Here is a 49884-nt window from a genome sequence, read left to right on the forward strand (position 1 = left end):
GCTTCGGTTCGCGAATCAGGGGCGCCACTCGCTCCCAGTCCCGATCCGTGAGGTCCACGCACCTCCCCCTTCGAAAGGGGAGACGAGTCTCGCGTCAGCACCCGCTGCCCGAACTCGCGTTGGCTACACCGTAGCGCAACATCTATTTTGGGACCGCTTCTAGTGCGCAGGCGAAATTTTGCTTGACCGGCTGGTGAACGCGGTGTTACTCTTTCCCCACGAAGTCCGGTAAACGTCTAATTTCATGGACGGAGTTGGAATGCTGTTGCGGGTACGCGCTGCACTGGTCGCCTCGATGCTCTCTCTCGCGCCGCTCGCCGGCGCCGCCACCCTGGACCTGACGGGTCTCACGGGTGCCGCCATCGCGTCCGGCTACGCCGGAACCGTGACCTACGCTGGCAACGCCGCGTTCGGTCCGGTCACGTTCTCCGCGAATCCGGCGGGGAGCGATCTGACCTGGAGCGCAGGCAACGGCTTCGGCATCAACTGCCCGATCACGGTCCGCGGATGCCTGATCGATTCCCCCTACGAGATCGACGCGCCCGAGGTGCTCTCGATCAGCTTCGCGACTCCGGTGCTGCTCACCTCGATCGACATCGGCATGCTGTCCACGACGGGAATCAGCTTCCTGCGCGTGGTCGATCAGGGCTCGGTCGTCGGAAGCGACTTCACGATCGGGTTCAGCGCCGCGGGCGCGAGGCACGGCCAGCTCACGCTCGACATCAACCGCGTGGTCACGTCGGTGAGCTTCGTGCCCGACCGCCGCGAGTGGCGCGACTTCACGCTCGCCAGGATCCGGATCGCCGACGGCGCCGGGCCGATCGGCACGAGCAATCCGATCCCCGAGCCGAGCTCGGTGCTTCTCGCGCTGCTCGGCGGCGGGATCGTCGCGAGCCAGATTCGCGCGCGCTCCTGAGCGCCGCGCGAGAGACGACTCAGTCGGAGGCAGGCCCGAGCCGTCGGGCCTCCAGATAGAAGCGCTTCTCCTCCGCCTCGCCGAGCGAGAACGCCTTTCGCGGCAGGACGCCGCGCCGCGCGACCGTCGGAAACAGCGCCGACTTCTCGAACGCGGGCAGCCGAAAGCCGATCCTGCGCGGCGCCGCCGCCAGCTCCGCCAGCGCCTCGTCGCCGTGGATGTAGTCGATGCGCGCCTCGGGGTGCTTCGCGAGCCAGCCGTCGAGAAAGCCCTGCAGCGCGGCGACCGCCAGCGGCTCGTCTCCGGCGGGCAGCGTTGCGACACCGGACCGTGTCGAGGCCAGCCAGGGCAGCGCGTGCTTCGGGCCGGCGCCGGCAAGCCGGTCGAGGTCGGCGAGAAGCGCTTCCGGATCGACGTCGAAGACGATCCGGTGGATCGGTTCGAAGCGCAGGCCGGGGTCGTGCACGTTCACGAGCTCCACGAGCGCGAAGCGCGCCGGGTCCCGCTCGCGCTGCGCTGCGCCGAGCGCGCCCTTGCGGCGGTCCCAGAAGAGCTTCGCGGCCGCGAGCGAGTGGTTGCCGTCGCCGGAGGCGTACAGGAACGGATCGCCGTCGCTCGCCCCGTATTTCGCGGCCTGAAGCGCGGGCTCGGCCAGCGCCGCGAGCGAGCGCGCCACGCCTTCGATCCGCGCCGGCTCGCTCACTGCGAAGCCCCGGATCCGGCCGGCCCCGTTCATGAGCTCGAAGTCGTAGAGCGCAGGCGTGCGAGAGGCCGCGTCGCAGACCGGACCGATCACGGTCTCGCCGGGATCGTCGATCAGGACCAGCACGTGCGGTAGCTCGAGCGCCGCACCTTCTCGAACGCGCAGGCGCGGGGGCAGGCGCTCGGGGACGGTCGCCTCGGTCGGGCGCACGAGCGCTCGCGCGCCCGGGCGCCAGTCGTAGCGCTCGAGGTCCAGCGCCACCATCAGCCCGCGGCGCGCCGCGACATGAGGCGTGCTGCGCACGACCGCGACGAAGCCCCGCAGCGGCTTCGCGAAGACGCCCCGCGCCAGGTACTCGCGCATTCGCGCCTGGATCGCCGCGATCCGCGCCTCGATGTCGGGCGCCTCGAGATGGACCTCGGGCAGCACCAGACGCAGCGCGGACGGCGAATCACCGACGCTGTGGTCGACGGCCCGCCAGTACTCGGGCTGGGAGGTGTACTGGTCGCAGGCGACCACCGCCCAACGCGCGAGATCCACGCCGGCTGCGGGCAAGAGGATCTCGGGCACTTCGAGGCCGATCTCGGCGAGGCGCATGCTGACCCTCGAGCCTCGCGCGCCCCGACCGCGACGATGGCTCCCCGGGACGGACTTGAACCGCCGACCTAGTGGTTAACAGCCACCCGCTCTACCAACTGAGCTACCGGGGAATGGGTGGCTCAGTCTACGGATGCGCGATCGGGATTCAAGTGGGCCCCCCAGCGGAGCGCGGCCGAACCCGCATCACGGCACGACCAGGCGACACGGCGGCGCCGACTCCGTCTCTCCCGTCGCGCTCGCTCGCGTGAACACCACCGCGAGCTCCTTCCCGCTCTCGAGCTCCGGCAACGCGAGCTCGCCGCCGACCTCGGAGCTCGCGAGCTCGCGGTCCGGGCGCACGCTGCGAATCTCGCGGACGCGCAGCTCCGTGAAGCCCTCCGTGCTCTGCAGGTCCCAGGAGAGCCGCAGCCCGCCTTCCCGCCGGGACAGCCTCAGCCCCGCGTCCTGGCTCCTGACCGCGAGCGGGTCCGAGAGCAGGCTCTCCAGCCCGTCGGCGTCGGTCGCGCGCACGCGGTAGCGCGCGGTCTGGCCGCAGCCGACGCTCGTATCCACCAGCGCCGTCGTGCCGGCTGGGACCCGGGCGATCGGCATCTCGTCGGCGAAGTCGGACCCATCGGCGAGCGCGCGCCAGACCTCGTAGCCCGAAAGGTCCGGCTCGACGTTCGGCGCCCAGCGCAGGTCCACCCGGCCCAGCACGGAGGCGCTCGCCTCGACTCCGATCGGCGGCAGCGGCTCGGCCTTCGTCACGGCGCGAATCGGCTTCTCGGTCGGATCGCTCTCGCCGCCGAATCGGCTCACGGCGCTGATCTTGTAGTACATCACGCGCAGGTCCCCGGGAACCGTGTCCTCGTACACCGTATTGAGTCGACCCTCGACGAAGACCACCCGCTCCCACGGTCCGGCCGTCGACGGGCAGCGGTAGATCGCGTAGCCCGAAACGCCGCTCGTCTCGCTCGGCTTCCAGGAGAGCACCGCGCTACGCGGCAGGTTCGAGTAGACCTGCAGACCCTCGGGCACGGCGGGGCGCTCCTCCGTCGTCGCGGTCAGCGCGGCGTGGTTTCGTGAGATCCGGCCCTTCGAGTCGTAGGGGTGGACGCGGTAGGCGTAGGTCTGGCCGTCGCCGAGCGCGCCCGCGGTCGCGCCGGCGTCGATGAAGACGGTGCCGAAGCGCGATCGGGTGATGCCGACTCGCAGGTAGGCCTGGTCCGACTTCCCCTTCGCGCGCAGGATCGCGTACCCGGCGACGTCGCCGACCAGAACCGGGTCCCACGCCAGCCCGATCTGGCGGTCCTGGTTCGAGGTGATGCGCAGGCCCTCGGGCGGCAGCAGGCGCGAGCTGCGGTCGAAGACGAGCTGCTCGTCGCTCGCGAAGAGGCGCTCGGCGATCATCGTCCGGGTGCTCGCGCAAGCCAGGCTGCCCGCCGCGAGAAGCACGAGCGCGAACCCGCGAATCTCACGGGCCACGGGTCTGGATCTCCTCGAGCCGCGAGAGCATCCGCTCCGCCCGGTCCACGTTTTCCCGGGTGCGCGCGTCGTCGGGCGCGATCAGCAGCGCGTTTCGCCACACCACGAGGGCCTTCTCGAGATCCTCGTCCTGGAAGTAGCGCTTGCCCTGCTCGTACAGCGCGGGCACGCGCGGGGCGAGCTCCGCGCGCAGCGTCGAGAGCCGGCGCTTCGCGGCCGCGTGCCGAGGCTCGATCCGCAGCGCCATCTGGTATTCGCGGATCGCGCGGTACGGATCTCCCATCTCCTCCGCCGTCTGCCCGGAGCGGAATCGGCCCTCCGCGATGATCTCTTCCGACGAGACGGACGGCGGCGGCAGGCGGGCCGCGGGGGGCCGGTGGGGCTCCACCGGCTTTGCCTGGTCCGCGACCTGCGCGTCGTCGCGCTTGATGTAGGAGAGATAGCCGAGCGCGGCCTCGTTCTCGGCGTCGAGCTCGAGCACGCGTTCGAACGCGCCTCGCGCCCCGTCTCGATCGCCGACGGCGTAGGCGCGTTTTCCGTCCTCCAGGAAGCGCAGCACCTGCGCGCCCGTCTCGGCCCGAACCTGGCGCAGCTCGATCTGGATCGCGGGATCGAACGGATCGAGTCTCTGAAGCCGCTTCACCGCGTCGTTCGCTTCGCGCAGGCTGCCCGCGGCAAGAGCGGCGGCGAGATTCGCGCGCTCCGCAGCCTCTCGCGCCCGCAGCTCCCGGTAGAGTGACTGCGTTCGCGCGAGTGTCTGCGGCCGATCGGGGTCGAGCTTCAGCGCGAGTCGGTAGTAGAGCACCGCTTCCGAGAGGCGGCCTTCGTCCTCGAAGAACGCCGCGCGCTTCTCGTAGCGCGCAAGCGAGCTCGCGAGCTCGCGCTCGATCGTCTCGAGTCGCAGCTGCGCGCGCGGGTATTCGGAGCTCGACGGCGGGATGTCCCGCCATGCGCCCAGCGCACCCGCCACGTCGCCCTGGCTGTAGAGCTGCTCGCCGCGCAGATAGGCTCCTGCGCATCCGACGAGCGAGAGAAGCAGGGCGCAGCAGAGGGCGGATCGGAGGCGCGGCACCGCGCGGATGTTAGGGGAAGCCGCACCCGCCGACAGGAAGCGAAGCTCCGCCGCGGCGTGCCCGCTCAGTACAGGACTTCGAAGACCTCGATGGGGTGATCGACCCCCTCGAGCATCCGGGTTCCTTCCGGCTTCACGTCGATCAGCTCGCCGAGCCGCCCGCGGACCTCTCCGGTGATCTTGATCTGGCCCGGGCCGGCCAGCGCCTGCATCCGGTTCGCGACGTTCACCGGCTCTCCGATCGCGGTGTAGTCCATCTTCAGCTCGGAGCCGATGTTTCCCACGACGACGGGACCGGTGTGGATGCCGATCCCGACCTCGAGCCGCACGAACGGCTTCCCCGCTAGCTCGCAGCCCCGATTGCGCTCGTTGATCGCTCGCTGGACGGCGATGGCGGCGGCGACGGCGCGCTGCGCGTGGTCGTCGGTCTCGATCGGCGCGCCCAGGTAGGCCAGGATCGCGTCGCCGATGTACTTGTCGACGGTCGCTCCGTGGTCGAGCAGCCGAGCCGTGATCAGGTCGAAGCACTCGTTCAGAAAGGCGACGGTCCGCTTCGGTCCGAGGGTGCCCGTCAGTCGCGTGAATTTCCGGATGTCGAGATAGATGACCGAGACCTCGCGGAGCTCGCCCTTCAGATGGATCGACTCGGGCGAGTCGATCACCTCGCGGAGCACGTGGTCGGAGACGTAGCGCCTGAACGCAGTCTCGATCCGGCGCTTCTCTCCCAGGCTCTCGCTCATCTCGTTGAAGGCGCGCGCCAGCACGCCGATCTCGTCGCGCGAGGTCGGCTGCACGCGCGCGGAGAGGTCGCCGGCCGCGAGCGCGTTCACCGCCAGGCGAAGCTGCCGCAGCGGTCGGCTCAGGATTCCCGACACGACGAACGCGATCACGAGGCCGATGCCGAGCAGGATCCCCGCGGCGACCAGCACCTGACGCCGCGCGGCGCGGATCGCGCGTCCGGTGACCGCCTTCACGTCGAGCACGACCTGCGCCTCGCCGATGTCGAGGTCGCGGTAGGTCATGCGCGCGGCCACGATCAGCATTCCGCCGAGCGGCCAGGTCGCGAGCTCCTTCTCGCGCGTCATGCGATCGCGGATCTCCGCCTCGTCGTCGCGCGAGGACGCGATCACGCGTCCGCTCTTGTCGAGCACGCGGGTGACGGTGACCTCCGACTCGTTCGAGACCGTCGCGAGCAGCTGCGAGAGCCGCAGGTCGTCCTCGAGCAGCAGCGGCTCGCGGGCGTTGCGCGCCAGCTGCTGAGCCAGGACGACCGCGCGCTTTCCGGCCTCGTCGGCCAGCGCCTGCGCGCTCCGCTCCAGCACGACCAGCGAGATCGTGCCGATCGCGCCCACCAGAAGGACGCTCGACAGGATTGCGAGCTTGAAGCGCAGCGGGAAGATCACAGGCGGGAAATTCCCTTTCCGTACCGAACGTTGGCCTGCGGTCCGAGGTTTTCGAAGCGTATCATCGGGGATCTCGCGCGCAAAGCAGGGCCGTCCTAGTCTGTGCGCGGTGGAGACAGCCCGGTCCGGCCGCGTCGTGATCTTCGACTTCGACGGCACGCTCGCCGACACGTGGCGCGACCTGGCCTCGGCTCTGAACCGGACGCTCGACGACGCCGGACTTCCCGCCGTCACGGGTCCACAGGTGAAGGCGGGGATCGGCGACGGCGCGCTGAAGCTGCTCGCGATGTCGCTTCCCGAAGCGGAGCGCGCGCCGGAGCGACTCGAAGCCCACTACGAGCGCTTTCGCGCCCACTACGACCGCTGCTGTCTCGACACGACCGATCTCTACCCGGGAATGGCCGACTGTCTGGACGCGCTCTCCGGCGAGACCCTGGCCGTGCTCTCGAACAAGCCGGTGCGCTTCCTCGATCGCATCATCGAAGGCCTCGGCCTCGAGTCGATCTTCGGCGCCGTGCTTGGCGGTGACACGCTCTCGATTCGCAAGCCCGACCCGGCCGTTCTCGTGCACGTGCTCGACCGACTCGGCCGCCGATCCGCCGAGGTCTGGATGGTCGGCGACAGCGCCGTCGACGTGGAGACGGGGCTCGCGGCCGGTGCGCGCACGATCGGCTGCGGTTGGGGACTGCGCGGTCGCGAAGAGCTGCTCGCGGCGGGCGCGGAATTCCTGCTCGAGCACCCGCGCGAGATCGCAGCGACGGTGCTGGGCCAGAAGGAGCGGGCCTGAAGAACCGCCCGCGCGACTTGACCCCCGACGGAGCGAGGAGTCCACTAGCCGCGATGAGTGCGACCGAGCGTCTGGCGGAGTTTGCCTGCGGGCTCTCGCTCGAGAAAGTGCCCGAGTCGGCGCGCGAGAGTGCGCGAGCGGCGATGCTCGACGCGGTCGCGTGCGCGATCGCCGGGCGCGACGAGCGCGTGACTCGCGAGCTGCGCGGCTTCGCGCTCGAGCAGGGCTCGTACCCTCGCGCGAGTCTCTGGGGAACCGGAGAGCGCGTCTCGCCGGCGCTCGCCGCGCTCGTGAACGGAGCAGCCGCGCACGCGCTCGATTTCGACGACGTCTCCTGGGCGATGAACGGTCACCCGACGGTTCCGCTGCTGCCCGCCGCGTTCGCGCTGGCCGAGGCACTCGGGCGCTCGGGCGCGGAGCTGATGCTCGCTTACGTCGCCGGATTCGAAGTCCAGGCGCGGCTCGGACAGGCGCTCGGAAAGCCGCACTACGAGCGCGGCTGGCACGCGACGTCCACGCTCGGCGTCTTCGGAGCCACGGCGGCGTCGGGCGTGCTGCTCGGGCTCGACGCGGGCGCGCTTCGCCGCGCGTTCGGGATCGCGACCTCGCGGGCGGCGGGAACGCGCGGGAACTTCGGCACCGACGCCAAGCCGCTGCACGCGGGACTGGCCGCGCGCGCGGGTCTCGAGGCGGCCGAGCTCGCGCGCCGCTCCGTGACCGCGCGTCCCGACGCGCTCGAGATGGAGCTGGGGCTCGCGGATCTCTACGGCGGCGCGCGTCCGCTCGAGCTGCCGCCGCTCGACGCCGGCTTCGCGCTCGACGATCCGGGCGTGGAGCTGAAGCCGTATCCGTCGTGCCGCTTCACGCACCGCGCGATCGACGCCGTGCTCGCGCTGCGCGAGAAGCATGAAGGCCGCGAGCTGCGCGCGATCGAATGCGCGAGCGACCCGCTCGGGCTCTCGATCCTGATCTACCCGGAGCCTCACACCGGGCTCGAGGCGAAGTTCTCGCTCCAGTACTGCGTCGCGATTGCCTGGCTCTCGGGCTGGCCCGGCCTGGACGCGTTCTCCGATGCGCGCGCTGCAGCCGACGACGTCCAGGCTCTGCTCCGCCGCGTCAGCGTGCGCGCGACCCGCTCCGCCGACGAGGAGGTCGAGCTGATCTTCTCCGACGGCACGCGCGCGAGGCAGAGCGTGAGGATCGCGCGCGGACATCCGCAAAACCCGCTGAGCGACGCACATCGCGAGGCGAAGCTCGCGCTCTGTCTCGAGCCCGCGCTGGGTGTGCAGCGGGCACGGGCGCTGATCGACTCGTTCTCGTCGCTCGAGACCCTCCGCGACGTGCGAGAGCTTGCAGGGAGGCTCGCGTGACGCTCTCGGTCGGTGTCTGGGACGCGCTCTCGGCGAAGCTCGCGGAGCGGGCGGGCTTCGAGCTGCTCTTCGTCTCGGGCTTCGCCGTGGCGGGAACGCAGCTCGGCGAGCCGGACTTCGGGCTGCTCACACAGACGGAGATGCTCGACTGCGCGCGGCGAATCGTGCGCGCGGTGCGCGTGCCCGTGATCGTCGACGGCGACACGGGCCACGGCGGGCCGCTGAACGTGCAGCGGCTGGTTCGCGAGCTGATCGCGCTCGGCGCCGCGGGAGTGCTGCTCGAGGACCAGGTCTGGCCGAAGCGCTGCGGCCACATGCAGGGCAAGGAGGTGATCCGAGCCGAGGAGCACGCGCAGAAGATCCGCGCGGCCGCCGATGCCCGCGCGGGCGCGAGCTTCACGATCCTCGGTCGCACGGACGCGCGCGCGCCGCTCGGTCTCGACGAGGCGATCCGGCGCGGGCGCCTGTACCGCGAGGCGGGTGCGGATCTGATCTTCGTCGAGGCGCCGCAGTCCCGCGACGAGCTGGCGAGGATCGGCCGCGAAGTTCCCGGCCCGCTGATGGCGAACATGGTCGAGGGCGGAAAGACGCCGATCCTCCGCCGTTCCGAGCTTCGCGAGCTCGGCTTCGAGTACGTCGTCTACCCGCTCACCGGCCTGCTGGCGGCGTCGCGCGCGATGGAGCGGGCCTTCGAAGCGCTGGTGAGGACGGGAGTCTCCGCGGACGACGCGAGCGCGAAGACGAGCTTCGCCGAGTTCACCGGGATCGTCGGACTGGAAGGGAAGTACGCGGACGCGGAGCGCTACAAGGTCTGAATCAGGGAGAGAAGTGATGCCGACACAGCCGGACGCGAACGTGTCAAGCGATGCGCTCACGCCGCTCGTCATGCTGATGCGCACGGCGCGCGTCTTCCCGGACCGCGAAGCGGTCGTACACGGCAAGCTGCGCTGGAGCTACGCGCAGCTCGCGCTCGAGACCGGGCGAATGGCGGGCGCACTGCGCCGCGCGGGCGTGGTCGCGGGCGATCGCGTCGCGATCCTGGCGCCGAACACGCCCGCCCACCTGCTCGCGCACTTCGCCATGCCGCTGCTCGGCGCGCCGCTGGTCTCGATCAACACGCGGCTCGCGCCGGCCGAGATCGCCTACATCCTCGACCACTGCGGCGCCAAGATCCTGCTCGTCGATCCGGAGCTCGCGCCGCCGCTCGACGCGATCCTTCCCGCGCGGCGGGCGCTGCGGACGGTCGTCGAGATTCCCGACGAATTCGCGCCCGCGCGGCCGGGCAAGCTCGCCTGGGACGAGTTCGCGAGGGACGCGCCGGTGCTGCCGATCTCGAACACGGTCTCCGACGAGGAGAGCGTGATCTCGATCAACTACACCTCGGGCACGACGGGCCAGCCCAAGGGAGTGATGTACACGCATCGCGGCGCGTACCTGAACGCGCTCTCCCAGATCGGGGTGCTGGGGCTCGACCGCCGCTCGACGCTGATCTGGACCGTGCCGATGTTCCACTGCAACGGCTGGTGCATGGCCTGGGCGTTCACCGGCGCGGCCGGCAAGCACGTCTGCCTGCGCAAGGTCGATCCGCCGGAGATCTTCCGGCTGATCGACGACGAGGGCATCACGCACCTGAACGGCGCGCCGACCGTGCTGCTCATGCTCGCGTCGGATCCGGCCGCGCAGGGAAGACGCTTCGACCCACCGCTCCACACATGCACGGGCGGAGCGCCGCCGTCGCCGACGCTGCTAGAGCAGATGGAGAAGCTCGGCGTCCGGATCACGCACTTGTACGGGCTGACCGAGACCTACGGTCCGCACGTCGTCTGCGAGATGCAGGACGGCTGGGAGCGGCTCGAGACGGGGGCGCGCGCGAAGCTGATGTCCCGCCAGGGCGTGCCGTACCCGCACGCGATCTACCTGCGCGTGGTCGACGGCGAGATGAACGACGTGCCCGCCGACGCCGCGACCATGGGCGAGGTCGTGATGCGCGGCAACAACGTGATGCGCGGCTACTACGACGACCCCGAGGCCACCGCGAAGGCGTTCGCCGGCGGCTGGTTCCACTCCGGCGACGTGGGCGTCGTGCACCCCGACGGCTACATCGAGCTTCGCGACCGCTCCAAGGACATCATCATCTCGGGCGGCGAGAACATCTCCACGATCGAGGTCGAGAACATCGTCGTGAAGCACCCCGCAGTGCTCGAGTGCGCGGTCGTCTCGATGCCGCACGAGAAGTGGGGAGAGGTGCCGAAGGCGTTCGTGGCGCTGCGCCCGGGCGCGAACGCGACCGCCGAGGAGATCATCGCGTTCACGCGCGAGCACCTCGCCGCATTCAAGTGCCCCAAGGCGATCGAGTTCGGCGAGCTGCCCAAGACCGGCACCGGCAAGATCCAGAAGTTCAAGCTGCGCGAGAAGGAATGGCAGGGGAAGGGCCGCGTGATCATGGGCGTCGAGTTCAAGGGAAACTAGCGCGGCCGCGACTCACGCGATCCGCCCCGGCACGAACGGGTGACTCGACGAGAGCCCGCCGTCCACCGCGAACGCCTGCCCGTTCACGTAGCTCGCTTCGTCGCTGGCCAGGAACAGCGCCATCCGCGCGATCTCGACCGGCTGCCCGGCGCGCTTCAGGGGGTTCAGCTGGCCGAGCTTCTTGTCGCTTCCGCGCTCGCGCGCGAGCTCGAAGATCGGCCGGGTCATGCCGGTTTCGATCAGGCCGGGACAGATCGCGTTCACGCGCACGTTGCTTCCCGAGAGCTGGTTCGCCGCCGTTTGCACCAGGCTGATCACCCCCGCTTTGCTGGCGCTGTACGCGGAGCCGCCGGCTCCGGAGCGCAGTCCCGCGACCGACGCGGTGCACACGATCGATCCGCCGCCGGCGTCGCGCATCAGCGGCGCGGCGTGCTTGATCGCGAGGAACGGGCCGATCAGGTTCACGCGCAGGACCCGCTCCCAGTCGCCGGCCGTGAGCTCGAGCAGCGGAACGAACCCGCCGCTGATCCCTGCGTTCGCGTAGCAGACCTCGAGCCCGCCGAGGTCTCGCTTCGCCGCCGCGACGAGCTCGCGCACGACGTCCTCGTCCGATGCGTCGGCGCGGCGGATCAGGCACTTCGCGCCCAGCCTCTCGATCTCCCGGCGGGTCCCCTCGAGCCCCTCCTCGGCAAGGTCGACCGCGAGCACGCTCGCTCCCTCCGAGGCGAACAGGATCGCGCTCGCGCGCCCGATTCCGCTCGCGGCTCCCGTGACGATCGCGCGCTTTCCGGCCAACCTCATGACGTTCTCCCTCTCTGTCGGATCAGTAGCCGCGCGCGCGGTCGACTTCGTTGCGAAGCGGCCGGCCCGTTTCGATGCGCTGCAGGTTCTCGGCGAAGATCTCCGTGAGTCGGTCCATGTAGCCCGGGCCCAGGCCCGAGACGTGCGGCGAAAGGATCGTGTTCGGCGCGCTCCAGAGCGGGCTCGTGGCCGGGAGCGGCTCCTCCGCGAAGACGTCGAGAGCCGCGCCGGCGAGCCGTCCGGCACGAAGCGCCGCCGCGAGCGCGTCCTCGTCCACGATTCCGCCCCGGGCCAGGTTCACCAGGTACGCGCTAGGGCGCAGCCAGCCCAGCTCCACTGCTCCGAGCGAGCCGCGCGTCCGGGGCGTGAGGGGCAGCAGCACGACCACGAAATCCGACTCGCGAAGCACGGCTCGCGTCCCGTCGCCTGCGAAGACCCGGTCGACGTGAGGGGTGGCTTTCGGCTCTCGCTGCGTGCCGATCACGCGCATCCCCAGCGCGTTCGCCTTCTCCGCCACGGCCGAGCCGATCGCACCCAGCCCCAGGATCCCGAGCGTGCGACCCGAAATGGTGTCGACCGCGTAGGGCTTCCAGAGCCGATTGCGGCTCTGCTCGAGCGCCCGAGGCAAGCGCTTGGCGAGCGCGAGGATCATTCCGAGCGCGAACTCGCTCATCTGCGGTCCGTGGATGCCGCGCGCGTTCGCGATTCGCACTGCCGAAGGCAGATCGGGGGCCGGCAAGAGCGCGTCGACACCCGCGCCCATCATCTGGAACAGCCGCAGCCGCGTCGCTCCGGCCCAGAGGCCGCGCGGCGGGCGGTACGCGAGCAGCGCCTCGACCTCGCCGATGCCCGCGCGAAGCTCGTCCTCGCGGGCCCAGACGATCACCTCGCGATCGGGCAGGCGCGCGCGGAGCGGGCGGGCGAGGGCCTCGGAGAGCTCCTGCGAGATCCCGTGATAGATGTGGATTCGCGCGATACGGCCTGTGGACATCCGGCGGATTGCATCTTAGCCTCGCCGCCCCGATGCGTGGCCCCCGCAAAGACATCCGCAACCTCGCGATCATCGCGCACGTCGATCACGGCAAGACGACGCTTCTCGATGGACTCCTGCGCCAGACCGGCACGTTCCGCGTCAATCAGGAGGTTCAGGAGCGCGCGATGGACAGCGAGGATCTCGAGCGCGAGCGCGGGATCACGATCCACGCCAAGAGCACCGCGGTCGAGTACCAGGGCGTGCGGATCCAGCTGGTCGACACGCCCCGCTACGCGGATGTCGGCGGCGAGGTCGAGCGCGTGATGGGAATGGTCGACGCGGTCCTGCTCCTGGTCGACGCGGTCGAGGGCGTGATGCCGCAGACGCGTTTCGTGCTCGGCAAGGCGCTCGCGCAGGGCCTGAAGCCGATCGTCGTCGTGAACAAGATCGACCGACCCGAGCAGCGCGCGCACGAGGTCGTGGACGAGGTCTTCGACCTGCTCGTGGAGCTCGGCGCCGACGACCGGCAGCTCGATTTCCCGATCGTGTACACCTCGGCGAAGCAGGGCACCGCGGCGCTCACGCCTGAGGCCGAGCGAAGGGATCTGCGTCCGCTGCTCGATCTGATCCTGGAGCAGGCGCCCGCTCCGGTCGTCGACGTGGAGGGACCGCTGCAGTTCCAGGCCGTGACGCTCGGCTGGGACGAGTTCGTCGGCCGGCTCGTGATCGGCCGCGTGGAGCGAGGCACGCTGCGCCGCGGCGTCACCGTGGTGCGTATACCCGAGACGGGGCCCGCGCAGAGCTTCCGGATCACCAAGCTCTTCGCGCCGCAAGGCCTCGATCGGGTCGAGCGCGAGAGCGCCTCTGCCGGCGAGATCGCGATCATCGCCGGCGTCGACACGATCGAGATCGGCGACACGATCTGCCCGCCCGATGCCCAGGAGTCGCTGCCGCGAATCGCGATCGACCCGCCGACGGTGAGCGTGCGCTTCTCGGTGAACAACTCGCCGTTCGCCGGCCAGGAAGGCAAGTACGTCACCAGCCGGCAGATCGGCGACCGGCTGCGCCGCGAGGCGCTCACGAACGTCTCGATCCGGATCGGCACGGGCGAGGCCACCGACACCTTCGAGGTCGCTGGTCGCGGCGAGCTGCAGATCGCGGTGCTGATCGAGACCATGCGCCGAGAGGGCTACGAGTTCGCCGTCTCGCAGCCGCAGATCATCGAACGCACCATCGACGGAAAGCGCTGCGAGCCGGTCGAGGACGTCGTCGCCGAGGTTCCCGAGCGGGCGACGGGCGCGGTGCTCGAGAAGCTCGGCTCGCGTCGCGGGCGGCTGGTGCAGATGGAGAGCCGCGGCTCGCGCACGCTGCTGAACTTCGTGGTGCCGTCGCGCGGCCTGTTCGGCTACCGGACCGAGTTCCTCACCGACACGCGCGGCGAGGGAACGCTGTACCGCAGCGTGCGCGGCTACGAAAAGCTCGCGGGCGAGCTCGGCGGGCGCGGCGTCGGCGCGATCGTCGCGAGCGAGACCGGTCGCTCCACGACCCACGCGCTGTTCAGCATCCAGGAGCGCGCGACCATGTTCATCGGCAACGGCGAGAACGTGTACGAGGGGCAGATCGTCGGAGAGAATCGCCGCGACAACGACATGAACGTGAACGTGACGCGCGCGAAGAAGCTCACCAACGTGCGCAACACCGGCCACGACGATGCCCAGGTTCTCACCCCGCCACGCCGCTTCACGATCGAATCCGCGCTGGAGTGGATCGAGGGCGACGAGCTGCTCGAGGTGACGCCCGAGAGCCTGCGCCTGCGCAAGCGCCTCCTGCCGGCGAATCAGAGGAAACGACCGGGCTGATCGGTCTCTGCTAGGCTCGCGCGATGCTGCACTCGCTCGACCACCTGATCGTCGGCGTGCGCGATCTCGAAGCGGCGACCGCGGCCTACACCACGCTTCTCGGTCGCGAGCCGTCGTGGCGCGGCGCGCACCCTGGAATGGGCACGGCGAACGCGCTGTTCCGCCTCTCGAACACCTATCTCGAGCTGCTCGCAGCGGTCTCGGACGGGCCGACCGCCGCGATGCTCCGCGCGCGGCTCGACTCGGAAGGCGAGGGTCTGATCGGCCTGGCCTTCGGCACCGACGATGCCGAGGCGTGCGCGCGCGAGCTGCGAAGCCGAGGGCTGTCTGCGTCCGAGCCGAACCCGGGCCGCGGCCGCGACGAGCAGAGCTCGGCGGAGCGCGCCTGGAAGAACGTGGTGCTTCCGCCCGGCGACACCCGCGGGCCGCTCGTGTTCGCGATCGAGCACCTCTCCGCGCCCGACGCGCTTCCGCTCGTCGCCCCGCACGTCGCGCGCGAGTCCGCGGTCGCGGCGCTCGACCACGTGGTCGTGCAGACGGCCGACGTCGAGTCCACGCGCGCGTTCTACGGCGAGAAGCTGGGCCTGCGTCTGGCGCTGGACCGCACGTTCGAGAATCGCGGCTTGAGGCTGCTGTTCTTTCGCGTCGGCGGGGTCACCGTGGAGCTCGCGAGCCGACTCGATGCGCCACCCGATCGCGAGGCGCGCGATCGGCTCTTCGGCCTCGCCTGGCAGGTTCCCGACGCCGAGGCCGCTCGAGCCCGGCTCGTGGCCGCGGGCGTGTCCGCGAGCGCGGTGCGATCCGGCCACAAGCCGGGTACGCGGGTCTTCACGGTCGAGAGCGGGACCCATGGGGTCGCGACGCTCGTGATCGAGCCCTCGAGCGCGTGAAGGATCGAGGCGTCCCGAGCTACCTCCGCCGCTCGCGCGAAGGCCCGCTTTCGTTTCGCACCAAGCTCTACCAGGGAATCGGAGCGGTTCCCGACACGGTGAAGAACTGGACCTTCAACACCTTCCTGCTCCTCTACTACAATCAGATTCTCGGCGTCGATCCGAATCGCGTGTCGATCGCGCTCGCCGTCGCGATCGTCTTCGACGCGATCACCGACCCGGTCGTCGCCTCGCTCTCCGACAATCTCTCGACGCGTTGGGGACGCCGGCATCCGCTGATGCTGATCGGCGCGCTCCCGCTCGGCGCCGCTCTCTACCTGGTGTTCGTGCCGCCGTCGGGACTCGGCGAGACGGGTCTCGTGCTCTGGCTCGGCGGCTTCGCGATGCTCACCCGCGGACTGATGACGCTCTTCTTCGTGCCCTGGGCGGCGATAGCGGCCGAGCTCTCCGACGACTACGCCGCGCGAACCAGCGTGATGTCGCACCGCTTCGCGGCGGGCTGGACGATCGGGGTGGCCTTCCCGCTGTTCGTGTTCAGCTTCGTCATGCGCGCCACGCCCGAGCAGCCGGTCGGACAGCTGAACCCCGCCCACTACCCGACGATGGCGCTCTGCGCGGGCATCCTGCTCACGTCCGGCGCTCTCGCGACGACGCTCCTCTCGCTGCGCGAGATTCCCTACCTGCGCCAGCACGCGGTCACACCCGAGGGATTCAGCCTGAAGGGAACCGTTCGCGAGCTGCTGCGCGCGCTCTCCAACCGACAATTCGCGCTGATCTTCGTGATCGTCCTGATCTCGTCGGCGATCAGCGGCACCACGGCCAACATCCAGATCTACATGACGACCTACTTCTGGGGGCTGACCGGCGAGGACCTGCGCTGGTTCGCTCTGGTGTCGGTCGGGGCGCTCGCGGCGTTTCCGCTCGTCGCTGCCTCGCAAAGGCGATGGGACAAGAAGCACGTCCTCTTGGTCTGCGCCTCGATCAACGTGATCGACGGCGTCACGCTGGTGTCGCTCCGCTTCCTCGACGTGCTGCCCGCGAACGGCGATCCGCGGCTCCTGGGCATCCTGGTCGGAATGGGAGTCTTCGGCGCCGGGATCTCCGTCGTTCAGGGCATCATCGGCGCGTCGCTGGTCGCCGACGTTCTCGACGATCACGAGCTCCGCACCCACTACCGCCAGGAGGCGATGTTCAGCGCCGCGCTCTCGTTCTCGGGCAAAGCGGTCTCCGGGATCGGCATCGTCCTCGGCGGGCTCATTCTCGGCATGATCGATCTGCCGCGCGCCGCGGCTCCGGCCGAGGTTCCGGCCGACACGATCCTGCGTCTGGGCGTGGTCGTCGGGATCTGTCTTCCGCTGCTGCACGTGATCCCGATCAGCCTGATCACGCGCTACCGGCTGACACGCGAGGCGCACGCCGAGATCCGGCGCGCGCTCTCTCGGCGTCAGGCCGGCGCCGACTAGCGCGGCGCCCGTGAGTAGCCGTCTAGGTATCCCGGCAGCGGGATCTCCTCGGCGAGCGCGGGGTCGCGGACCGGCGGCCCGTAGCGGGTCTGGATCGGCAGCAGGCCCGCCCAACAGCCCAGTCCCATGTCGGCCTCGTCGTCGACCACGCCGTGCGCGCGGATCTTCGCCGAGGCCTCCGCGATCGGGAGCTTCACGACCAGCGTCTGCTTCAGCTCCGCGGCGTTCGGGCCGCGCACGTCCTTCGAGCGGCCGGCCATCACCTGCTCGACCAGCAGCCGCAGCGCCTCGCGCTTCTCGTCCGGGTCCGTGACCTCTTCCGCCTGGCCGTAGACCACCGCGGAGCGGTAGTTCACGGAGTGGTGGAACGCGGAGCGCGCCAGCACCAGCGCGTCGACGTGCGTGACCGAGAGGCAGGCGTCGTGACCGGGCTCGATCATCGCGTTCAGCATCCGGTTCGCGCGCGCGCCGTGCAGGTACAGGAAATCGCCGCCGCGCGCGTAGATGGTCGGAATCACGCGGGCCTGCCCCTCGTACAGGAACGCGACGTGGCACAGGAAGCCCTCGTCGAGGATCGCATTCAGCACCTCGCGGTCGTAGCTGCCGCGCTGCGGCAGCCGCTTGACTCGGGTCCGTGGGGTGGGGGCGAGCTCGGCCATGGTTGACGTCTCCATCCGGGTTGAGCTACTTTGTTACAGAACAATACAGAGTCTGTACTGGCACAGCATATCACAGGGAAGACCGCCGTCGAGATCGCTTCGAGCGTGGAGACCGCGCTGCGGGACGGCGCGCTCGGCTCGGGCGCGAAGCTGCCCACGGTGAGGGAGCTCGCGACGCGCCTGCGCGTCAGTCCGACGACCGTCGCGTCGGCCTACCGCACGCTGCGCCTGCGCGGCCTGGTGGTGGCGCAGGGCCGGCGCGGATCCGCGATCAGCCATCACCCGCCGATCGCGCAGGCGCGCGCGGCCGCGCGTCTGCCCGCGCACGCCGTGGACCTGGCCAGCGGAAATCCCGATCCGGCGCTGCTGCCCGATCTGGGACCCGCGCTGCGCGGAATCGATGCCGGCTCGATGCTCTACGGCGGGGATCTCTGCGACCCGGGCCTGATGCGGATCGCGCGCCGGGCGCTGGTCGCGGACGGAATTCCCGCCGACTCGCTCACCGTGGTGAGCGGCGCGCTCGACGGGATCGAACGCGCCCTCGCCGCGTGGCTCCGGCCCGGAGACCGGGTCGGCGTCGAGGACCCCGGCTTTCCCGCCGTCTTCCATCTGGTCTCCGCGCTCGGCCTGGTGCCGGTCCCGATCGAGATCGACGACGCGGGACCGAAGCCCGGGGCGACCGAGCGTGCGCTGCGCTCGGGCCTCGCGGCGCTGGTCGTCACGACCCGGGCGCAGAATCCGTTCGGCTCCGCTCTCGACGACCGACGCGCGCGCGAACTCCGCGGTCTGCTCCGCGCGCACCCGGGCACGCTCGTGCTGGAAGACGACCACGGCGGCAGCGTCGCGGGCGCCACCGCGCGAACGCTCTGCTCGAGCGGCGTAGAGCGCTTCGCGATCGTGCGATCGGTCTCGAAGGCGCTCGGCCCCGACCTCCGGGTCGCGTTCCTGGCCTGTGACGAGGCGACCCTCGCGCGCGTCGAGGGCCGCCTCGCTCTGGGCATGCGCTGGGTCAGCCATCTGCTGCAGCGCACGGTCGCCGCGCTGCTCGGCGACAAGGGCGTGCAGCGCGGTCTGCGCGAGGCGGATCGAACCTACACCGAACGGAGACGCGCGCTCCTGGAGGCGCTCGCGGAGCGCGGCCTCGCGGCGTTCGGACGCTCGGGTATGAACGTCTGGGTGCCGGTTCCCGACGAGGACGCCGCCGCGAGCGCGCTGCTCGCGGCGGGCTTCGCGGTCTCGACCGGGGCCCGCTTCCGCATCCACAGCGCGCCCGCGCTCCGGATCACGACCGCCTCGCTTCGCCGCGACGACGCGGCCGCCGTCGCGGATGCGCTGTCACTCGCGCTTCGCCCCGCGCGACGGACTCTCTCCGCCTGACTGCGCCGCTCGCGCCTTAGGCGACCCCGGTCTAGCGGGGCTGCTGCTGCGTCAGGCAGTGCACCGCGCCGAGCCCTCGAACCAGCGCGCGCGAGGGAATGCCCGCGATCTCCCGCCCCGGGAAGACCGCGCGGAGCACATCGAGCGCCTTCCGGTCGGAGGGCGCGTCGAAGACGGGCACCAGCACCGCCCGATTTGCGACGTAGAAGTTCGCGTAGCTCGCCGGGAGCCGGTCGCCGTCCGCGCGAACCGGCGGCGGCATCGGCAGGTCGATCACCTCGAGCGAGCGACCCCGGGCGTCGGTCGCCGCGCGCAGGCGCGCGATGCAGTCCTCGAGCGGCCGGTGGTTCGGGTCGCTCGGGTCGGGCTCGCGGGCGCAGACCACGCGGCCGGGTGCGACGAAGCGGGCGATGTCGTCGATGTGCCCGTCGGTGTCGTCGCCCTCGATTCCGTCGCCGAGCCAGATGGTCTTCTCTACGCCGAGTAGCTCGAGCAGGAGCGCTTCGATCCTGGCCCGATCGATGCCGGGGTTCCGCTTCGGATCGAGAAGCGTCGGCTCGGTCGCGAGCAGCGTGCCCTCGCCGTCGACCTCGATCGCGCCGCCCTCGAGCACGATCCCGGGCCGCTCGCGGCGCACTCCCGCGAGCTCGGCGACGCGCGCCGCGACCGCGTCGTCGCGGTCCCACGGCGGGTACTTGCCGCCCCAGGCGTCGAAGGTCCAGTCGAGCGCGACCAGGCCGTCCGGGCCGCGAACGAAGGTCGGGCCGATGTCGCGCATCCAGACGTCGTTGGTCGCGATCACGTGCAGGCGCAGCGCGTCACCGCGGGCGACCTCGCCCAGGCGAGCCTCGATCCGGGCGCGCTGTGCCTCGCTCTGGACCACGAGCTCCACGCGCTCGAAGCGCGCCAGCGTGCGGACCAGCAGCTCGAACTCGCGCTCGGCCGCGTCGAGGCAGCCCGGCCAGGTCGTGATCGCGTGCGGCCAGGCGAGCCAGGTGGCCTGGTGCGGCTCCCATTCGGCGGGCATGTGCAGGCGCGCCGTCATGCTAGCGGCGGAAGCGCGAGAGCAGCTCGCCGTACGCGTCGATGCGGCGGTCGCGCAGGAACGGCCAGCCGCGCCGCTGGCTCTCGATTCGCGCCAGGTCGCACTCGACCACGAGCACCTGCTCGGACGAATCGTCGGCCTGCGCGATCAGCTGGCCGCGCGGATCCGCGACGAAGGAGCTGCCCCAGAAGCGCAACCGCTCCTCGCGGCCCACCCGGTTCGCGGCGCAGACGAACACGCCGTTCGCGATCGCGTGGCCGCGCTGCACCGTGAGCCACGACTCGCGCATCGCCGCGTTCTCCTCGTCGGTCTCGCCATCGAGATACGCGATCGCGGTCGGGTAGAAGAGCAGCTCCGCGCCGTCCATCGCCATGAGTCGCGCGGCCTCGGGGAACCACTGGTCCCAACAGATCAGCACGCCGATCCGGCCCACGGACGTGTCGATGCAGTGGAAGCCGAGATCGCCGGGCGCGAAGTAGAACTTCTCGTAGAACAGCGGATCGTCGGGGATGTGCATCTTCCGGTAGTGACCGCGGATCGTCCCGTCACGCTCGATCACGATCGCGGAGTTGTGGTACAGCCCCGCGGCGCGGCGCTCGAAGACGGGCACGACCAGCACGACGCCGCAGTCGGCCGCGAGCTTGGACATTCGCTCGGTCGTCGGTCCCGGAATCGACTCGGCCAGGTCGAAGAGCGCGGCGTCCTCGCGCTGACAGAAGTAGCGGGTGCGGAAGAGCTCCTGCAGGCAGACCAGCTCCGCTCCGCGCGAAGCCGCTTCGCGGATCGCCTGCTCCGCGCGCAGCAGATTCCGCTCCGGGTCGTCGCCGACCGCCTGCTGAACCAGACCGATGCGCCGGACCCTGCTCACGCCTTCTTCCGCGAGGCCTTCTTGGCGGGGGGCTTCACTGCGGCCGCCTTCGCGCGCGGGGCCGCCTTCGTCTTTTTCGCGGCTCGCGCCTTCTTCGGTGCAGCCGCTTCCGCGCCGGGCTCCGCTCCGGCTGCGGGCTCGGCCTCTTCGGTCTCCGCCGCCTTGCCTCGCGGCTGTCGCGGCGCGAACTCGAAGCCGTGCCTGCCGTTCTCCTTCAGGAACAGGATCGCGGAGAAGGGCCGACCGAATCGCGACGTGAAGTCGGTCAGAAGATCGGTCTTCCGCTCGGGTCCGAGGATCTTCATCGCCTCGTCGCGGGTGATCTCGCGCTTGCACACGGTGCGCGGAATCAGGAAGCCGCAGGGCTTGTCCTCGTCCGGAACCTTGTAGCGCTTGCGGCGCTTGCCGGCTTCGGTGTGGGCCGCTTCGAAGTCACGCGCCTTCGCCTCGTTCTCGGCCTGCTTCGCGCTTCCCGCCTGACACTGGAAGTGGGTCGGAGTCTCGACGACCTGACTGCCGCAGCCCATCGGACACGGCCCGAGCGGCTCCTCGTCGACCTCGTACTCGGGTGTCTCGCTGACCCGTTCGCTCGAGCTTCCCGCGATCGGGTGGAGCACGACCTCGCCGTCTTCGAGCGTGAGCCGCGCGCTGTAGGTGCGTCCGTCGCGCGCGGCGAAGCCCTCGAGCTCCTCGGTCTCGCCCTTCTCGAGCAGCGTGCGCACGGTCTGCCGGTCCATGTAGCGGCCCGACTTGTCCTTCCAGATCCGCATCCGACAGTCGTCGTCGGCGGACACGCCCGGAACCTCGAGACAGCGGTAGAACCACGATCGCTCGTACACCGGCTTGCCGCAGAGCGGGCAGGCGCCCAGCGGCTCCTCGTCCGGGTACAGGTCCTCGTACTGGAAGGTCTTGGCGACGTCGGTGATCTGTCGCGTGTACGCGACGATCTCCTCCATGAACTGCTCGGCGCGCATCGCGCCGTGCTCGACCTGTCGCAGGTCGAACTCGAGCTCGCCGGTGAGCTTGGGCGAGGCGAGCCGGTCGATGTGGATCCGGCGCAGGACGTCGACGAGCCGGATTCCCTTCACGGTCGGGCGCAGCGACTTGCTCGCGCGCACCAGATAGCTCTTGGCGATCAGATTCTCGATCACGTCCGCGCGCGTCGCCGGGGTCCCGATGCCCTTCTCGGAGATCGCCGCCGCGATCTCCTCTTCCTCGATGTCGCTTCCCGCCGACTCCATCAGCGAGAGAAGGCGCGCTTCCGTGATCCGCGCGGGCGGCTTGGTCTTGTCGGCCTCGAGCTCGACGCCGAGAACCGAGACGCCCACGCCCTCGGCCTCGTTCGCGCCCGCGACCAGCGGCGGCAGAAGCTGCTCGTCCTGCTCCACCTGCCCGAGCACGGAACGCCAACCGGGCTCGTCGAGCGTGCGAGAGCGCGAGCGGAATTCCTGTCCCGCGACCTCGGTCACGCGCTCGACGCGGTTCCAGACCGCGGGCTCGTAGAAGTTCGCGAGGAAGCGGCGCGAGACCAGATCGAAGAGGCGCTCGTCGTCGCCCGAGAGACTCGACTCGGGCAGTCTGCCGGTCGGGATGATCGCGAAGTGGTCGGAGACCTTCGTGTCGTCGAAGGTGCGCTCGGTGTTCTCGAGCCCCTTCTCGATCAGGTGGGTCGCCTCGGCCTGGAACGGGCCGGTCTGCGCGAAGGCGCGCAGAACCTCGTCGACGTTCGCGCGGTAGTCGTTGGGGAGGCAGCGCGAGTCGGTGCGCGGGTAGGTGAGCAGCTTGTGCGCCTCGTAGCAGCGCTGCGCGGCGTTCAGCGTGCGGCGCGCCGACCAGCCGAAGCGCCGGTTCGCCTCGCGCTGCAGGCTGGTCAGGTCGAAGAGCGGCGGGGCCGTCTCGCGGCTCGGCTTGCGCGTCTCGCTCGCCACGGCCGGCTTGCCGCGGGTGGTCTCGATCAGCCGGTTCGCTCGCGCCTCTTCGAAGATCCGATCGTCGCGGTTCTCCCGCTCCTCGCCCTCGGGCGCGCGGAACTCCGGATCGAACCACGTGCCCGCGTACTCGTGATCGCCAGCGCGAAAGCGCCCCTCGAGCTGCCAGTAGGGCCTCGGAACGTGCGCGAGGATCTCGAGCTCGCGGTCGACCAGGATCGCCAGCGTCGGCGTCTGCACGCGCCCCGCCGACCAGGCGGTCTTCTCCTTGCGGGCCTTGAGTCGCCGCGTGAGCGCGCGGGTCGCGTTCATGCCGATCAGCCAGTCCGATTTCGAGCGGCACGAGGCGGCGGCGCCCAGCCCGTCGTACCTCGAACCATCCACGAGCGCCGCAAAGCCCGCGCGGATCGACGCAGGAGTCATCGACTGCAGCCACAGGCGCTTGGTGGGCTTGTCGCACTCCAGGTACTCGAGGATCTCGCGGAAGATCAGCTCGCCCTCGCGCCCGGCGTCGCAGGCGTTCACGACGAAGTCGACATCCTTGCGCGAGAGCAGCTTCTTGATCGTGCGGATGCGCTCGGACTGCCCGGACTTCGGCTTCAGCTTGAACTCGCCGGGCAGGATCGGAAGGGTGTCCAGGGTCCAGCGCTTGTAGAGCGGGTCGACATCCTCGGGGGAGAGCAGCTCGACGATGTGCCCCACCGAGAACGTGACGACGAAGTCGTCCGACTCCCAGAATCCGTCGTGCTCCGTGAAGCCGCCGAGCACCGCGACGATGTCGCGGGCGACGCTGGGCTTCTCCGTGATCACGAGTGACTTTGCCAATGCTCCTCCCGGTTCTGGGAATCGACCCTAGTAGCCCTCGCTCCTGTCCTAGGCAAGCGCCCGTCCTTCTTCGGGGATCCCGCGCGCGAGCCTGAGCCCGCCGCCAACCGTTCCGTTGCGGGGCGCGGTCCTGGCCCGGCGAGATGCGCACAACTGCACGTCCGGGAAGCGGATTTACAAGCCCGCGCCGCGCGTGCTAGACGGGCTCTGATGACCCGGGACGAGCAGCTCGAGACGATCCGACGGGTTCTCCGCAGCGAGAGCCTCGCGGTCTTCTCGTTCGCAGGTCCCGAGGCGGGGGATCCGCCGTACAGCTCGGTCATGTTCTTCGCCGAGGACGACCCGGCGCGCCTGATCTTCGGCACCAGCCCCGGGTCGATGAAGCGGCGCTACCTCCGCGGCGGAAACGGCGCCTGCGCGCAGATCGACACCCGTGGCGTCGGGCTTTCGAACATGAGCCGGTTCGCCCGCGTGACGATCCAGGGGCGGCTGCAGCAAATCGAGTCGGAGCCTGAGCGCGCGCGGGCGATCGAGCGCTACGTCGCGAAGCTGCCCGACGCGAAGGTCTTCATCGCGCGCCCCGGGGTCGAGATGTACCTGCTCGAGCCGAGCCATGCGGTCTGCGCGCGCGGACTGCTCGAGCGCTTCGAGGTCGACTTCCCCGCAGACGCGGCTCGGGAATAGTCGTTGGAGCAGAGTCCGCTGCGCAGTGCGCTCGGCCGTTTCGCCCCGCACCTGCGCGGCACCGGCCGTGCGGACGTCTTGCCGGATCTCCTCGCCGGTTTCGCGATCGCGGCGCTCGCGATCCCCCAGGCCGTCGCCTACGCGCTGGTCGCGGGCTTGCCCGCCGAGATGGGCCTGGCCGCGGCGGCGCTGCCCGCGTTGATGGGGTCGCTGTTCGGCTCGAGCCGCTTCATGGTGACGGGACCCACGAACCCGACGGCGCTTCTGCTCGGCGTCTCGGTGGTCGCGCCCGCGGTCGCGCGCGGGGCCGATCCGGTCGCGGCTGCGCTCGCCACCGCCTTGTGCGCGGGACTGATCCTGATCGGGCTTGGCGTGCTCGGCTACGGGCGGGCGTCGCGCTTCCTGTCCGACTCCGTCATCTCCGGGTTCAACGCCGGCGTCGGTCTTCTGATCGCGCTTCGCTACCTGCCGATGCTGGCGGGGGTCGAGCCCGCGCCGCACGAGACGTCGGTGTGGGTGCCGAACGTCTGGTGGGCGCTTCGCGGCGCGGCGAGCGCGATCGGGGCCGCGGATCCGCGCGCGCTCGTCGTCGGAAGCGCGGTTCCCGTGCTGATCCTGGCGGCGCGGCGTCTCGGTCCGCGCTTTCCGGCGGCGCTCGCGGCGCTTGCGCTCGTCGCGGCGGCCGCGACCGCGCTCGGCTGGACGGAAGGAGAGGGAGGACTCCAGCGACTGCAGGCGCTCGCGCTCGAGCTGCCCGGCTTTCACGCTCCGCGCGGGTTCGATCCCGCCCACATCCTGCCGCCCGCGCTCGCGCTCTCGCTGCTCGTCACGGTGCAGGCGATGGCCTCGGCCCGCGCGCTAGAGCCCGGGCGCGGCCCCGCGCTCGACCCGGATCGCGAGCTCTTCTCGCAGGGGGTCGCAAACGTGACCGCGGCTCTGGTCGGCGCGCAGTGCACCAGCGGCTCGCTCACGCGCTCCCTCACCGCGCGGCTCTCCGGCGCGCGCACCCGCCTCGCGAGCGCGACCGCCGGAGGGCTCGTGGCGCTGTTCCTGCCCGTTCTCGCGCCAGGGCTCGAGCGCGTGCCGCTGGCCGCGCTCGCCGGCCTGATCGTGCTCACCGGCTTCGCCTCGATCTCGCCGACGCAGATCCGACGCGCCGCGGCGACTCCGGGCGACGCCGCCGTTCTGGTCGTGACGTTCGCCGTCACGCTCTGGCTGGATCTCGTGCCGGCCGTGTACGCGGGGCTGCTTCTGTCGCTGGCGTTGCTCGTTCGGCGCGCGGGGCGCTTGCAGATGGTCGAGCTCGTGCAGAGCGGGCAGCGGCGCCTGCGCGAGATCCCGATCGACGCGAGTACCGGCGCGACCCCGGCCGTGCTCCTGCAGCTCGAGGGAGATCTGAACTTCGCGGTCGCGCCCGAGCTCGCCGACCGCTTGAAGGAGATCGCCGCGCGCGGTCCCTCATTCGTCACGCTGCGCTTGAAGCGTGCCCGGCATCTCGACGCGACCGTGCTCGAGGTGCTGCGACGCGTGGCGACGGAGCTCGAGTCGCGCGGCGCGATGCTGGTGCTCTGCGGCCTGAACGAGCCGCTGCGCGCCCTGCTCGCGCGCACCGAGCTCGGCCTGGTGCTCGGGCCCGAGGCGCTGCTGCTCACGGGCGGCCGGCTCTTCGAGGGCCTCGAGCGAGCGCTCGATCTCGCCCGCCGGCGGCTTCGCCCGCTCCCGGACACGGAGCTGTTCCGCAACGAGCCCGACGACGACTGGCAGTACGAGATCTAGGCGGCCGGCTTAGACTCCCGGCGATGGAGAGTGTGCGGATCGATCGCTGGCTCTGCGCAGCGCGGGTGTACAAGTCGCGAACCCAGGCGACACAGGCCTGTGTGGGCGGCCGGGTGAAGGTCAACGAAGAGGGAGTGAAGCCGCATCACGGGCTGCGAGTCGGCGACCGCGTGAGCGCGCAGACCGAGCGCGGACCGCGAATTCTCGAGGTGACGGCGCTCGCGGAGAAACGCCTCTCCGCGGCGCTCGCGCGCGAGCTCTTCCTGGACCACTCGCCGCCGCCCGAAGCCCGACCGCTGCGCGCGCGCATGCCGCAGCGCGCTCCCGGGGCGGGGCGCCCGACCAAGCGCGAGCGCCGGGATCTCGAGCGCTTCCGCGGCGGAGGGTCGTAGCCGTCCGCGGGCGCGCGGAGTCTCGAGCTTCAGCGCCCCGCGCGGCGCGGCAGGCGGCGCAACAGGAATGGAAGCGCGAAGCGCAGCGCCGGCGCGATGCTTCGACCGAGCCATCCGAGGCGCCGAGTCTGCGCGGCCGACGCGAAACGATCGAGCTCCAGTCTGTCGCGGAGATCGGCGCCGAGCGCCGCGACCGAGCGGTCCAGTGGAATCCCCGTGGCGTCGGCGATCCGAACCATGCGCTCGAAGTTCGACGCAACGGCCGCAGCGTCCACGAGCCCCGCGGGCCCGAGCGCCGCGCGCACCCGCTCCCGCGCGCGCGAGAGCGCCTGGTCGTCGCGTCCGACCAGCGCCTCGGCGAAGGCGCCGAGCGCCGGACCGTTCGGGACGAGGCTCGAGCCGGCTTCGTCTCCCGTCGCCACGGCCTCGACGCCGTAGCGTGTGCCGTCGATCTCGCCGCTCGCACGGAGCAGCAGCGCGTGGGAGCTGGTTCAGTAGAAGCACTCGCGAAGCGCGGAGACGCGCGCGGCCAGGAATTCCGCCTGCGCGCGCGAGAGCGTTCCCACTCTCGCTCTCGGGTCCGGGACGAGCTCCATCGGCAGGTAGTGCGCGCGGCTCAGATCCGCGAGCGTGCGGACCTCGTCGGGCACGAGGCTCAGTGCGCGGATCACGTTTCCCGTCGCTCCCCGGCGCCAGAGATCGGCTTCGCGTCCGGTCGCGCCGAGCGCGGGGATCATCGGCACCCAGGCTCCGTCGTCGCGCGCCTGGCTCGGTCGGTAGTGCGACGGCTCGCCGGCGAGCGGCAGCGGAAGCGCGTGCTTTGCCACGCCGATCGCGCGACAGAAGGCATCGATGCTGACCACCGTCACGACGACACCGACGAGCTCGACGTACGCGCCGCTCTCGAGACCGGCCGCTTCGAGAGTTTCGAGCCAGCGCTTCGAGAGCCGGCCGGGGTCGCCCGCGATGCGGTGCGCCGCCTCGACCGCCGCCGCGTCGAGCGGTGCGGCGGCCGCGTGCTCGCCCGGGACCGCGCCCGGCGCGATCGCGTCGCGCCGCGCCGCGCAGAGCGCGCAGCTCGCTTCGCTCCGCACCTCGCGCGCGATCGCCACGCGCTCCGCGCCGGTCCACCAGGTCCCCGGCGAGGCGAGCCGGAGCCATGCACGCCGATGCGCCGCCGGAAGGTCCGTGCGCACCGCGACCTCGGCTCGCGAGTAGTCGATCGGATCCGCCGCTGTTCCTCGCGCGTCGATGGTCTTCATCGCGCAGGCGCGCGGGGCGCTCAGCCCCGGTTCGCGACCTCGGTCTCGAGGTAGCGGATGATGTCGAGCGATTCGTGCATCCAGCGCACGCCGCCGCCGGGCAGCTCGATGCGCAGGCACGGCACCGTCTGTCTGCCCGTCGCCTGCACCAGCTCCCGCCGACGGTCGGGATCGAGCTCGATGTCTCGCAGCTCGAGCTGGAGGTCGAGACGGTTCAGGGCGGAGCGCACGCGCCCGCAGTAGGAACAGCCGTCGAAATGGTAGAGCGACAGATTCGGAGCCTTCATCGCCTCCTCGGCGACCCGTAGGGTCGGGCACGCGGAGCTTACTTCAGCCGGAGCGGGTAAGGTACCGGGTGCCGATGCGTCGCCTCGTCGCCGCCGTCCTCGCCGCGCTGCTGATCGCTTGCGCCCAAGCGCCGCCGCTCCCGACTCGAGCCGGTGACGCCGCGCCGGAGGCGCGCTCTTCCGACGGCGAGCTTTCGAAGCCCGCGCCGGCGCCGCGCGAGGTCGCGGCCGCCGAGGTCGGGTCGATCCTGCCCTCGCGATCCGACCTCGTCGTGCGCGGCGAACGCAGCTACTGGATCGCGGCTCCGGGGCAGGAGTACGAGATCCTGCGCGCGCGCGAGGGCGACTGGCTCGCGCTCGCGACCGGAATCGGCGAGCTGCGCGCGAGCTGGGGGCTGCTCGCGGGATGGAACTCCGATCCGCTCCGCGATCTGCCGGCGCTGCTCGCGCACGCGCGCGCTTCGGGGCTTCGCGGCGAGGACCTGGTTCTCTACGAGGAGGAGCTCACCGGCGCCTACCTCGTCGGCCGCGACCTGTACGTCGTGCGCGAAGGCGTGTTGCGGGAGCGGCCCCGCGAGCCGCTCGCGAAGCAGACGCGCGCGGAGCACGCGGCGAGCCGTGAACGGCTCGCGCGGGCCGTCGATGCGCTGATCGCTTCGTTGCCGAATACGCCGATCGCGCCCGAGAGCCGGTCGGCGCTGGCGGAGATCCTGGCGCAGATCACCCTGGAGGACGCGCAGCACGATCTCGATCTGATCCCTCCGAGCTTCGCGCGCCGGCTCGTGCGCGCCGGATGGCTCTCGGTCCTGCACGCGCCCCGCGCCTTGACCGACGCCGTGCGCGACGCCGTGCTGCGCTGCGAGACCATGCTTCCGATCGCGAGCTTCGGGCGGCCAGGTGCCGAGATGCAGCTCGTCGAGGATGCGTTCGGAGCGCGCGTCTGGACCCTGGCGACACGCGAACGTGTCGGGTATGCGGTGTTCGCGCCGCTTCCCGCCTACTACAGCAACGGAAGCGTGACGCGCCTGGTCGTGCGCCTTCCGGGCGGAGCCGACCCGATTCGCGACGCTTCGCGCTGGATCGAGGCGGAGCTGTGGAACGGCCCCGAGCGCATCGCGGCCTGGGATTCCGCGCACGGTCTGCGATCCGAGCCCGACGCCTGGCGCAAGGCGTTCCCGAGCACCGGGCCAGGGGTCGAGTGGGCGGCACTGCGCGATGCGCTTCCGCCGCACATCGTCGTGACGGCGCCCAACTCCGACGTTCTGGCGCTCGTCACCGCACACGGCCGGCTCGACCCGGTGCAGGGAGCGGGCGAAGCGGCGGCGGAGATCTGGTACCGGCGGGCCGCTGCCGCGCTACCCGACGCGGCGCACCTGGACCTGATCGGGCAGTACCTGCTCGTCTACACCTTCGACAGCCCGGACCCGCGGATTCCGCTGTTGATCGGCACGCGGACGGTCTCGGGCGACGTACACCAGACGGCGTTGCAGACGCTCTCCGCCCAGGCCGGCGGAATGCTCCGCGGCGACTGCGACGATCTCTCCGAGCTCTATCAGGAGATCGCCGCGCGGCAGGGTCGGGTCGCGCACATGATCGGACTGCCCGCGCATGCGGCGCTGGCCTGGGCCGAGCGGGAGAACGACGGAGTCTGGCTCACCTACGTGCTGCAGACCGGGCAGCCGCTCGCGTTCCCGGGCGCGTCGCTGCAGGAGAGCCTGGAGCTCGCCTACAAGAGCTTCGGCAGCGGGGAGCTCTTCGACCTCACGAAGCTCGAGGTGCTGCTGCGCTTCTCCGGCGAGAACACGCGCTCGAGCTGGTTCCTCTCCTCGCGGATCTTCGAGGATCCGCAGTACGCGCGGACGATGATCGACGTGCAGCGCGACTGGCACTTCCAGACCTATCAGCGCGCGATCGAGAAGATGCGCAGGCTCATCGCCGGCGGCGACGAGGACGCGTCGAACTACACCGAGCTCGCCGGCCTGTACCACTACACCGGTCAGTACGAGCTGGCCGCGCAGGCGCTGTCGGAGGCGATCTCGCGCACGCCGGTCGGGGGCACACGACTGTCCATGTCGATCGATCGCGTGATCGCGCTCTTCAAGGCCGGCCAGCTCGACGAGGGACGCGCGCTCGCGCGCGAGCTTCGCCTCGTGCAGATCCCGGCGCTCGAGGACGAGCTCGGCACGCCGCTCGTCGACCCGAGGCTCGCGCTCGCGGATGCGCTGCAGGTCGAGCGCGCGGATCTTCCGCTCGCGCTCGAGATCATGGCGGAAGAGGTGACGCCTGCGGTCGAGAAGCTGATCGCGCGGCTCGACACGTCGCTCTCGGACGAGGGGCTCGATCTCGAGCTCTGGCGCGCGCAAACCGAGCCCGAGCGCGGACGGCTGCGCTGGTACGTGGCGAGCGGCGTGTCTCTGCTCCTCGCCTGTCGCAAGTTTGAGCCGGAGGCGCGCTCGGACCTGCGAGCGGAGATCGAATCCGGGATCTCGCGCTGGATCGACAGGCTCGCCTTTCGCGAGCTCGATCCGGCGGACGCGACGCTCACGCGCTACGCGGTGCTCGCCCGCTTCTACGAAGCGCGTTTCGGGCCCGAGGCGATCCTCGCGCGCGTCGAGGCGGCTCCGCTCCCGCCGAGTGGCGGCATCGACCACGCTCGCCGCGAGTCCGGCGACGCGCAGATCGAGCGGGATCTCTCGTTCGCGCGCGTCTCGCCGACCTTCTGGGCCAGCGAAGTCGCATCGCTCTTCTCGGAGGAGCACCGGAGCCTCGACGTCGATCGCGTCGCCCGCCTGGCCAGGCGCAGCGGCCAGGCGCGCGAAGAGGCGCGCGCGCTCGGGCTCGATCACCGCAGCTTCGAGACGGAAGCGCGCGAGCTCCGGCTGATCGCCGCACTCGCAAGCCAAGATTCGATCGCGCTGCGGCGCGAGCTGCGCGAGATCAAGGTCGAGAACGACCGCCGCGTGCGCATGAACGCAGCGAGCTGGATCGCGAGCGCCTCGCGCTTCCAGACGCTGCGCGAGTTCGCGCGCGTGGTCGCGATCTGGCGCGAGGAGGTCGGCTACAAGCCGATGTGGTTCTGGATCGCCTGGAGCGCCGCGCTGAACGGCGCGACGGATCAGGCGCTGCTGGTCGCGAGATCGGCCGCGAACGAATACCCCGACGACCGCGCGTTCGCCGAGGAGTACCAGTTCATGCAGCGGCGCTTCGCCGCCCCACCATCTGCCGATAGGCCGAGACGGGAAGCAAGTACGCGATCATCGACGCCGGAATCACGCCGACGATCAGGCACAAAAGCCCGACCATGACGACGACCAGCGACATGACGATCAGTGCAGCGCAGCCACCCTTGAGGCCCGAGGTCGCGTCCCACGAGGTCTGCAGCGCCTCGACGGGGCCGAGACCCTGATCCACCGCGTAGAACCAGGCGAAGTTGAGCCGCGCCATCACCAGGAAGGTCCACGCCAGGTTCACGATTCCCCCGACCGCCTCGAGGATCGGCGCGCCCGCCGCGGTTCCGATCAGGCTCAAGGACTGTCCGAGCGCGCTGATCAGCGAGCTCAGAACGAAGAGCAGGAGCATCGAGAGCAGCGAGCGGCCGTAGTCCTGGAAGCCACTGAACAGGTCGGCGAACTCCGCCTCCCCGTCGATCACGTTCAGCAGGAAGCGGATGGCACCCCAGGCGAAGACCGGCACGAGCAGGAAGATTCCGACGACGGTGACCATCGACGCGAGCGCGAGCAGCACGCCGACGAGACCGACTCCGAGCAGGAGTCCGAAGTTGGCCCAGGTCTTCGCCCACGCCTCGTTGAACGCGAGCCCGAGGTCGAAGCTGCCGGTGCCAGCGACGGCCAGCGACGGCTGGGTGAGGTTCGCTTGCGGCGGTGCGTACCGGTCGTCCGACATCGTCTCGGAGTCTAGTCGAATCGGTTGACCGGCGAAGGGCGACGTGAGAGCTTCGCCGCGATGGATGCCTCGAATCCGAGCCTGTCTCAGCTCGCCGAGACCGAGGCTGCGATCCTGTCGCTCGAACGCGAGCGAACGCGACTGCCGCAGGTGATCGACGCCGCCGAGGCGCGCGCCGCAGCCGCGAGCGATCTCGCGGCACAGGCGCGCGCGCGGCTCGAGTCCGCCGAGAAGGACCGCCGCACGCGCGAGGCCGAGGTTCAGGATCTCGGCTCCAAGCGCAGCAAGTTCCAAGCGCAATCGGCGGTCGTGAAGACGAACAAGGAGTACACGACCCTGCTCCACGAGATCGAGACGCACTCCAAGCGCATTGCCGAGGTCGAGGACGCGATCCTGGTCGCGATGGAGGCGATCGAGGCGGCGACCGAGGAGCTGCGGCACGCGGAGGCGGCCGCGAAACAGTCCGACCGCGAGGTGAAGAAGGAGACCGACGAGCTTCGCGAGCAGCTCGCCGACGTCGAGAGGCGCCTCGCGCAGCACCGCGAAGTGCGAACGGCGCTCCTGAGCGGGCTCGGTCCGAAGGTCGAAGCCCTGTACTCGCGCGCGCTCAAGACCCGCGCCAACGGCATCGCGCGCATCGAGCACGGCGGCTGCTCGGCGTGTCATCGCACGCTGCCGCCCGAGGTGATGAATCGCGTGGTGGCAGGCGAGGTCCACGCCTGCGCAAGCTGCCACTGCATCCTCGTGCCCGCCTCGCTCGTCGTGTAAAATCTCTTTTACTGTCAAATAGTTACGAGATTTCATCGACGGTGGTCCGGCGAGCAGCGCGAGTTCGAGGTTTGCTAGACTCGCGCGCGGTCCAGGGGGCACGCACATGCTCGATCGAGAACGCTATTGGGATTGTCTGGACCAGGCCATGGAAGCCTCCTCAAACGGGCAGCCGGACGAGGCGCTGGCCTGGTTGAACGAGGCTCTGAAGGCCAACCCAGAAGGGGCGGAGGCCCACAACAGCCGTGGAGAGCTGTTCTGGGACAGCGGTCGACACGAGGAGGCGCTCCAGGAGTTCGAGCGCGCGCTCGAGGCCGAGGCCGACTACCAGCCCAGCCAGCTGAACCGGATCGAGATTCTGATCGAGGAGTTCCAGGAGTTCGAAGAGGCCCTCGATCTTGCCGACGACCTGCTCCAGTCCGCGCTCGAGAAGCCCGTCGAGGCGGAGGTCTACTACCTGAAGGCGAAGGCCCTCTTCTACCTGGACGACCTGGAGGGGGCGCTCTTCCTGCTCCGGCGTGCGATCAAGATCCAGGGAGAGGTGGGCATCTACCGCGGCTTCGAAGGGCAGGTTCTGTTCGAGATCGGGCAGTTCGACGAGGCCCGGCGCTCGCTCGAGCGGGCGCTCGCGCTCGAGCCCGAGTGCGCCCACAGCACCTACCACCTGGCCCTCGTCGCCGAGCATGCCGGCCGGCTCGAAGAGGCGGAGCGGCTCTTCGCGAAGGCCGCTCGCCTGGCGCCAGAGCTCTACCCGCTGCCGATCCGGATCGGCGCCGCCGAGTTCGAGGCCGCGGCCGAGCAGGCGCTGAAGAGCCTGCCCGAGACGATCCACAAGTACGCAGAGAACTGCCCGGTGATCATCGAGGACCTGCCGAGCGACGAGATCGTGAAGCGCGAGTACGTATCGCCGCAGGTCCTCGGGCTGTTCCTGGGCGTGCCCGCGACCGAGGTCGGTGCGAGCCCCACGCTGGGCACGCTCCAGCGCGTCGACATGGACCGGATCCTGCTCTTCAAGCGCAATCTCGAGCGGATCGCGAAGGACCACGACGATCTCGTGGAGCAGATCCAGATCACCGTGAAGCACGAAATCGGCCACTTCCTCGGCATGGACGAGGAAGAGGTCGAGCGCCTCGGACTCGCCTGAGGCGGGTCGTGGCTGCGTCCGGGGCGATCGGGCTCGCGCAGCGCCTGCGCGCGCTCCCCGACGTTGTCGAGGTTCTGACCCGACCGGCGGAGCTCTTCTCGTACGAGTCCGACGGGCTGACGCTGGAGCGCGGCGCGCCCCTCTGCGTCGCGTTCCCGACCACGGCCGAGTCCGTGTCCGCGATCGTCCGGGCCTGCAACGAGGCGGGGGTGCCGTACGTGCCGCGTGGCGCGGGCACCGGGCTCTCCGGCGGCGCGACTCCGGTGAACGGCTGCGTGATGATCGAGTGCGCCCGGATGGACCGCGTGCTCGAGATCGACGCCACCAATCGGACCGCGACCGTGCAGCCGGGCGTGATCAACGAGCATCTCTCCCACGCGGTCCGTCCGCTCGGCCTCTTCTACGCTCCGGATCCGTCGAGCCAGTCTGCCTGCACGATCGGCGGAAACGTCGCCGAGAACAGCGGCGGCCCGCACACCCTGAAATACGGGACCACGAGCCCGCACGTGCTCGAGCTCGAGGTCGTCCTTCCGGACGCCAGCGTCGTGCGGCTCGGGCGCCGCGATGGTCACGCGCACGGCTACGACCTGCGCGGCCTCTTCGTCGGCTCGGAGGGAACGCTCGGAATCGTCTGCTCCGCGACCGTCCGGCTGCTGCCGCTGCCCGAGGCGGTCTGCACGCTGCTCGCCGGATTCGCGAGCCTTCGCGACGCGTGCGCGGCGGTCTCGACGATCATCGCGAGTGGAATCGTGCCGTCTGCGCTCGAGCTGATCGACGATCGCACGATCGACGCGGTCGAGGCGTCGGTGTACGCGGCCGGCTATCCGCGCGACGCGCGCGCGGTGCTGCTCGTCGAGCTCGATGGGCCCGAGGTCTCGGTCGGATCCGAACGCGACCGCATCCGCGAGATCTGCAGCGCGGGCCGGGCCGTCGAGGTTCGCGTCGCGCGCGACGAGGCCGAGAGGCTCGCGCTCTGGCGCGGACGCAAGGGAGCGTTCGGCGCGATGGGGAGGCTGGCGCCGGATCTGTACGTGCAGGACGCGGTCGTGCCGCGGACGAAGCTGCCGGAGGTGGTCGATGCGATCGACGCCGCGGCCGAGGCCCGGGGCATTCGGATCGCGAACATCCTGCATGCCGGCGACGGGAATCTGCACCCGAACATCAGCTTCGACCGGCGCGATCCCGAGCAGCTTCGCACGGTGCGCGCGCTCGGTGAAGCGATCCTGCGCATCTGCATCGATGCGGGCGGCGTGCTCTCGGGCGAGCACGGGATCGGGCTCGAGAAACGCGACTACATGTGCCTGATGTACTCCGAGGCGGACCTCGCGCCGATGCACTGGGTGCACGACGCCTTCGACCCGATCGACCGCTGCAATCCCGGAAAGCAGATTCCGGCGCCGCGGGCGTGCGCGGAGAGCAATCCGCGGCACCGCGGCTACGAGCACGTGAGCTTCTAGCCGTGATCGCTGCGTTCGAGGCGATCGTCGGCGTCGCGCACGTCGAACGACCGGCAGCGCTTCGACTCGCGGGGGCAGGCGTTCGCGGGATCGTTCGCCCGAAGCACGCGCGCGAGCTCGCCGCCTGCCTGCGCATTGCGGCGGAGCGGGAGCTCGCGGTCGTCGCGCATGGCGCGGGAACGCGGCAACACCTGGGCAATCCGCTCGCCGCGGCTTCGTGCATTCGGCTCGACCTCGGGCGAATCCGAGAGCGGATCGAGATCGACGCCGACGAGGGCATCGCGACGATCGACGCGGGCGTGCGGGTCGGCGAGCTCGCGCTCAGGCTCGGAGCCCTGGGAAAGACGAGCCTGCTCGCGGAGCTCACGCCCGAGGGGACGGTCGGTGGCGCGCTCGCGTCGGATCCGCTTCGTCCCGAGTGGTCGCTCGATCGACGCCTCGCAAACGAGGTGCTCGGCATCGAGGTCGCGCTCGCCAACGGCGAGCTGGCCTTCGCCGGCGGACGGGTCGTGAAGAACGTGACCGGCTTCGACCTGGTGCGGCTCTACTGCGGATCCCTCGGCACGCTCGGCGTGATCACGCGCGCGACCCTGCGCCTGCGTGCGGCGCCGGAGCGAGAGCGGATCGCCGTCGCCCGCTTTCCGTCGCTCGAGGCGGGAATCCAGGCGTTCTCGAGCTGCGCGGCTCCGTTCCCGTCCGCGGGCGCGGCTCTGATTCCCGACGGCTCCGGCGTGCAGCTCGTCACCAGGATCGTCGGCGACACGCGGGCGGTCGAGCAGCACGCGGCGCGGATTCCGGGCGACGAGGTTCCGCCCGAACGCTGGGGGCGGTTGCGGCATTCTCTCGCGACGGCGCCCCCGGCGGGTCGTGCGCGTGTCCGTCTGTCCGCGCGCCCGAGCGACGCCTTGGACTTGTGCCTCGCCACCGCGGGAGTGGTGGGCCTCGCTTCGCTCCGCGTGGTCCTGCCGAGCGCGGGCTCGGTGGTCGCAGAGGTCGACGACTCCGAGCTGCCGCGGCTCTTCGAAGCGGCGGAGCGGCTGGACGCGCTCTTCGTCGCGGAGCGCGCGCCGGACGCCGGGCCCGCCCCGTGCGACGTCTTCGGACCGCCGCCCGGGTCGCTTGCGCTGATGCGCGCGCTGAAGGCGCGCTTCGATCCGCGGCGCGTGCTCGCGCCCGGTCGCTTCGTCGGGGGGATCTAGCCTTGGCGGAGCCGAGCCTGATCGACTACCAGGCGACACTCGACTGTGTCCACTGCGGCCTCTGCCTGCCGCACTGCCCGACCTACCAGGAGACCGGAAGGGAGTCGAGCTCGCCGCGCGGTCGCATCTACCTGATGCGCGGCGTCGCCGAGGAGCGCATCCCGCTCGACGAGCTGGTCGTCGACGAGATGAGCCTCTGCCTGGGATGCCGAGCCTGCGAGTCGGCCTGCCCGGCCGGAGTGCGTTACGGCCACCTGCTCGAGGGCATGCGCGCCGAGATCGACGTGCGCGGTGCTCGCGGTCGCGTGCGTCGCTTCGCGGCGAGGATCGCGCTGCGCCGGGTCGTCGCGTCGAAAGGCGTGCTGCGCGCGCTCGTCGGAGCGCTTCGCGTCTATCAACGCAGCGGCATGCAGCGCGTGCTGCGCGCATCGCGACTGCTCGGGCTCGTCCCGCCGCTCGCGCGGATGGAGCGCATCCTGCCGACGCTTCCCGATTCGCATCGGGCGCCACTCCTGATCCCCGCGCGGGGCGCGCGGCGCGGGCGCGTCGCCTTCTTCTCGGGCTGCCTGATGCCGGAGGTCTTCGGCCCGGTGAACGCGGCGACGATCGAGGTGCTCGCGCGAAACGGCTTCGAGGTCGAGGTCCCGACGGGGCAGGGCTGTTGCGGCGCGCTCCACCTGCACGCGGGCGATCCGGAAGCCGCGGAGAGACTGCACGCCGCCAATGTCGCGGCCTTCCGGCTCGACGGGATCGATGCGCTGATCCTGAACTCGGCCGGCTGTGGCGCGGCACTTCGCGAGTCGGGCGACGGTCTCGCGCGCAAGGTTCGGGACGTGACGGAGTTTCTCGCCGAGGTCGGGCTGCGCGAGACCCCGCGGCCGCTTGCGATGCGCGTCGCCTACGACGATCCGTGCCATCTCCTCCACGGCCAGCGCGTCGCCGCGGCGCCGCGGGATTTGCTGCGCGCGATCCCGGAGCTCGACCTGTTCGACCTGCCGGGCTGCCGCGACTGCTGCGGCGCGGCCGGGATCTACAACCTGACGCAGCCGGCGATGTCCGCGCGTCTGCTCGAGCGCAAGATCCAGGCGATCCGCGACACCGCGCCCGAGGCCGTCGTCAGCGGAAATCCGGGCTGTCTGCTGCAGATCGGCGCGGGTGTGCGAGCCTCGCGGCTGCCGGTCGAGGTGCTGCACCCGATCGAGCTGCTCGCGCGCGCCTACGCAGATTCGCGTCAGTCGTAGAGCAGGGCGTCCGCGGGCGCTTGCGGCAGGCGGATGCGTGGAAATGCGGCCAGCCCCAGGGATTCGACGCCGCCCTGCAGCACGAGATCGACCGGAAGGATGCTCTCGCGCGCGTTCACGAAGCCGTGTTTCTCGTGCGTGCTCCGGTAGACGGCTTCGGAGCGCGCGGACGGGCGAAGATCCGGCGCATCGACCGTCCCGAGGCGCGCGGACGCGAGGAACGCGTCCCGAGCCGCGTCGCTGCTCGGGGATTCGCGAGGATCGCGTGTCAGGCTCGCGTAGCTGATCTGCTCCAGACGCGCCGCGAAACGCGCGAAGTCGTCGGCCGGGATCTGGGCCAGAGCCGGCTCGCGATCCTCGAGCGAGATCTCGATGGCGCTCCGGCCGACCAGCACGACGCCCGCCGCGGCGATCTCGCCGTTTCGCGTCGCGCCGTCGAGAAGCTCGGGATTCAGCCCGAGCATTCCCGGAGCCCAGAGCTCCGGGTGCTCGACCAGGAATCCGTGGGTGAGCCTGATTCGCTGCGGGGTGACGGCGCGCTTCTCTGCGATGAAGCGCTCCCGCGCGCGCGCTCCAGACTCCGTGTCCGGGTACTCGCGCGCGATCGCGACGAGCAGGGCGAGCTTCATGTCGATGCGCTTCTCCCGCTCGACACCGGAGAGCATCTGCTCGGCGATCTTCTCGCGATGGCTCGCGATCCGCTCCGGATCAGGATCGGCGAGCGCCTGCTCGTGTCGCAGCGCTGCGCCGAACTGTCCCCGCGCCGCGTAGCGGGAGGCGAGATCTCGGTCGATCTCCGGGGCGTGCTGCCCGTGTGGACGCCGCACGGTGTAGCGCTCGCCCGCGATCAACACGCCCTGCCCGAAGCGCGCGCTCGCGGTCGGGTACTGGATCAGCCGCAATGGGAAGGTGACGAGTGAGATCGCGGTGCCGGGCAGATCGAGCAGGTACTCGAGCGGCCGCGGCAGATCGCGGTGCCGCGGCCCGTTCGCATGCGGGCCGAGCGCGAGCCAGGCGAGCCGCGCGCGACGGTCGGCCGTCGCCGCGGCGCGGTAGACGGCGTACGGGTTCTGGTCCGGATCCGTGAGGATCGCGACGGCCTGTCGCGACACGGAGTCACCCTTGGGGGCGAGCTTCGGGACCTCGCCAAGCGTCGCGAAGAAGCCGTCCTCGTCGCCGCGCGCGAGCGGGCCGAAGCTGGACAGGAACGCGAGCTCGCCGCCGATATGCGGCGGCGCGCCGTCCGCTCGCCAGCCTGCCGCGCGGGCGGCAAGAGGCTCCGCCGCAGCCACGAGCGCCTCGCGCGCGAGTTCGAGATACGCGTCGCGCGAGCTCGTTTCCAGGCTCGGCGGCGCGAGCTCGTGCATCTGGAGCGAGCTGCGCACCTGCGCGTCGCGGCTCGCGAGACCTGCGCTGGAACGCTCGAAGAGCTTCGCAGCGGGCTCGCTCTCGGGCCGGCTCGCGAGCGCTCGCCCCGCCAGGATCCGCGCGCGCTCGAGCTCGCGCGCTTCCAGCGCCTCCTCCGCGCCCGCGAGCGCGCGCTCGTAGCGCTCGGCTTCGAGCTTCGCGCGGTAGCGCTGCGCGCGCGCGGCGATCTCGCGAGCGCGCGGATCGTCCGGATGGCGCGCCAGCCAATCGTCCCATGCGCGCAGCGCTCGCCGCTCGCGAACGCTCGCTCGAGGCAACTTGTGCGCCGTGAGAAGCGTCGCGAGCAGCGTCCGAGTCGCGTCGATCGGATTCAGCAGGCCGGTGAGCAGGAGCTTCGACGCCGGCTCGACGATCCGGTTCACGAGCGCGCCCGCCCTGAAGCGCCGGTCCGCGGCGAGATCCGCGTTCGCGCTCTCGAGCGGGTCGCTCGCGATCACCCGCTCCAGGCGAAGCCGGATTGCGGGATCCAGATCGTCGCGCGCGAGCAGAGTGCGTGAATGCGCCGGGAAGGTGTCGCTGCCGTCGCAGGCGGCCACGACCTCCGCCGCGTTGTCGACCAGACCCGAGGGTGCTTCGGCTCGCTGTTTTCGCAGCTTCTCCTCGCGCTCGAGCGCTGCGCTTCGCGACAGCGCCTGGTCGGTTCGGCCAGCGAGCGCAGCGGCAGCGACACGCACGGCAATGCGTTCGGCGTCGTCGGGAAGCGGCGATCGCGCCGGGCGCGCGTCCCGACGCGGCTGCAGCTCTGCGGGTGTCGGCGCGCGCGTGCACGCGCACGCGCAGACCGCGAGCACCAAGGTGAAGGCGAGCCTAGCGCGGGACACGTTCCTCGTGCACCTGCATGGTGAAGCCGAGGAAGGCCTCGAGCTTGTGCGCGCCCTCCAGCTTCTCGACGCTGCCGTCCTGCTGCGCGACGACCTCGTAGACGCGCGTCGCACCGTGTGCGTACTCGTCGAAGGTGGTCGCGTCGAAGCCGAGCGACGGCGGCGGAAACCGCTGCGCGTACCTGCGCGAGAATGCCGCGTACAGATCGCCGAGCGCGAGCAGGTGGCGGTTGTGGTACTTGCTCTCGCCGTGGACCCGCACCAGCGCTTGAGCGCTCTGCAGCGCGGCGGCCTCGTAGCGCGGGTCGAGCGCCGCGTGTGCAGCGAGCGTCGCGGCCTCGTCGACGTCGACGCGCTCGAGCTCCTCGTCGACGACGTGGCGCCAGTGCGTGGTCGCGACCTCCGAGCGCAGCGCGCCGAGCACCTCGCGCTGCGTCGCCCGGGCGTCGGCGGCCTGCTCGGGCGTCGCCTCGGGTGAGGGTGCCAGCATCCGAGCGTCCTCGAGCCGCGCGTTCACGTCCCGCCCCGCGCGCGCGGCATCGGCCAGCTCCGAGCCGAGATCGGTGACGCGCGCGTAGTGGCGCCGCGCCAGGTCGTACTCGCCGATGCGCTCGAGCGCGCGCGCCTTGGTGAACCAGACCACGTCGGTCGCGTAGCCCGAGGCCAGCTTCTCGGGATGCGCGGTCTCCAGCGACTCGAGCCGTTCGAACGAGACGCGGAAGACGTTCTTCCCGGTGAAGTCGCGCGCCGGCGCAAAGCGGTACGTGTCGTCGTCGACGTGCAGCCTCACGACCGCGACCACTTCGAGCAGATCCTGCGTCGGCGCCAGCGCAGCCGGCGGCTCGGTGCTCGCGCATGCGCTCGCGAGCGCGGCGCAGGCGAGCGTCCGGGCCGCGAGCCCCGCTCGCGCGCGGGTCAAGGTCGTGCTTTCCGCCGCGCCGCGATCAGGTTCAGCATCTTCTCCGTCGCGATCACGGCAGCCGCCAGCTGATCCGGATCGACCCCGATCGTGCTGAACGGCTGCGCGCGCGCGCTCGTCTGCCAGCTGATCAGCGTCTCGACCAACGCCCCCGTCTTTCCGCCGGGCGGGATCCGAACCTTGTAGTCGACCAGCTGCGGCAGCTTCAGGTCGAAGCCGCGCACGGCCTTGGCGAGCGCCTTCATGAAGGAGTCGTAGCCGCCGTCTCCGGAGGCGGAGGCCGTCACGAGCTTGCCGCGATAGCGCAGCGAGACCGAGGCCCGCGGCTCGCCGTCGCTCTCGGAGTGGAACTCGTAGCGCTCGATCCGAACCAGGGATTCGCCGGGAGTCTTCAGCACGTCCGCGATGATCAGCGGCAGGTCCTCTGGCGTGACGATGTGCTTCTTGTCGCCGAGCTCGACGATCCGGCGCAGCACCAGGTCGCGCTTCTCCGCCGGCAGCTTGATGCCGAGCGCCTTCAGGTTCTGGTCGATCGAGGCCTTGCCCGCCATCTTCCCCAACGCGTAGCGGCGTCGGCGACCGAAGCGCCCGGGCGAGAGCCGCGTCAGGTAGAGCTCGGCCTTGGCATCGCCGTCCGCGTGGATTCCGGCGGTCTGCGTGAACACGTCGCGACCGACGACCGGCGTGTTGTCGGCGATCGCCTTGCCGGAGAGCGTCGCGACGATCTCGGAGACGGCGACGAGCCTGCGCTCGTCCACGCCGGTGCGGAACGGCGTCAGGTCGTGCAGCGCGGCGACGACCTCCGCGAGCCGCGTGTTGCCCGCGCGCTCGCCCATTCCATTCACGCTGGTGTGCACGCCTCGCGCACCGGCGGAGACCGCTGCGATGCAGTTCGCGGCGGCGAGTCCGTAGTCGCCGTGTCCGTGGAACTCGAAGTGGATCTCGGGCCAGGTCCGCGTCATCAGGCCCACGTAGCGAGTGACGTCGTCCGGAGTCATCACACCGAGCGTGTCGGGCAGATAGACGCGTCGCACACCCAGGCCCGTCAGGTTCTGCACGTGGCCGAAGACGTAGTCGAAGCTGTCGCGAACGCCCTGCGACCAGTCCTCCAGGTAGACGTTCACGACGAGCTTTCTCGAGCGCGCGTAGCGGATCGTCTCGGCGATCTCCTTGAAGTGCAGCTCCGGCGTCTTGCGGAGCTGTCCCTCGCAGTGGCGGCGCGAGCCCTTCGTGAGCAGGTTCACCGCGCCGCCGCCGTGGGCGACGATCCAGTCGACCGACCGGCGCCCGTCGACCAGTCCGAGGATCTCGCTGCGCTCCGCACAGCCGTTCTTGCGCGCCCAGGCGGAGATCCGCTTCACCGCCTCGACCTCGCCCTCCGAGACGAAGACCTGCGCGATCTCGATCCGATCGACGCGAACCGAGTCGAGTAGAAGCCTCGCGAGCTCGAGCTTCTCCGAGGGAGCGTACGCGACGCCCGGCGTCTGCTCGCCGTCGCGAAGCGTCGTGTCCATGATCTGGATCAGCGGGGGGGGCATTCCGCTAGGCTAACGCAACCCCGGCTAGATCGGCTCGGGCTCGGCTTCCTTCTTGGCACGCTCGTCGTGCGCCTTCTTGGCGGCCAGCAACGCGGGCATGACCCGGTCGAGGTCGTCCTGCCTCCAGAGGTGGTCGGTCGAGAAATCGCGGATCAGCGCCGGCTGCTGCATGATCGCGAGCTGGCCGCGCATCACGTGGATGATCTGGCCGGTGAACTCCTGCGCCGCCTCCGAGCAGAGCCAGCTCACGACCGGCGCGATCTGCTGCGGGCCGGTCAGCGGGTTCTCGAGGTCCACCTGTGCGCCGCGGCCCTCCATGAGCGGGATCGTCATGCGCGTCGCGGCGCCGGGCGAGATCGTGTTCACCGTGCAGCCGTACTTCGCAAGCTCCAGCGCAAGCACCCTCGCGAAGCCGGCGATGCCCGACTTCGCCGCGCCGTAGTTCGACTGTCCGAAGTTCCCGAACAGCCCCGAGACCGACGAGAAGTTGATGATCCGGCAGCCGCGCCGGTTCGTCTCGCGGATGTAGCGTGCGAACGGCTGCGTGCAGCAGAAGTGGCCCTTCAGGTGGACGGCGATGACCGCGTCCCAGTCGCTCTCGTCCATGTTGAAGATCGTCTTGTCGCGCAGGATCCCGGCGTTGTTCACCAGGATGTCGCAGGCGCCGAACGCGGAGATCGCGGTCTGGAAGATCGACAGCCCCCCTGCCATGGTCGCGACCGAGTCGTAGTTCGCCACGGCCTTGCCACCGAGCTTCGCGATCTCGGCCACCACGTCGTCGGCGACCTTCCCGGAGCCGCTGCCGTCCGCGTTGCCGCCCAGGTCGTTCACGACCACCTTCGCGCCGTTGCGCGCGAAATCGAGCGCGATCTCCCGGCCGATGCCGCGGCCCGCGCCGGTCACGATCGCCACCTTTCCGTCCAGAACGCCCATCGCCAAGCCCTCCATGATTCCGGGCCCATTCTACGTCAGGACGGCTCCGCCTTGCGCTGGCCGCGGCGCTTGCGCAGCTCCTTGCGCTGCTCCGGCGTGAGCTCCCGCCAGCGCTCTCGCAGCTGATCGCGTTTCTCGGGCGGAAGCTCGCGCCAGCGCTTGTAGCGCTCGCGCGCCGCCTTCCTCTGGTCCGGAGAGAGCTTCTGCCAGCGCTCCAGGTTCTTGCGCACCCGGGCCTGCTCCTTCGGCGGGAGCTTCTCGAACTTCTGGTAGCGCTCGCGAACCTTCTCGCGCTGCTTCGGCGAGAGCTTCTTCCAGCGCTCCCGCGCAGAGCGATCCGGCGACTTCTCGTCGGCGCGCGCGGGCCATGCGCCGCCCGCGAGGGCGAATGCGCAGGCGCGCAGGAAGCCGCGCCGACTGACGGCGCTTCTGCCCGCCGCGGGGCCGACCGCGCACGGGGTCATCCCTGGTCCCCCTCGAGCGCGAGGAGAACGTCGACCATCTCGATCAGCTCGAGATCGGGATCCTCGAGCAGCTCGAGGTCCCGCGTGCTCGAGACGATCGGCAGGTCGGTCTCGGGCGGGGTGCGTCCGCGCAGAGCCAGAACCACGGCCGCGGTCACGGCCGCGGCCCCGCCGAGTGCGAGCGCCAGCCGCCGCGTCAGCAAGCGCGCGACCCCGACGCGCGGAGGCTCCTGCTCGCGCGCGATCCGCGCCCAGAAGCGAGCCTCGAAGCTCGCCGGCGGCTCGATCGCCGGCAGCGAGCCGAGCGCGCGCGACAGCTCGCGCTCCGTCGATAGCGCCGCCCGGCAGACCGCACAGCCCTCGAGGTGCGCCTCGAGCTCGCGGCGCTCGGTCGCCTCGAGCTCTTCGTCCTGGTACGCGACCAGCTGCGCGCGGCGCTCCGAGCAGGTCATGGTGAGGTCTCGCTTCCCAGCTCCGCGAGCAGAGTCTCGCGGGCGCGGTGGATCAGGCTCTTGACGCTCGGAACGGTGGTTTCCAGGGCCAGCGCGATCTCGCTGTAGTCGAGCCCCTGCTCGCTGCGCAGCAAGAGGGCCGCGCGCTGCCGCTCCGGCAGCTTCGCCAGCGCCCGCTCGATCTGCTGCCGTTTGCGGTCGGCCTCGAGTCGATCGTCCACGCCGGGCGCCGGGTCGACCTGGCCGGCCAGGTCGAGATCGGTCGCGGGCCTTTCGTGGCGCCGGTGCGCCCGAGAGAGCTCGTTCAGCGCCAGGTTGTGCGCGATCCCGAAGATCCAGGTGGAGAACCGCGCACTGGCCTGGTAGCGATCCGCGGCGTTGTAGATGCGCACGAACACGTCCTGCGTCAGCTCCTCGGCGCGGGCACGGTCCCGAACCAGCCTCGTGAGGAAGGTCAGTATGCGCGGGGTGTAGCGGCTGAAGAGGGCCTCAAACGCGCGCCGGTCGCCGTCCCGAAAGGCCAGCATGAGCCGGGCGTCATCGTCGACCATCCGCCGCCGCGCACCCCCGAACGACCTTCAGCCCGTGGAACCCGCCGAACCTGCTCGGGTTGCGCGGCCGGGGTGCGGGTCGCGCGCTCGCCGACCGGCAGGGGCAGGGCGAAGTCGGGCGAGCCTTCAGGCTCAGCCCGAGATCGCAGGCTTGATGAACTGGACCCAGGTCGCGATCAGCAGGCCGACCGTGGACAGGCCCAGGAACGTCATCGTGATCGCCATCATTCCCCAGCAGATCATCGAGCCGAGCCGATCCTTGGTGCCCTGCGGGAGGACCATCTCGACGAGGACCGAGCCGGCGATCATGCCGAGCATGACGAGGACGATGAACTTCACAGGCGTCTCCTGGCTGAAAGGCCGGACAAGTAGACCACAGGCGGCCGCGCAGGGTCAAAGCCCGTCGCGAGTCGACCGGACGAAGCGCTCGACCTCGCGCACGAACGCCTCGGGCTGATCCAGGTTCAGCACGTGGCCGGCGCCGGGAATCTCGACGCGGACGGCCCTCGGCAGCTTGGCGGCCATGACGTGAGACGCGCGCTGGAAGTTCGCGTCGTGCTCGCCGACCAGGACGAGCGCGGGCAGGTCGATCTCGTGCAGCACGTCGACCAGGTTCGGCACCGGCCCGGCCACCCCGCGCGCGAAGCGCTGCAGCCCCGGGACGCCCGCGCGCAGGATTCCCCTCCGCGCCTCCGCCGCCTGCGCCGTCTCGGGGTGGAGCCCGAGCAGCTCGGCCTGCGCGCGCGAGCCCTCCAGGTACTTCTCGAGCCCGACCTCGCCCATCTTCGCCGCGGCGCGCTCGAGCATCGACTCCCACTGCGCGAGCGCCTCGGGGTTCTTGAACCCGGGCCCGGTGTTGAAGAGCAGGAGCGCCCTCACGCGTTCGCGGTGCGCGCGCGCGTAGGAGAGCGAGACGATCCCTCCCACCGAGAGCCCGCCGATGAATGCGGGCTCGCCGCCGGCCGCCGCGTCGTGCACGCAGCGCAGGTCCTCGACGACCTGCGAGAGCGTGTAGCGCTCCGCCGGCTCCGGAGCGTCGGAGAGACCGTGACCGCGGTAGTCCCAGGTCACCACGCGCGCGAACCGGGCCAGCGCGTCCACTTGCCCGGCCCAGTGCAGGTGGGTCGAGAACGAGGCGTTCGAGAGCAGCAGCGGCGGTCCCGAGCCCTGCGCCTGCCAGAAGATCTTCGCGCCGTCGCTCGCCTCGGCGAAGGGCATGCCTAGGCCTGCTCCATCCTGGCTCGGAGCGCGCGCGTCATCTGCTGCAGCTGCTCCTTCATCGGCGCCTTGATCGTGAATTCGGGAACCAGCGCCCGCGTGCTGCCGTCCATCGCGATCACCACGCGCGTCGTCTCGGGATTCACGGCGGCCAGCGAGATGTTCCCCTCGAGCGAGCGCCAGATCTTGCCGTCGCAGATCTTCTCGAAGCGCATGCCTCCGCCGGGACGGCTCTTGAACTTGAAGCGCACGGTCGTCTCGGCGCCAAGCGCGGACACGCGCGTGCGCGTCTCCCGCACGCCGCCGGCGTTCGAGACGATCTCCGTGTCGGGAAACAGCGAGGTGATCGTCGCGTCGCTCTCGAGGACGCTTGCGCAGGCCGCGACCGGTCGGCGCACGACGAACTCGTTCTCGAACTTCATCCGCGGTCTCCTTCGCCCCCGACCCCGCAGCATACCCGACGCGGGATTTGGACCGGAATCGCCGGCGGGATAGGTTCTTCGCGGTGACCCCCCCCGAGCCCGGCTCCTTCTCCGACCTGCCGCCCTGGCGCGTCGAGCCCGAGCGGATGCCATGGCGCAGTGGAGTCGAGGGGCTTCGCGCAGAGACGCTGTCGCGCCTGCCGGGGATGCTGCGCCGGAGCCGGCTGCCGCCGCTGGGTCGATTCCTGGGCGCGGGCTGGAAGCTCGGCGGCGCGCTCGCCCTCTGGTCGCTCGACGAGCGGCGAACCGGCGGGGCGCACTCCCGGGCCGGCCTCTCGCGGCGGCTGCGGCGCGCGTTCGAGACGCTCGGACCCGCGTACATCAAGCTCGGACAGATCGTCTCGTCCGGACGCGGGCTCTTCCCGGAGGAGCTCGTGGCGGAGTTCCGCTCGCTGCGCGACAAGGTGCCGCCGGAGCCGTTCGAGGCGGTCCGCCGCGTGGTCGAGGCCGAGCTCGGCCGTCCGCTCGGCGACGTCTTCGAGAGCTTCGACACGAGCTGTCTCGCATCGGCGTCGATTGCGCAGGTGCACGCGGCGCGGCTCCGCACCGGCGAGTCGGTCGTGGTGAAGGTGCAGCGCGGGTCGGTCGAACGGCTGGTGGCGAAGGACATCCGCGCGATGGCCTGGATCGCGCCGTTCCTGGTCGGCCGGATTCCGGTCGCCGCGCTCGCGAACCCTCCGGCGCTCGTCGAGCTCTTCGCCGAGACGATCTCCGAGGAGCTCGACTTCCGGCTCGAGGCGGAGAACATGCTCGACGTCGCGCGCGTGCTCCGCGACGCGGGCTCGTCGGTCGTGATCGTGCCGCGCCCGCACCCCGAGCTCGTGACGCGCCGCGTTCTGGTGATGGAGCGCTTCGAGGGCTTCGGCTACGAGGAAGCGCCCGAGATGCGCGCGGCGGGAATCGACACCGCGGCGGTGCTGCGGTCGCTCCTGATCTCGTTCCTCGAGGGCGCGATGATCTACGGCGTATTCCACGGCGATCTGCACGGCGGCAATCTCTTCGTGATGCGCGACGGACGCGTGGCGCTGCTCGATTTCGGCATGACCGGTCGCATGGACGAGAAGCAGCGACTGGCCTTCCTGCGCATGATGGTGACCGGGGCGATCAACGACCGTCGCGGGCAGCTCGAGGCCTTCCGCGATCTCGGCGCGCTGCCCGAGGACGTCGACGTCTCGGCGCTGATCGGCGTGCTGAAGCTCGATCAGGCGCCCCGGGATCCGACCGAGATGTCGGGCGAGGAGCTGGTCTCCGAGATCCAGGGAGTTCTGAAGGGCCTGCTCGCCCACGGCGCGCGCCTGCCCAAGCACCTGATGCTGTACGTGAAGAACATGATCTTCCTCGACGGCGCGATCGCGCAGCTCGCGCCCGACCTGAACCTGTTCGCCGAGGTGACGCGGATCTGGGGGCACTTCGCGAGCCAGCACGGCGAGCGGATCGCGCGCGACCTCGGCTTCGATCCCGGCAAGGTCGGCCTGGACCTCGACGGAATGAAGGCGACGCTGGGAATCTCGGCCGAGGTCGAGTCGCTCACGCACCGCGAGCTGATCGCGCGGCGCCAGAAGGTGCGCGAACGGCTGGAAGAGGTCGGCGCCGCGCCGCGCCTTTCTTAGTTTCCTCCGCCTTCGCTGCGCTGCGCTACGATGCGCAGGTGGTGGTGCGCATCCTTCTCGCGCTGCTCGTGCTTCCGTCCTTCGGGTCCGCGAGCGCGAGCGCCGCTCCGCCGGACGATCTCTTCGAGCTGCAGAGGCTCGAGCCACGCGACGGGCGCACCGTCGCGGCCGAGCTCGGCGACTTCGATGGCGACGGAAGATCCGATCTGCTGCAGGTCGTCTTCGCCGGAGTTCCGCCGCACGAGACGCGCCGTCTCCGGCTCTGGCGTCAAGGTGAGGATGGGCGGCTCTCGTCGGAGCCCAGCTACGAAATTCCGGTGCCGGAACACAGCGCTGCGTACGACGTCGGTGACGTGCTGGAGCTGCCGGGGAGCGAGCTCGTGCTGCTGCGCCCGAACGGACTCACGATCCTGTCGTTCTCGGATCCGTCGCTGCCGAGCCGCGATCTCGAAGTCGACGGCTCGACCTTGGTGCCGAGCGAGGACGAGCGGGGTCTCGATCGCCTGCGCTTGATCTACCGCGATTTCGGCCCGGAGCCCCGGCTGCTGGTGCCGATGCTCGCGGAGACGATCTTCCTCGCGCCAAGCGGCGAGCGGCGTGCCCGGCTCGATGCGGGCGCGCGCGCGAACTACTTCCTGCCGCCGCGACCCGGGCCGCTGCTGGTCGACAGCGACATCCAGCTGCTGCTCGACGTGCCGCGAATCTCGGTGGGCGACGTGGACGGCGACGGACGGGCCGACGTCGTGAGCTTGGGCCGCCACCGGATCCGAGTCTTCCTCCAGCGCGAGGACGGAAACTTCGTCCACGCGCCCGATCGCGAGTACAAGCTCGCGTTGATCTCGGAGCAGGATCACATTCGCGGCTCCGGCGCGGTTCGCGGCGACGCGCGCGACGTCTCGGGCGACGGAAAGCTCGACCTGATGGTCTCGCACATGGAGGGCGGGCTCACCGACGCGAAGTCCGAGACGCGCATCTACCTGAACCGCGGCGGTGTATGGAATCTGGAGGCGCCCGATTTCGTCGCGGACGGCGGCGCCGGCTGGGGCGCGGATCAGCTGGTGGACATCGACCGGGACGGCCGGCCCGAGCTCCTGCACGTCGCGATCCCGTTCAGCGTGCTCGAGCTGGTCGAGGCGCTCGTCACGCGCTCGATCGACGCGCAGATCCGCGTCTACCGGTCCGACGCCGCCGGTGCGTTCGCGAAGACGCCCTGGTTCTCGCGCAAGCTCGAGGTCGCGATCAGCTTCGACACGGGGCGGCCGAAGGGCTTCGTTCCGAACGGCAACTTCGACTTGAACGGCGACGGGTTCGACGACCTGCTCACACCAGGCGACGGCGATCGCGTCGAGGTCTGGCTGGGCGGCCCGGAAGGCATCTCCACGGATCTGGCCGGGGGCCAGCCGATTCCCACCAGCGGGCGCGTGCGCGGCGGCGACTGGAACGGCGACGGGCTCGCGGATCTGCTCTTCTACGACCCGAGAAAGCCGGCGACGCCGGTCGTGATCGCGACCAACCGGGGTCTGCTTCCCGGCACGCTTCCGCACATCAGCTCGGAGCACCCGGCGCAGACCGGGCGCTAGTGCCTAGCGGATCTCGATCCAGTACGGCGGCAGGTACGCGAGCGCCCCGTCGACCGGCAGCCAGTCGAGCGCGAGCGCGAACGGCAGCTCCGCGGGGAGCAGCGCGCGCAGCAGCGAATTTCGCGCTTCGCCGCGGATCAGCTCGCGAACCTGCTCCGCGGTGCTGCGCGGCGCGGGCAGGATCAGCCGCGCCGGATCTGGCTCGCTCTCGATCCCGGCCTCCTTGCGCGCGCGCTCGATCGCGGCTCGCAGACCGCCGACCTCGTCGACGAGCTTGCGCGCGCAGGCGTCGCTTCCGAGCCC

Annotated in this window: 43 protein-coding genes and 1 tRNA gene; 20 read left to right on the plus strand and 24 right to left on the minus strand. The window is 70.7% G+C overall.

The window, feature by feature from the left end:
• Positions 1 to 259: 259 nt before the first annotated feature.
• The gene (locus FJ108_07425) at positions 260 to 916 is read left to right on the plus strand and encodes a hypothetical protein (GenBank protein ID MBM4335726.1); all 657 of its coding nucleotides are present in this window, start codon (positions 260 to 262) and stop codon (positions 914 to 916) included.
• Between the two features lie 19 nt (positions 917 to 935).
• Here FJ108_07425 and FJ108_07430 read toward each other — a convergent pair whose 3' ends face one another.
• The 5 genes from FJ108_07430 to FJ108_07450 form a co-directional block, all read right to left on the minus strand.
• Positions 936 to 2216: a DUF1015 domain-containing protein gene (locus FJ108_07430; protein ID MBM4335727.1), complete on the minus strand. Its 1281-nt coding sequence runs from the start codon at positions 2214 to 2216 to the stop codon at positions 936 to 938.
• A 37-nt stretch (positions 2217 to 2253) separates the two neighbouring features.
• Positions 2254 to 2329, minus strand: a tRNA-Asn gene (locus FJ108_07435).
• A gap of 73 nt (positions 2330 to 2402) precedes the next feature.
• Positions 2403 to 3683 (minus strand): hypothetical protein, encoded by a 1281-nt coding sequence (locus FJ108_07440; protein ID MBM4335728.1) that lies wholly within the window; start codon positions 3681 to 3683, stop codon positions 2403 to 2405.
• Complete coding sequence (locus tag FJ108_07445; protein MBM4335729.1) at positions 3673 to 4824, minus strand: hypothetical protein; 1152 nt, start codon at positions 4822 to 4824, stop codon at positions 3673 to 3675. The genes FJ108_07440 and FJ108_07445 overlap by 11 nt, the downstream gene beginning before the upstream one ends.
• Positions 4821 to 6158 (minus strand): HAMP domain-containing protein, encoded by a 1338-nt coding sequence (locus tag FJ108_07450; protein ID MBM4335730.1) that lies wholly within the window; start codon positions 6156 to 6158, stop codon positions 4821 to 4823. The genes FJ108_07445 and FJ108_07450 overlap by 4 nt, the downstream gene beginning before the upstream one ends.
• On the opposite strand from FJ108_07450, the gene FJ108_07455 reads away from it, so the two are divergent.
• The 4 genes from FJ108_07455 to FJ108_07470 are packed head-to-tail and all read left to right on the plus strand — an operon-like array spanning position 6088 to position 10784.
• Positions 6088 to 6945 (plus strand): HAD-IA family hydrolase, encoded by an 858-nt coding sequence (locus FJ108_07455; GenBank protein ID MBM4335731.1) that lies wholly within the window; start codon positions 6088 to 6090, stop codon positions 6943 to 6945. The two genes, FJ108_07450 and FJ108_07455, sit on opposite strands and share 71 nt — an antisense overlap.
• 53 nt (positions 6946 to 6998) lie before the next feature.
• Positions 6999 to 8315 (plus strand): MmgE/PrpD family protein, encoded by a 1317-nt coding sequence (locus FJ108_07460; protein MBM4335732.1) that lies wholly within the window; start codon positions 6999 to 7001, stop codon positions 8313 to 8315.
• A complete protein-coding gene (locus tag FJ108_07465; protein MBM4335733.1) occupies positions 8312 to 9130 on the plus strand; it encodes an isocitrate lyase/PEP mutase family protein in 819 nt (272 codons plus the stop codon). Before FJ108_07460 ends, FJ108_07465 begins: the two co-directional genes overlap by 4 nt.
• Before the next feature lie 16 nt (positions 9131 to 9146).
• A complete protein-coding gene (locus FJ108_07470; protein MBM4335734.1) occupies positions 9147 to 10784 on the plus strand; it encodes a long-chain-fatty-acid--CoA ligase in 1638 nt (545 codons plus the stop codon).
• A 12-nt stretch (positions 10785 to 10796) separates the two neighbouring features.
• Here the strand turns inward: FJ108_07470 and FJ108_07475 are convergent, their stop codons facing one another.
• Positions 10797 to 11585 (minus strand): SDR family oxidoreductase, encoded by a 789-nt coding sequence (locus FJ108_07475; protein MBM4335735.1) that lies wholly within the window; start codon positions 11583 to 11585, stop codon positions 10797 to 10799.
• A gap of 22 nt (positions 11586 to 11607) precedes the next feature.
• Positions 11608 to 12576, minus strand: coding sequence for a D-2-hydroxyacid dehydrogenase (locus FJ108_07480; protein ID MBM4335736.1), 969 nt, complete (start codon positions 12574 to 12576; stop codon positions 11608 to 11610).
• 32 nt (positions 12577 to 12608) lie between these two features.
• On the opposite strand from FJ108_07480, the gene typA reads away from it, so the two are divergent.
• Genes typA through FJ108_07495 form a run of 3 tightly spaced genes read left to right on the plus strand, consistent with a single transcriptional unit; the run spans position 12609 to position 16770 of the window.
• Positions 12609 to 14417 (plus strand): translational GTPase TypA, encoded by a 1809-nt coding sequence (typA, locus tag FJ108_07485; GenBank protein MBM4335737.1) that lies wholly within the window; start codon positions 12609 to 12611, stop codon positions 14415 to 14417.
• A gap of 23 nt (positions 14418 to 14440) precedes the next feature.
• Positions 14441 to 15307 (plus strand): VOC family protein, encoded by an 867-nt coding sequence (locus FJ108_07490; GenBank protein MBM4335738.1) that lies wholly within the window; start codon positions 14441 to 14443, stop codon positions 15305 to 15307.
• Positions 14713 to 16770: an MFS transporter gene (locus FJ108_07495; protein MBM4335739.1), complete on the plus strand. Its 2058-nt coding sequence runs from the start codon at positions 14713 to 14715 to the stop codon at positions 16768 to 16770. The genes FJ108_07490 and FJ108_07495 overlap by 595 nt, the downstream gene beginning before the upstream one ends.
• Here FJ108_07495 and FJ108_07500 read toward each other — a convergent pair.
• Positions 16767 to 17444, minus strand: coding sequence for a pyridoxamine 5'-phosphate oxidase family protein (locus tag FJ108_07500; protein MBM4335740.1), 678 nt, complete (start codon positions 17442 to 17444; stop codon positions 16767 to 16769). The two genes, FJ108_07495 and FJ108_07500, sit on opposite strands and share 4 nt — an antisense overlap.
• 15 nt (positions 17445 to 17459) lie before the next feature.
• Here FJ108_07500 and FJ108_07505 point away from each other — a divergent pair, with 15 nt between their 5' ends.
• On the plus strand, positions 17460 to 18806 hold the full coding sequence (locus tag FJ108_07505) for an aminotransferase class I/II-fold pyridoxal phosphate-dependent enzyme (GenBank protein ID MBM4335741.1): 1347 nt from the start codon (positions 17460 to 17462) through the stop codon (positions 18804 to 18806).
• Between the two features lie 31 nt (positions 18807 to 18837).
• Here FJ108_07505 and FJ108_07510 read toward each other — a convergent pair whose 3' ends face one another.
• From FJ108_07510 to topB, 3 genes are read right to left on the minus strand one after another with little or no spacing between them, the layout of a single operon-like run.
• A complete protein-coding gene (locus FJ108_07510) occupies positions 18838 to 19851 on the minus strand; it encodes an agmatine deiminase family protein (GenBank protein ID MBM4335742.1) in 1014 nt (337 codons plus the stop codon).
• A gap of 1 nt (position 19852) precedes the next feature.
• Positions 19853 to 20719, minus strand: a complete 867-nt coding sequence (locus FJ108_07515) for a carbon-nitrogen hydrolase (protein ID MBM4335743.1) — start codon at positions 20717 to 20719, stop codon at positions 19853 to 19855.
• Positions 20716 to 23472 carry a DNA topoisomerase III gene (gene topB, locus FJ108_07520; protein MBM4335744.1) on the minus strand — a complete coding sequence of 919 codons (2757 nt, stop codon included), beginning with the start codon at positions 23470 to 23472 and terminating at the stop codon, positions 20716 to 20718. The genes FJ108_07515 and topB overlap by 4 nt, the downstream gene beginning before the upstream one ends.
• A 210-nt stretch (positions 23473 to 23682) precedes the next feature.
• Between topB and FJ108_07525 the strand changes: the two genes are divergently transcribed.
• The 3 genes from FJ108_07525 to FJ108_07535 are packed head-to-tail and all read left to right on the plus strand — an operon-like array spanning position 23683 to position 26324.
• Positions 23683 to 24156: a pyridoxamine 5'-phosphate oxidase family protein gene (locus FJ108_07525; protein MBM4335745.1), complete on the plus strand. Its 474-nt coding sequence runs from the start codon at positions 23683 to 23685 to the stop codon at positions 24154 to 24156.
• A 3-nt stretch (positions 24157 to 24159) separates the two neighbouring features.
• The gene (locus FJ108_07530; GenBank protein MBM4335746.1) at positions 24160 to 25932 is read left to right on the plus strand and encodes a SulP family inorganic anion transporter; all 1773 of its coding nucleotides are present in this window, start codon (positions 24160 to 24162) and stop codon (positions 25930 to 25932) included.
• A 23-nt stretch (positions 25933 to 25955) separates the two neighbouring features.
• Positions 25956 to 26324, plus strand: a complete 369-nt coding sequence (locus FJ108_07535) for an RNA-binding S4 domain-containing protein (GenBank protein MBM4335747.1) — start codon at positions 25956 to 25958, stop codon at positions 26322 to 26324.
• Positions 26325 to 26353: 29 nt separating this feature from the next.
• Here FJ108_07535 and FJ108_07540 read toward each other — a convergent pair whose 3' ends face one another.
• The 3 genes from FJ108_07540 to FJ108_07550 form a co-directional block, all read right to left on the minus strand.
• Positions 26354 to 26746, minus strand: coding sequence for a hypothetical protein (locus FJ108_07540; GenBank protein ID MBM4335748.1), 393 nt, complete (start codon positions 26744 to 26746; stop codon positions 26354 to 26356).
• 69 nt (positions 26747 to 26815) lie between these two features.
• Positions 26816 to 27586, minus strand: a complete 771-nt coding sequence (locus FJ108_07545; protein ID MBM4335749.1) for a hypothetical protein — start codon at positions 27584 to 27586, stop codon at positions 26816 to 26818.
• Positions 27587 to 27606: 20 nt separating this feature from the next.
• Entirely contained in the window at positions 27607 to 27873 is a 267-nt protein-coding gene (locus tag FJ108_07550) for a glutaredoxin (GenBank protein ID MBM4335750.1), read from the minus strand.
• Between the two features lie 74 nt (positions 27874 to 27947).
• Between FJ108_07550 and FJ108_07555 the strand changes: the two genes are divergently transcribed.
• Positions 27948 to 31178 (plus strand): hypothetical protein, encoded by a 3231-nt coding sequence (locus FJ108_07555; protein MBM4335751.1) that lies wholly within the window; start codon positions 27948 to 27950, stop codon positions 31176 to 31178.
• On the opposite strand, the gene FJ108_07560 is transcribed toward FJ108_07555, so the two are convergent.
• The gene (locus tag FJ108_07560) at positions 31063 to 31776 is read right to left on the minus strand and encodes a hypothetical protein (GenBank protein ID MBM4335752.1); all 714 of its coding nucleotides are present in this window, start codon (positions 31774 to 31776) and stop codon (positions 31063 to 31065) included. The two genes, FJ108_07555 and FJ108_07560, sit on opposite strands and share 116 nt — an antisense overlap.
• A gap of 60 nt (positions 31777 to 31836) precedes the next feature.
• Here FJ108_07560 and FJ108_07565 point away from each other — a divergent pair, with 60 nt between their 5' ends.
• From FJ108_07565 to FJ108_07585, 5 genes are all read left to right on the plus strand, one after another.
• Positions 31837 to 32544 carry a hypothetical protein gene (locus tag FJ108_07565; GenBank protein MBM4335753.1) on the plus strand — a complete coding sequence of 236 codons (708 nt, stop codon included), beginning with the start codon at positions 31837 to 31839 and terminating at the stop codon, positions 32542 to 32544.
• A 106-nt stretch (positions 32545 to 32650) separates the two neighbouring features.
• Positions 32651 to 33688: a tetratricopeptide repeat protein gene (locus FJ108_07570; protein ID MBM4335754.1), complete on the plus strand. Its 1038-nt coding sequence runs from the start codon at positions 32651 to 32653 to the stop codon at positions 33686 to 33688.
• Positions 33685 to 35145, plus strand: a complete 1461-nt coding sequence (locus FJ108_07575) for an FAD-binding protein (GenBank protein ID MBM4335755.1) — start codon at positions 33685 to 33687, stop codon at positions 35143 to 35145. Before FJ108_07570 ends, FJ108_07575 begins: the two co-directional genes overlap by 4 nt.
• On the plus strand, positions 34986 to 36344 hold the full coding sequence (locus tag FJ108_07580) for an FAD-binding oxidoreductase (protein MBM4335756.1): 1359 nt from the start codon (positions 34986 to 34988) through the stop codon (positions 36342 to 36344). The genes FJ108_07575 and FJ108_07580 overlap by 160 nt, the downstream gene beginning before the upstream one ends.
• Positions 36233 to 37585: a (Fe-S)-binding protein gene (locus FJ108_07585; protein ID MBM4335757.1), complete on the plus strand. Its 1353-nt coding sequence runs from the start codon at positions 36233 to 36235 to the stop codon at positions 37583 to 37585. The genes FJ108_07580 and FJ108_07585 overlap by 112 nt, the downstream gene beginning before the upstream one ends.
• On the opposite strand, the gene FJ108_07590 is transcribed toward FJ108_07585, so the two are convergent.
• The 9 genes from FJ108_07590 to FJ108_07630 all read right to left on the minus strand — a co-directional run bounded on the left by FJ108_07590 (position 37576) and on the right by FJ108_07630 (position 46713).
• Positions 37576 to 39807: a hypothetical protein gene (locus tag FJ108_07590; GenBank protein MBM4335758.1), complete on the minus strand. Its 2232-nt coding sequence runs from the start codon at positions 39805 to 39807 to the stop codon at positions 37576 to 37578. The two genes, FJ108_07585 and FJ108_07590, sit on opposite strands and share 10 nt — an antisense overlap.
• A gap of 13 nt (positions 39808 to 39820) precedes the next feature.
• Entirely contained in the window at positions 39821 to 40753 is a 933-nt protein-coding gene (locus FJ108_07595) for a hypothetical protein (protein MBM4335759.1), read from the minus strand.
• Positions 40750 to 42291, minus strand: coding sequence for a 2-isopropylmalate synthase (locus FJ108_07600; protein MBM4335760.1), 1542 nt, complete (start codon positions 42289 to 42291; stop codon positions 40750 to 40752). Before FJ108_07600 ends, FJ108_07595 begins: the two co-directional genes overlap by 4 nt.
• A 24-nt stretch (positions 42292 to 42315) precedes the next feature.
• Entirely contained in the window at positions 42316 to 43224 is a 909-nt protein-coding gene (locus tag FJ108_07605) for an SDR family NAD(P)-dependent oxidoreductase (GenBank protein ID MBM4335761.1), read from the minus strand.
• 35 nt (positions 43225 to 43259) lie between these two features.
• A complete protein-coding gene (locus FJ108_07610; GenBank protein ID MBM4335762.1) occupies positions 43260 to 43688 on the minus strand; it encodes a DUF3106 domain-containing protein in 429 nt (142 codons plus the stop codon).
• Positions 43685 to 44140 (minus strand): hypothetical protein, encoded by a 456-nt coding sequence (locus tag FJ108_07615; protein ID MBM4335763.1) that lies wholly within the window; start codon positions 44138 to 44140, stop codon positions 43685 to 43687. The genes FJ108_07610 and FJ108_07615 overlap by 4 nt, the downstream gene beginning before the upstream one ends.
• On the minus strand, positions 44137 to 44691 hold the full coding sequence (locus tag FJ108_07620) for a sigma-70 family RNA polymerase sigma factor (protein MBM4335764.1): 555 nt from the start codon (positions 44689 to 44691) through the stop codon (positions 44137 to 44139). The genes FJ108_07615 and FJ108_07620 overlap by 4 nt, the downstream gene beginning before the upstream one ends.
• Positions 44692 to 44823: 132 nt before the next feature.
• Positions 44824 to 45030 (minus strand): hypothetical protein, encoded by a 207-nt coding sequence (locus FJ108_07625; protein MBM4335765.1) that lies wholly within the window; start codon positions 45028 to 45030, stop codon positions 44824 to 44826.
• Positions 45031 to 45084: 54 nt separating this feature from the next.
• Complete coding sequence (locus FJ108_07630; GenBank protein MBM4335766.1) at positions 45085 to 46713, minus strand: alpha/beta fold hydrolase; 1629 nt, start codon at positions 46711 to 46713, stop codon at positions 45085 to 45087.
• On the opposite strand from FJ108_07630, the gene FJ108_07635 reads away from it, so the two are divergent.
• Positions 46478 to 48001, plus strand: a complete 1524-nt coding sequence (locus tag FJ108_07635) for an AarF/ABC1/UbiB kinase family protein (GenBank protein MBM4335767.1) — start codon at positions 46478 to 46480, stop codon at positions 47999 to 48001. The genes FJ108_07630 and FJ108_07635 overlap by 236 nt on opposite strands.
• A 38-nt stretch (positions 48002 to 48039) precedes the next feature.
• Complete coding sequence (locus FJ108_07640) at positions 48040 to 49581, plus strand: VCBS repeat-containing protein (GenBank protein ID MBM4335768.1); 1542 nt, start codon at positions 48040 to 48042, stop codon at positions 49579 to 49581.
• Positions 49582 to 49884 lie beyond the last annotated feature (303 nt).

It is taken from the genome of Deltaproteobacteria bacterium (genome assembly GCA_016875225.1).
In the GTDB taxonomy this organism is placed as follows: Bacteria; Myxococcota_A; UBA9160; order SZUA-336; family SZUA-336; genus VGRW01.

Coding starts and splice junctions, on each gene's coding strand:
- FJ108_07425 (MBM4335726.1), top strand. CDS start 260: ATGCTGTTGCGGGTACGCGCTGCACTGGTCGCCTCGATGCTCTCTCTC.
- FJ108_07430 (MBM4335727.1), bottom strand. CDS start 2,216: ATGCGCCTCGCCGAGATCGGCCTCGAAGTGCCCGAGATCCTCTTGCCC.
- FJ108_07460 (MBM4335732.1), top strand. CDS start 6,999: ATGAGTGCGACCGAGCGTCTGGCGGAGTTTGCCTGCGGGCTCTCGCTC.
- FJ108_07470 (MBM4335734.1), top strand. CDS start 9,147: ATGCCGACACAGCCGGACGCGAACGTGTCAAGCGATGCGCTCACGCCG.
- FJ108_07475 (MBM4335735.1), bottom strand. CDS start 11,585: ATGAGGTTGGCCGGAAAGCGCGCGATCGTCACGGGAGCCGCGAGCGGA.
- FJ108_07480 (MBM4335736.1), bottom strand. CDS start 12,576: ATGTCCACAGGCCGTATCGCGCGAATCCACATCTATCACGGGATCTCG.
- typA (MBM4335737.1), top strand. CDS start 12,609: ATGCGTGGCCCCCGCAAAGACATCCGCAACCTCGCGATCATCGCGCAC.
- FJ108_07490 (MBM4335738.1), top strand. CDS start 14,441: ATGCTGCACTCGCTCGACCACCTGATCGTCGGCGTGCGCGATCTCGAA.
- FJ108_07500 (MBM4335740.1), bottom strand. CDS start 17,444: ATGGAGACGTCAACCATGGCCGAGCTCGCCCCCACCCCACGGACCCGA.
- FJ108_07510 (MBM4335742.1), bottom strand. CDS start 19,851: ATGACGGCGCGCCTGCACATGCCCGCCGAATGGGAGCCGCACCAGGCC.
- FJ108_07525 (MBM4335745.1), top strand. CDS start 23,683: ATGACCCGGGACGAGCAGCTCGAGACGATCCGACGGGTTCTCCGCAGC.
- FJ108_07535 (MBM4335747.1), top strand. CDS start 25,956: ATGGAGAGTGTGCGGATCGATCGCTGGCTCTGCGCAGCGCGGGTGTAC.
- FJ108_07545 (MBM4335749.1), bottom strand. CDS start 27,586: ATGAAGACCATCGACGCGCGAGGAACAGCGGCGGATCCGATCGACTAC.
- FJ108_07550 (MBM4335750.1), bottom strand. CDS start 27,873: ATGAAGGCTCCGAATCTGTCGCTCTACCATTTCGACGGCTGTTCCTAC.
- FJ108_07555 (MBM4335751.1), top strand. CDS start 27,948: ATGCGTCGCCTCGTCGCCGCCGTCCTCGCCGCGCTGCTGATCGCTTGC.
- FJ108_07560 (MBM4335752.1), bottom strand. CDS start 31,776: ATGTCGGACGACCGGTACGCACCGCCGCAAGCGAACCTCACCCAGCCG.
- FJ108_07565 (MBM4335753.1), top strand. CDS start 31,837: ATGGATGCCTCGAATCCGAGCCTGTCTCAGCTCGCCGAGACCGAGGCT.
- FJ108_07570 (MBM4335754.1), top strand. CDS start 32,651: ATGCTCGATCGAGAACGCTATTGGGATTGTCTGGACCAGGCCATGGAA.
- FJ108_07600 (MBM4335760.1), bottom strand. CDS start 42,291: ATGCCCCCCCCGCTGATCCAGATCATGGACACGACGCTTCGCGACGGC.
- FJ108_07605 (MBM4335761.1), bottom strand. CDS start 43,224: ATGGGCGTTCTGGACGGAAAGGTGGCGATCGTGACCGGCGCGGGCCGC.
- FJ108_07610 (MBM4335762.1), bottom strand. CDS start 43,688: ATGACCCCGTGCGCGGTCGGCCCCGCGGCGGGCAGAAGCGCCGTCAGT.
- FJ108_07615 (MBM4335763.1), bottom strand. CDS start 44,140: ATGACCTGCTCGGAGCGCCGCGCGCAGCTGGTCGCGTACCAGGACGAA.
- FJ108_07620 (MBM4335764.1), bottom strand. CDS start 44,691: ATGGTCGACGATGACGCCCGGCTCATGCTGGCCTTTCGGGACGGCGAC.
- FJ108_07635 (MBM4335767.1), top strand. CDS start 46,478: ATGCCATGGCGCAGTGGAGTCGAGGGGCTTCGCGCAGAGACGCTGTCG.
- FJ108_07630 (MBM4335766.1), bottom strand. CDS start 46,713: ATGTACGCGGGTCCGAGCGTCTCGAACGCGCGCCGCAGCCGCCGCGAG.